Annotated in this window: 49 protein-coding genes and 1 riboswitch (2 of these 50 only partly in view); of the genes, 41 read left to right on the top strand and 8 right to left on the bottom strand. The window is 29.4% G+C overall.

Annotation, left to right across the window (positions count from 1 at the left end):
* Nucleotides 1–335, bottom strand: partial view of an SDR family NAD(P)-dependent oxidoreductase gene (locus tag BV55_RS0114630; protein WP_029453556.1) — the 5' end (the start) only. Its footprint begins 433 nt before the window's first position; 335 of the gene's 768 nt are visible here — the first part of the coding sequence; its start codon is at nucleotides 333–335; the stop codon falls past the left edge of the window.
* A 395-nt stretch (nucleotides 336–730) separates the two neighbouring features.
* Between BV55_RS0114630 and aepX the strand changes: the two genes are divergently transcribed.
* The 4 genes from aepX (at nucleotide 731) to BV55_RS0114610 (ending at nucleotide 5,329) form a co-directional block, all read left to right on the top strand.
* Nucleotides 731–2,029 (top strand): phosphoenolpyruvate mutase, encoded by a 1,299-nt coding sequence (aepX, locus tag BV55_RS0114625; RefSeq protein ID WP_029453555.1) that lies wholly within the window; start codon nucleotides 731–733, stop codon nucleotides 2,027–2,029.
* Between the two features lies 1 nt (nucleotide 2,030).
* Nucleotides 2,031–3,164, top strand: a complete 1,134-nt coding sequence (gene aepY / locus BV55_RS0114620; RefSeq protein WP_029453554.1) for a phosphonopyruvate decarboxylase — start codon at nucleotides 2,031–2,033, stop codon at nucleotides 3,162–3,164.
* Nucleotides 3,165–3,185: 21 nt separating this feature from the next.
* Complete coding sequence (locus tag BV55_RS0114615; RefSeq protein WP_029453553.1) at nucleotides 3,186–4,295, top strand: 2-aminoethylphosphonate aminotransferase; 1,110 nt, start codon at nucleotides 3,186–3,188, stop codon at nucleotides 4,293–4,295.
* A gap of 95 nt (nucleotides 4,296–4,390) precedes the next feature.
* On the top strand, nucleotides 4,391–5,329 hold the full coding sequence (locus BV55_RS0114610) for a DUF2935 domain-containing protein (protein WP_029453552.1): 939 nt from the start codon (nucleotides 4,391–4,393) through the stop codon (nucleotides 5,327–5,329).
* Between the two features lie 152 nt (nucleotides 5,330–5,481).
* Here the strand turns inward: BV55_RS0114610 and BV55_RS0114605 are convergent, their stop codons facing one another.
* The 4 genes from BV55_RS0114605 to BV55_RS0114590 form a co-directional block, all read right to left on the bottom strand.
* Nucleotides 5,482–6,240, bottom strand: coding sequence for an ABC transporter permease (locus BV55_RS0114605; RefSeq protein ID WP_029453551.1), 759 nt, complete (start codon nucleotides 6,238–6,240; stop codon nucleotides 5,482–5,484).
* A gap of 37 nt (nucleotides 6,241–6,277) precedes the next feature.
* Nucleotides 6,278–6,979, bottom strand: coding sequence for an ABC transporter ATP-binding protein (locus BV55_RS0114600; RefSeq protein ID WP_029453550.1), 702 nt, complete (start codon nucleotides 6,977–6,979; stop codon nucleotides 6,278–6,280).
* 1 nt (nucleotide 6,980) lies between these two features.
* The gene (locus BV55_RS0114595; protein ID WP_029453549.1) at nucleotides 6,981–7,352 is read right to left on the bottom strand and encodes a GntR family transcriptional regulator; all 372 of its coding nucleotides are present in this window, start codon (nucleotides 7,350–7,352) and stop codon (nucleotides 6,981–6,983) included.
* A gap of 307 nt (nucleotides 7,353–7,659) precedes the next feature.
* The gene (locus BV55_RS0114590) at nucleotides 7,660–8,277 is read right to left on the bottom strand and encodes a HutD family protein (RefSeq protein ID WP_029453548.1); all 618 of its coding nucleotides are present in this window, start codon (nucleotides 8,275–8,277) and stop codon (nucleotides 7,660–7,662) included.
* Between the two features lie 226 nt (nucleotides 8,278–8,503).
* Here BV55_RS0114590 and BV55_RS0114585 point away from each other — a divergent pair, with 226 nt between their 5' ends.
* The 4 genes from BV55_RS0114585 (at nucleotide 8,504) to BV55_RS0114570 (ending at nucleotide 14,115) form a co-directional block, all read left to right on the top strand.
* Nucleotides 8,504–10,513: a sigma-54 interaction domain-containing protein gene (locus tag BV55_RS0114585; RefSeq protein WP_029453547.1), complete on the top strand. Its 2,010-nt coding sequence runs from the start codon at nucleotides 8,504–8,506 to the stop codon at nucleotides 10,511–10,513.
* A 247-nt stretch (nucleotides 10,514–10,760) separates the two neighbouring features.
* Entirely contained in the window at nucleotides 10,761–11,495 is a 735-nt protein-coding gene (locus BV55_RS0114580; protein WP_029453546.1) for a gamma-glutamyl-gamma-aminobutyrate hydrolase family protein, read from the top strand.
* A gap of 20 nt (nucleotides 11,496–11,515) precedes the next feature.
* Nucleotides 11,516–12,814 carry an APC family permease gene (locus BV55_RS0114575; protein WP_029453545.1) on the top strand — a complete coding sequence of 433 codons (1,299 nt, stop codon included), beginning with the start codon at nucleotides 11,516–11,518 and terminating at the stop codon, nucleotides 12,812–12,814.
* Nucleotides 12,815–12,840: 26 nt separating this feature from the next.
* Complete coding sequence (locus BV55_RS0114570) at nucleotides 12,841–14,115, top strand: L-cysteine desulfidase family protein (protein WP_242850882.1); 1,275 nt, start codon at nucleotides 12,841–12,843, stop codon at nucleotides 14,113–14,115.
* Between the two features lie 115 nt (nucleotides 14,116–14,230).
* Here the strand turns inward: BV55_RS0114570 and BV55_RS0114565 are convergent, their stop codons facing one another.
* The gene (locus BV55_RS0114565; RefSeq protein ID WP_051652519.1) at nucleotides 14,231–14,500 is read right to left on the bottom strand and encodes a hypothetical protein; all 270 of its coding nucleotides are present in this window, start codon (nucleotides 14,498–14,500) and stop codon (nucleotides 14,231–14,233) included.
* 147 nt (nucleotides 14,501–14,647) lie between these two features.
* Between BV55_RS0114565 and BV55_RS15750 the strand changes: the two genes are divergently transcribed.
* The 15 genes from BV55_RS15750 (at nucleotide 14,648) to BV55_RS14975 (ending at nucleotide 29,206) form a co-directional block, all read left to right on the top strand.
* Entirely contained in the window at nucleotides 14,648–14,890 is a 243-nt protein-coding gene (locus tag BV55_RS15750; RefSeq protein ID WP_029453542.1) for a hypothetical protein, read from the top strand.
* A 283-nt stretch (nucleotides 14,891–15,173) separates the two neighbouring features.
* The gene (locus BV55_RS15465) at nucleotides 15,174–15,335 is read left to right on the top strand and encodes a streptolysin S family TOMM toxin (protein ID WP_084170578.1); all 162 of its coding nucleotides are present in this window, start codon (nucleotides 15,174–15,176) and stop codon (nucleotides 15,333–15,335) included.
* 114 nt (nucleotides 15,336–15,449) lie between these two features.
* A complete protein-coding gene (locus BV55_RS0114550; protein ID WP_035794457.1) occupies nucleotides 15,450–16,424 on the top strand; it encodes a SagB/ThcOx family dehydrogenase in 975 nt (324 codons plus the stop codon).
* On the top strand, nucleotides 16,417–17,508 hold the full coding sequence (locus BV55_RS0114545; RefSeq protein WP_029453540.1) for a streptolysin associated protein SagC: 1,092 nt from the start codon (nucleotides 16,417–16,419) through the stop codon (nucleotides 17,506–17,508). Before BV55_RS0114550 ends, BV55_RS0114545 begins: the two co-directional genes overlap by 8 nt.
* A gap of 30 nt (nucleotides 17,509–17,538) precedes the next feature.
* Nucleotides 17,539–18,900, top strand: a complete 1,362-nt coding sequence (locus BV55_RS0114540; RefSeq protein WP_029453539.1) for a YcaO-like family protein — start codon at nucleotides 17,539–17,541, stop codon at nucleotides 18,898–18,900.
* Nucleotides 18,875–19,525: a CPBP family intramembrane glutamic endopeptidase gene (locus BV55_RS0114535; RefSeq protein WP_029453538.1), complete on the top strand. Its 651-nt coding sequence runs from the start codon at nucleotides 18,875–18,877 to the stop codon at nucleotides 19,523–19,525. Before BV55_RS0114540 ends, BV55_RS0114535 begins: the two co-directional genes overlap by 26 nt.
* Before the next feature lie 6 nt (nucleotides 19,526–19,531).
* Entirely contained in the window at nucleotides 19,532–20,263 is a 732-nt protein-coding gene (locus BV55_RS0114530) for a SagF family protein (RefSeq protein ID WP_029453537.1), read from the top strand.
* 35 nt (nucleotides 20,264–20,298) lie between these two features.
* Nucleotides 20,299–21,234, top strand: coding sequence for a daunorubicin resistance protein DrrA family ABC transporter ATP-binding protein (locus tag BV55_RS0114525; protein WP_029453536.1), 936 nt, complete (start codon nucleotides 20,299–20,301; stop codon nucleotides 21,232–21,234).
* A gap of 11 nt (nucleotides 21,235–21,245) precedes the next feature.
* A complete protein-coding gene (locus tag BV55_RS0114520) occupies nucleotides 21,246–22,391 on the top strand; it encodes a SagG family ABC transporter permease subunit (protein ID WP_029453535.1) in 1,146 nt (381 codons plus the stop codon).
* Nucleotides 22,375–23,517, top strand: a complete 1,143-nt coding sequence (locus tag BV55_RS0114515; protein WP_029453534.1) for an ABC transporter permease — start codon at nucleotides 22,375–22,377, stop codon at nucleotides 23,515–23,517. Before BV55_RS0114520 ends, BV55_RS0114515 begins: the two co-directional genes overlap by 17 nt.
* A gap of 241 nt (nucleotides 23,518–23,758) precedes the next feature.
* Nucleotides 23,759–24,943 (top strand): coenzyme F420-0:L-glutamate ligase, encoded by a 1,185-nt coding sequence (locus BV55_RS0114510; protein ID WP_029453533.1) that lies wholly within the window; start codon nucleotides 23,759–23,761, stop codon nucleotides 24,941–24,943.
* Nucleotides 24,944–25,136: 193 nt separating this feature from the next.
* On the top strand, nucleotides 25,137–25,358 hold the full coding sequence (locus BV55_RS0114505) for a YdbC family protein (RefSeq protein ID WP_029453532.1): 222 nt from the start codon (nucleotides 25,137–25,139) through the stop codon (nucleotides 25,356–25,358).
* Between the two features lie 486 nt (nucleotides 25,359–25,844).
* Nucleotides 25,845–26,000 carry a hypothetical protein gene (locus BV55_RS15635; RefSeq protein ID WP_157469676.1) on the top strand — a complete coding sequence of 52 codons (156 nt, stop codon included), beginning with the start codon at nucleotides 25,845–25,847 and terminating at the stop codon, nucleotides 25,998–26,000.
* A gap of 280 nt (nucleotides 26,001–26,280) precedes the next feature.
* Nucleotides 26,281–26,973 (top strand): response regulator transcription factor, encoded by a 693-nt coding sequence (locus BV55_RS0114495; protein WP_029453531.1) that lies wholly within the window; start codon nucleotides 26,281–26,283, stop codon nucleotides 26,971–26,973.
* Nucleotides 26,951–29,206 (top strand): HAMP domain-containing sensor histidine kinase, encoded by a 2,256-nt coding sequence (locus BV55_RS14975; RefSeq protein WP_029453530.1) that lies wholly within the window; start codon nucleotides 26,951–26,953, stop codon nucleotides 29,204–29,206. Before BV55_RS0114495 ends, BV55_RS14975 begins: the two co-directional genes overlap by 23 nt.
* A gap of 177 nt (nucleotides 29,207–29,383) precedes the next feature.
* Here the strand turns inward: BV55_RS14975 and BV55_RS15460 are convergent, their stop codons facing one another.
* Nucleotides 29,384–29,686, bottom strand: a complete 303-nt coding sequence (locus tag BV55_RS15460; RefSeq protein ID WP_084170577.1) for a DUF1294 domain-containing protein — start codon at nucleotides 29,684–29,686, stop codon at nucleotides 29,384–29,386.
* A 198-nt stretch (nucleotides 29,687–29,884) separates the two neighbouring features.
* Nucleotides 29,885–30,062: riboswitch (cobalamin riboswitch) on the top strand.
* Between the two features lie 185 nt (nucleotides 30,063–30,247).
* Between BV55_RS15460 and BV55_RS0114485 the strand changes: the two genes are divergently transcribed.
* The 6 genes from BV55_RS0114485 (at nucleotide 30,248) to BV55_RS0114455 (ending at nucleotide 39,170) form a co-directional block, all read left to right on the top strand.
* A complete protein-coding gene (locus tag BV55_RS0114485; protein WP_029453529.1) occupies nucleotides 30,248–32,557 on the top strand; it encodes an anaerobic ribonucleoside triphosphate reductase in 2,310 nt (769 codons plus the stop codon).
* Nucleotides 32,558–32,592: 35 nt separating this feature from the next.
* Nucleotides 32,593–33,102 carry an anaerobic ribonucleoside-triphosphate reductase activating protein gene (gene nrdG / locus BV55_RS0114480; RefSeq protein ID WP_029453528.1) on the top strand — a complete coding sequence of 170 codons (510 nt, stop codon included), beginning with the start codon at nucleotides 32,593–32,595 and terminating at the stop codon, nucleotides 33,100–33,102.
* A 476-nt stretch (nucleotides 33,103–33,578) separates the two neighbouring features.
* On the top strand, nucleotides 33,579–34,970 hold the full coding sequence (locus BV55_RS0114475; RefSeq protein ID WP_029453527.1) for an MATE family efflux transporter: 1,392 nt from the start codon (nucleotides 33,579–33,581) through the stop codon (nucleotides 34,968–34,970).
* Between the two features lie 246 nt (nucleotides 34,971–35,216).
* Nucleotides 35,217–35,468 (top strand): GlsB/YeaQ/YmgE family stress response membrane protein, encoded by a 252-nt coding sequence (locus BV55_RS0114470; RefSeq protein ID WP_029453526.1) that lies wholly within the window; start codon nucleotides 35,217–35,219, stop codon nucleotides 35,466–35,468.
* A gap of 361 nt (nucleotides 35,469–35,829) precedes the next feature.
* Nucleotides 35,830–37,557: a phosphoenolpyruvate carboxykinase gene (locus BV55_RS0114460; RefSeq protein ID WP_029453525.1), complete on the top strand. Its 1,728-nt coding sequence runs from the start codon at nucleotides 35,830–35,832 to the stop codon at nucleotides 37,555–37,557.
* 251 nt (nucleotides 37,558–37,808) lie between these two features.
* The gene (locus tag BV55_RS0114455) at nucleotides 37,809–39,170 is read left to right on the top strand and encodes an MATE family efflux transporter (RefSeq protein WP_029453524.1); all 1,362 of its coding nucleotides are present in this window, start codon (nucleotides 37,809–37,811) and stop codon (nucleotides 39,168–39,170) included.
* Between the two features lie 115 nt (nucleotides 39,171–39,285).
* Here the strand turns inward: BV55_RS0114455 and BV55_RS0114450 are convergent, their stop codons facing one another.
* On the bottom strand, nucleotides 39,286–41,025 hold the full coding sequence (locus tag BV55_RS0114450; RefSeq protein ID WP_051652518.1) for a MutS-related protein: 1,740 nt from the start codon (nucleotides 41,023–41,025) through the stop codon (nucleotides 39,286–39,288).
* Between the two features lie 214 nt (nucleotides 41,026–41,239).
* On the opposite strand from BV55_RS0114450, the gene BV55_RS0114445 reads away from it, so the two are divergent.
* The 12 genes from BV55_RS0114445 to BV55_RS0114390 all read left to right on the top strand — a co-directional run.
* Nucleotides 41,240–41,503 carry a hypothetical protein gene (locus tag BV55_RS0114445; protein WP_029453522.1) on the top strand — a complete coding sequence of 88 codons (264 nt, stop codon included), beginning with the start codon at nucleotides 41,240–41,242 and terminating at the stop codon, nucleotides 41,501–41,503.
* Between the two features lie 135 nt (nucleotides 41,504–41,638).
* Nucleotides 41,639–42,739: a GerAB/ArcD/ProY family transporter gene (locus tag BV55_RS0114440; protein WP_029453521.1), complete on the top strand. Its 1,101-nt coding sequence runs from the start codon at nucleotides 41,639–41,641 to the stop codon at nucleotides 42,737–42,739.
* On the top strand, nucleotides 42,717–43,859 hold the full coding sequence (locus BV55_RS0114435; RefSeq protein ID WP_029453520.1) for a Ger(x)C family spore germination protein: 1,143 nt from the start codon (nucleotides 42,717–42,719) through the stop codon (nucleotides 43,857–43,859). Before BV55_RS0114440 ends, BV55_RS0114435 begins: the two co-directional genes overlap by 23 nt.
* Before the next feature lie 5 nt (nucleotides 43,860–43,864).
* Nucleotides 43,865–45,289: a spore germination protein gene (locus tag BV55_RS0114430; RefSeq protein ID WP_029453519.1), complete on the top strand. Its 1,425-nt coding sequence runs from the start codon at nucleotides 43,865–43,867 to the stop codon at nucleotides 45,287–45,289.
* Nucleotides 45,290–45,613: 324 nt separating this feature from the next.
* Nucleotides 45,614–46,660, top strand: coding sequence for a tRNA 2-selenouridine(34) synthase MnmH (mnmH, locus tag BV55_RS0114425; protein ID WP_029453518.1), 1,047 nt, complete (start codon nucleotides 45,614–45,616; stop codon nucleotides 46,658–46,660).
* 1 nt (nucleotide 46,661) lies between these two features.
* Nucleotides 46,662–48,617 (top strand): DNA gyrase/topoisomerase IV subunit B, encoded by a 1,956-nt coding sequence (locus BV55_RS0114420; protein ID WP_029453517.1) that lies wholly within the window; start codon nucleotides 46,662–46,664, stop codon nucleotides 48,615–48,617.
* 56 nt (nucleotides 48,618–48,673) lie between these two features.
* The gene (locus BV55_RS0114415; RefSeq protein ID WP_029453516.1) at nucleotides 48,674–51,604 is read left to right on the top strand and encodes a DNA topoisomerase IV subunit A; all 2,931 of its coding nucleotides are present in this window, start codon (nucleotides 48,674–48,676) and stop codon (nucleotides 51,602–51,604) included.
* A 15-nt stretch (nucleotides 51,605–51,619) separates the two neighbouring features.
* Entirely contained in the window at nucleotides 51,620–52,198 is a 579-nt protein-coding gene (locus tag BV55_RS0114410; RefSeq protein WP_029453515.1) for a glycerol-3-phosphate responsive antiterminator, read from the top strand.
* Nucleotides 52,199–52,250: 52 nt separating this feature from the next.
* A complete protein-coding gene (locus BV55_RS0114405) occupies nucleotides 52,251–52,799 on the top strand; it encodes a DJ-1 family glyoxalase III (protein ID WP_029453514.1) in 549 nt (182 codons plus the stop codon).
* 151 nt (nucleotides 52,800–52,950) lie between these two features.
* A complete protein-coding gene (gene recJ, locus BV55_RS0114400) occupies nucleotides 52,951–54,714 on the top strand; it encodes a single-stranded-DNA-specific exonuclease RecJ (protein WP_029453513.1) in 1,764 nt (587 codons plus the stop codon).
* 224 nt (nucleotides 54,715–54,938) lie between these two features.
* Nucleotides 54,939–57,008 (top strand): PAS domain-containing sensor histidine kinase, encoded by a 2,070-nt coding sequence (locus BV55_RS0114395; protein WP_029453512.1) that lies wholly within the window; start codon nucleotides 54,939–54,941, stop codon nucleotides 57,006–57,008.
* Nucleotides 57,009–57,102: 94 nt separating this feature from the next.
* On the top strand, nucleotides 57,103–57,671 hold the 5' portion of the coding sequence (locus BV55_RS0114390; RefSeq protein WP_029453511.1) for an undecaprenyldiphospho-muramoylpentapeptide beta-N-acetylglucosaminyltransferase. 496 nt of this gene lie beyond the right edge of the window; only the first 569 of its 1,065 coding nucleotides appear in the window; the start codon lies at nucleotides 57,103–57,105; its stop codon lies beyond the right edge, outside the window.

Raw genomic sequence — 57,671 nt, 5'->3', positions numbered from 1 at the left:
CTGTCCCATTCAGTTTCTTCTAGTGTGTCTACTGAACCTACTGAGGTGACCCCTGCATTATTCATTAGGATATCAATTTTGCCAAACTTATCTATAATAGATTTTATAGCTAATTTAACATCTTCTTCTTTTGTTACATCACATTTCACAGCTAGGACTTTTCTTCCTATGCTTTCAATTTCTTTACATAATGGTTCAAGCTTATCATATCTTCTTGCAAGTATTGCTATATCAGCGCCTTGCTCAGCTAGGGCTTTTGCAAATTGAACACCAATTCCGCTTGAAGCTCCAGTTATAACGGCAACTTTACCAGTTAAGTCAAATAAGTTAGTCATAATAAACATCTCCCTTTAAATTTAATAAAACTACTCTATACCTTTGCTTTTTAAATACTTAGAGAATATCATAAGCAATTTTTAAAGGTTAGATGTTACTTTCGCATAAACGTTATTAAGAAACATCGTATATTAAGTAGTTGGTGTTTTAATTATAAATCTAACTTAAGAAAATTACAATATAAAGTTTAAATTATCAGTAAAATTAATTATACATAATAAGGAAGCACCTCTGAGGTGCTTCCTTATTATGTATAAAACGTATTTATTAAAAAGATTTTTTAAATATTACTTAAAGTAGTTGATATAAATCGTTCAATAAAGTAGACTTAATTCATAGTTCATAATTTGAACAAATGTAATAAAAACAAATATTAAAAATAAGGGATGGTATTATGAAAAAGGTATATGTAGCAATGAGTGCTGATATAATTCATCATGGACATTTAAATGTAATAGAAGAGGCTAGAAAATTAGGTGAGGTTGTAGTTGGATTACATACAGATGAAGTTATATGTGAGTACTTTAGAAATCCATTTTTAAAGTATGAGGAAAGAAAGAAAGTAGTAGAGAATATTAAAGGTGTATGTAAGGTTATTCCTCAAGATACATTAGATCAAGTTCCAAATTTACTAAGGGAAAAGCCTGACTATGTAGTTCACGGTGATGACTGGAAACAGGGAATACAAAAGCCTTTAAGGGAAAGAGTAATAAATACTCTAAAAGAATGGGGAGGAGAGCTTGTTGAGGTTAAATATACGGAGGGGATTTCTATAACTAAATTAGATGAAACCATAGCCCAGCTTGGTACAACTCCACAGGTAAGAATGAAAAAGCTTAGGAATCTTTTATCTTTTAAGGGACATGTTAGAATCTTAGAGGCTCATAATGGACTAACAGGTCTTATAGCAGAAAAAGCAAAGATAGAGCAAGATAACAAAACAAAAGAGTTCGATGGAATGTGGATAAGCTCTCTTTGTGATTCTACGGCTAAAGGAAAGCCAGATATTGAACTTGTAGATTTTACATCAAGACTTAACACTATAAATGATATATTAGAAGTAACTACAAAACCTATAATATTAGATGGTGATACTGGTGGGAAGATAGAACACTTTATATATACAGTAAAGACTCTAGAGAGGCTAGGTGTATCTGCTATTATAATTGAGGATAAGGTAGGACTTAAGAAAAACTCTCTTTTTGGAACTGATGCTGAGCAAAAGCAAGATACAATTGAAAATTTCTCAAAGAAGATAACAGCGGGGAAAGAAGCAAGAGTTACTAATGACTTTATGATAATAGCTAGAATAGAAAGCTTAATATTAAATGCTGGAATGGACGATGCACTTAACAGAGCTAAAGCTTATATAGAAGCAGGTGCAAATGGAATAATGATTCATAGTAAGCATAAAGATGGTAGTGAAATATTAGAGTTTTGTGCAAAGTATAAAGAGTTTGATAAAAGAGTACCATTAGTGGTTGTACCAACATCTTATGCTCATATAACTGAAAGAGAACTAGAAGATGCTGGGGCTAATATTATAATATATGCAAATCACCTTATAAGAAGTGCATATCCAGCTATGATGAAAACTGCTAAAACTATATTAGAAAATGAAAGAGCCCTAGAAGCTGATGAATATTGTATGCCAATAAAAGAAATTTTAACTTTAATTCCTGGAGGAAAATAAAATGATAAATACTGAAGAATTTTACAAGGATTTAAAAGGTAATAAAATAGATTTTTTTGTAGGAGTTCCAGATTCTTTATTAAAAGATTTCTGTGCATATATTAAAGAAAATGTGGATAGTAAGCATAACATAGTTGCAGCAAATGAAGGTAATGCATTAGCTATAGCCTCAGGATACTACTTAGCTACAGGGAATCCTGCATTAGTTTATATGCAAAATTCAGGACAGGGAAATATAATAAATCCCCTAGCATCTTTAAATGATCCTTTAGTATATAGTATACCTGCTTTACTTGTAATAGGTTGGAGAGGCGAGCCTAACAAAAAGGATGAGCCTCAACATAAAAAGCAAGGTCTTGTAACTTTAAAGCTTTTAGAGGCGCTAGACATTGAGTACAGTATATTAACAGAAAAAGACGATGTGGGCATATGGAAAAAGAAGATATCCGAAGCTGTAGAATATATGAAAAAAGAAAAGAAACCCTATGCACTAGTGGTTACCAAAGGTACATTTTCTACTTACAAGTTAAAAGAGCAATCAAAGGTTAACTTTGAAATGAGCAGGGAAGATGCAATTAAGGAAATAGTTAATGCTTTAGGTGATGAAGATACAATAGTATCCACAACCGGCATGGCATCTAGAGAGTTATTTGAAGAGAGAGAAGCTAGAAATATGGGGCACGAAAAAGATTTTCTAACAGTAGGGTCTATGGGACATGCGTCTCAAATAGCATTAGGAATTGCACTATCAAAGCCTAAGAAAAATGTATATTGTTTAGATGGAGATGGAGCGCTTTTAATGCATTTAGGTGGACTTGCTATTATAGGAACACAAAAGGTAGAAAATTTTAAACATATTGTTATTAATAATGGAGCTCATGATTCGGTTGGAGGGCAATCAACAGTAGGCCTTGATATAGATATACCCTCTATTGCTAAATCCTGCGGATATAAAAAGACCTTTACTGTTTCAACATTTGAAGATTTAAAAGCTTATCTTAAAATCCTAGTTGAGGCTAAAGGCCCAGTATTATTAGAAGTTAAGGTAAGAAAAGGAGCTAGAAAAGATTTAGGAAGACCAACTACGTCTCCTATAGAAAACAAAGATATGTTTATGAAATTTTTAGCGAAATAATTAATAGGAGGCTAATATGTTATGGAAATAAAGAGAAATGTATTGTTAAACCCAGGTCCAGCAACTACCACTGATACTGTAAAGCTTGCCCAAGTAGTTCCTGATATATGCCCAAGAGAAGAAGAATTTGGAGAGGTTATGGAGTTTGTTTCAAAGGAGTTAACTAAATTTGTAGGTAGCCTTGAAGAATATACTACGATTTTATTTGGGGGCTCAGGTACAGCCTCTGTAGAAGCTATGATAAGTTCTGTAGTAGGAGATGGAACTTTAATTATTATAAATAATGGTGCTTACGGAAAGCGTATGTGTGAAATAGCAGAAGCCTATGATATAAGTTTTATAGAATTTAAAAGTTCCAATGTAGAGGCTATTGACATATTAATGCTTGAAAAGGTTATTAAAGAAAAAAAAGGTGAAGTGAGTCACTTAGCTGTAGTTCATCATGAAACTACCACAGGACTACTAAATGATGTTAAAATATTAGGTGCACTTTGCAAAAAATATAATATAGAGATGATGGTAGATGCAATGAGTTCATATGCAGGAATCCCTATGGATATGAAGGATATGAATATAAGCTATATGGCATCTAGCTCAAATAAGTGCATTCAAGGCATGGCTGGAATAAGCTTTGTAATTGCAAATATAAATAGTCTATTACTCACAAAAAATAATAAACCAAGAAATGTATACTTGAATTTATATAAGCAATATGAATATTTTATAAAAAATTATCAAATGAGATTTACTCCACCAGTACAAGTTCTTTATGCCTTAAAACAAGCTATAATAGAGGCAAAAGAAGAAACCATCGAAGTAAGAAATAAAAGATATGTAAAGAGTTGCGATGTTTTATTAGAAGGATTAGATAGGTTAAATCTCACCCATTTGGTAAAGCCACAGGATCATTCAAAACTTATAACCACAATACTAGAACCAACAAATCCTAAATATAAATTTGATGATATGCATAATTTCTTATACGAAAGAGGATTTACTATATATCCAGGAAAGGTATCCGATGCAAATACCTTTAGAATAGCAAATATCGGTGAAATAGATTATAAAGACATGGAAAGGTTCATAATAGAATTAGAAAATTATGTAAGCGCCTCTGAGGTGCACCCATAAAAAGGGGGCACCTCAGAGGTGCTTCCTTTTTATGTAATAAAATGTTTATTTCATTAATATAATAATAGTGAATAATTATATTAATGAGGTTGATTATGTTATCAAATAGTAAATTTATAAGACAATCCTTAGAGCTGCATCTTTTCTTTACACGGATAATGAAGGAGCATTCATTTTTTTTACAAATAGGTTTTGTGCAAAGAGATTCAAATCTTATGGTTAAAGCAGACATGTTTAGAGCAGAATTTGATAGGCTTTTGGCGGATGTAATATCACTTTCTAATGGTGTTGTTAGTGCTAGCGTATTAGAGTCAGGGGAAGTTGTGACACCTTTTACACTAAAAGCAGAAATGGTTTCAGCTTATCTTACAGGGGTAAATATCCCAACTAGTTTAACAAGGGCGGAGCAAGAATTAAGGCCTTGGGATTTAAGTAACGTTATAGAGAATACTATGCTTGAAGAAAGAGTGTGTATGATTAATAATCGTGCTATGGATTTAGTTAAAGCTTTAGTAGAATTTAAGACTATGTTACTATCAAATATCTTAACTTGTAGGTTATTTACAAATAATTATCCTTTACTTATAGAGCATATTTTAAGAGAAGCAAAGTTTTATTATAATCTTATTCAAAAACTTCAAAATCGGGAAGAGGTTATACTAGAAAGAGAAGCTTATGTGGAGGAAGTTTTTTGGAATGAAATTATGGCAGAACACTCAAAGTTTATTCGTGGACTTCTTGATCCTACGGAAAATGATCTTATAAATATAGCAAATGATTTTGGAAACGAGTTTACTGAACTAGAAGCACAGTCAAAAGAAGCCATGGATAAAACAATTCCAATCTCAAAAGTGACAAATGATAGCCTTAAAGCAACTATAGAAATAAGCAAATTTAAGGCTGAGGCTACAAAAGGATTAATAGAGTGTAAAATTAAATCTATTATAATGCCCCTGCTTGGTGATCACACTTTAAGAGAAGCCAATCACTATTTACGTTTATTAAAGATATTTGAAAAAGGTAGTATGTATTAACAAAAGATATCTTGAAGTATCATTTTTAAAAGATATCTAATATAACAATATACAAGCAAAAAAGATTTTCTGCAATCAAGAATACAGAAAATCTTTTTAGTTATATGAAGATTAATAATTACAGTATAAATGTTAAAATACTAATCTTTAAATTATAAGTCTAGCTTTTTATCTATAAGATAAGAATTAAAAGTAAATAACCCCACAATTACCACAAGATAAAAGATTGCAGTAACTATATTTATATATGAATAAAAACCGCCAAGGTTAGTTGAACCATTCATAGAAGATGACACAATACTAACAATTCTTCCACCAGGAAGCTCTATTGACTGTGGAAATAATTTCACCAATTGTAAATTTAAAAATCCTATGGCTGTATTGAGCAATATAAATATTACAAAGCTTATACCGCCAATCCTTTTATTCCTAAAAGCTACCTTGCTTAAAGTTATAGAAATAAATATAGTGAGGATAGTAGTTAAAAGACCTACAACAATATAAAGAAATGGAATAAGTAGTGGTAAGGTTATAGATATTTGCCCAAATGTGGTATTAAGACCTTTGATATATATAATACTTACAAAGGCTATAGAAGCTATACTTGCTACTATTAACCATATAAAGCTTAATAAAAGTTTGCCACATAGTATAGATTTCCCGTTTAATGGCAATGTGAATGTTAAATATCCTCTCTCATCTGAAAAGTCCTGTTTATATAAGTGTATTATATATATAAAAGCTACTAAAAGAGCTGCAAAGCAAGTTAAAAAAGTTAATGTTGAGATAATTTGAATATCCCACTTTCCTATCCTACTATATAAGATAGGACACCATAAAGCCATAATCACAAGTAAACCTACAGGAAGTTTATAGCTTCCTTTTAATTCATATTTCAAATATTTAAACATATTAAAACACCCCAATCAAATTTTATAATATACATTTTTATTGTTCACCAAAAACATCACGATAAAGTTCATCAATAGACCTTCCTTTTTCTTCTCTTAGCTCTTCTGCATTTCCCGAAAGGATTATCTTGCCTTCGGATATGAAAGATACATGGTCAAATATTCTTTCTATATCACGTACTAGATGTGTGGTTATAATCATAGAGCTATCTTTATTATAATTATTAATTATAGCATCCAAAATCTTTTCCCTTGCAACAGGATCAACACCTGCTATAGGTTCATCTAGCACATAAAGCTTTGCTTTTCTTGATAATACAAGGGTAAGATTAAGTTTTTCGCTCATACCCTTTGATAGTGAAGTTACCTTAGAGTTTTTATCAAGTTTCATAAAGCTTAATAGCTCATAAGCCTTAATCTCATCAAAATCACTGTAAAAATCCTTGAAAAAAAGAATTGAATCATTTACAGTCATCCATTTATATAAATAATTTTTGTCGGGAAGATAGGAAACTACAGATTTTGTGTAGGCTCCAGGAATATTACCATCTATTATGATGTCTCCACTAGATTGTGATAAGATTCCTGATAAGATCTTAATAAAAGTTGTTTTACCACTACCATTTGGGCCAAGTAATCCTAATACTTGCCCTTCGGGTATACTTAGATTAAAATCATCCAATGCTTTTTTCTTAAAATATGATTTGCTTAAACTTTTAGCTTCAACTATATTTTTCATATTATTTGTCCCCCTTATTAACTTCTTCTGAAACAACTCGTATAATGTCTTCATTTTCAAAACCAAGATCTTTAATTTCTTGTACAAATTTATCTATAACTTCTTTTGCCATATCCTTTTTAAGCTTAAATATTATATTTTTATCTTCAGTAACAAAGCTACCCATACCTCGTTTAGTATAGGTTAAGTCTTCTCTTTCAAGCTCTTGGTAAGCCCTTTGAACAGTATTTGGATTGATTTTTAATTCTGAGGATAGGTCTCTTATTGATGGCAATTTATCACCTCCACAAATTTGCAATAAAACTATTTTCCTTTTGATATAATTTATAATTTGAATATATATAGGTAGTTTATCATTAAATACAAAATCCAAAATATCACCTTCTTTCTTTGATGTTTAATAAATTATCACCAGGTTTTTATGTGTATAAATCTTAATAAAATTATAAATTATATTTATAATTCAGATTCAATATCAATGAATTAGTGTACTAAGTACATAGTGCACTAGTAACGCGTAAGTGTCAATATAATACTGGAAAATATATATGCAAGAGTGATATTGAAAAAATAAGAGAAATATCATAAAGTTATAACGTACTTTTGGAAAAAGACAATTATAGTAGAGTCTTTAATAAAGAGTCTACTATAATTATTTAATCAAGTATATAATTTGCTACTTAATTATATACTATTTTAACTTTAACTATATGAGCTATATTATCGCTTTCATTAATTAAAGACATAGAACCAAAGCCCTTTTTTAAGTTAATAAGGAAAAAGTCATTTTTATTTAGTGTAAAGGATTTATTGTCTAAGCACACTTTTATATTACCTTCATAACAATAGAATCCATAGGATAAGTTTTTATGATTCCTTTTATTTTTAATGTTTAGTGAGAACTCGCTCATAGTATGTTCATTTAATCTTATATAAGAAATATTTCCGTTTGCTTTTTCTGATACCATTAAGTTGAAATCTGTTACTTTACCATAGCTTCTAGTTTCCCACTGACCACTAAAACTATGCTTTTCAAATTTACCTAAATTTATCGAGGTTTCATCATTATGAATTAATTTTATATTTCCATCTAAAATCATTATTTCTCTCCATATATTTTTTAAATATGTGAAATTAGACTCTTCACTTTCAACGTTTGCAGAGCTTATCCTCCAAATAAAATTTCTATCCTCATAATTAGAGTCTTTCGGGAAAATACAAATTTCAGTTGTAGTCCCACCAGACCACCTTTTAGTAATTTGGTTTTCTTTAGTGATAACATTTATATCATATTTCATAAAAACACTCCTTTTGAAATTATAATTATATAAGAAATTAATGATAAGATTGAGTTGGTAATATATTAAATAAGTTAACGTAATTAATATTTATCTATTATTTTTAATGTGAGTATCCTATAATTTCATTATAACAGTATTTTGAATGATTACTTTTAGTTTTGTATTATTATAAAACAATAATTAGCGCACATCAAAAATTGATATAATTTTGGAGGGAAAAAATATGAAGTCCATAGGTATAATAACTGATAGGGATAGCTACCTTACTAAGTTCTTAGAAAACAATCTAAGGCAAGTGCTAGGGGATAAGATTGTGATTAATAGTTACTTTCTAGATCATCTAGAAGAGAAGGATATTATAGAGGATAAGGTTGTTCTCGTAATGATAAGAGAAAGAGCTTATGAAATAAAAAAATACGTTAGTGCAAAGAGCAAAATAATAGTAGTAAACAGGACATTTAGAGAAGATGAAATATACAAGGTATTTTCCATTCCAGAAGGGACAGAGGTTTTAGTGGTTAATGATAATGATCAAACTACCTACGAAACTGTATCTTTATTTTATGAAGTAGGTGTAACTCATTTAAATCTAATAGCTTACAAAGAAAATGTAGACTATTCTAATGTGAATATAGCTCTTACCCCCGGGGTATCAGAAAGGATACCAAGTCATATAAAAAAGATTATAGACCTTGGAAATAGATACATAGATATATCTACATTTATGCAAGTAATAAGTGCTCTTGAAATAGATACAATAGATATAGGCAAGAAGCTTATTAAATATTCTGAGAAAATTGTAAGTCTTGATGGTGGTATTAGAGACAAATATAAGGAATTATTTTTAAAAATGGATGAGCTTGATACCATAGTAAATATATCTAGGGATGGTGTAATATTTACTAATGAGAAGGGAATAATAAAAGTATTTAATGAAAGCTTTAGAAATATTTTAGATTTAGAAGGCAACATACAAGGAGTGTCGGTAGAAGAAATCTTTAAAAAAGGACTTGAAAGAATTTTAAAAAAAGAAGAAATCTTAGACGAAGTTTTTCAGTTTAAAGATAAATATATAAATGTTAAAAAGACAAGTATATATAATTTAGGAGTTAAAGCAGGTAGTTACTATAATATTCAAGAAATAACTTACATAAAGCAATTAGAACAAAACCTTACAAAACAAATAAAGGCTAGGGGGCAAATTGCAAGATATTATTTTAATAATATAAAAACAAATTCACCGTCTATGATTCAATGTATTAATTTTGCTAAAAAGATATCAAAATCAGATCTTACAGTATTTATTAGAGGTGAAAGTGGAACAGGTAAAGAACTTTTAGCTCAGTCAATACATAATGAATCTGAAAGAAAAAAGCAGGCCTTTGTAGCTGTAAATTGTGCAGCTATGCCAGAAAATTTGCTTGAAAGCGAACTTTTTGGTTACGAAAAGGGCGCATTTACAGGAGCTTTAAAAGAAGGGAAAAAGGGGCTGTTTGAAGCAGCTAATAATGGAACAATATTTTTAGATGAAATAGGAGATATGCCAGTTTTGCTTCAAACAAAGCTATTACGAGTTCTTCAGGAAAGACAGATAATGCCAATAGGATCAGAAAATATTATAAATATAAATGTAAGGATTATTGCAGCTACGAATAAAGATATTCTTAAAATGATTAAAGAAGATAAATTTAGGAAAGATCTTTATTATAGACTTAATGTTCTTCCGATAATGGTACCATCACTTAGAGAGAGGACGGGAGATATAATTGATCTTTTAAATTATTTTATTGGAAGAAAAATATGCATAGAAGATGAGGTAAAAGATATTTTAATTGGTTATGGATGGCCTGGAAATATAAGAGAACTTCAAAATGTTGCCTCTTATATTTCACTCATGTGTGATGATAAGGTAGAAGTAAAGAATTTACCATCAACACTAGATTATAAAGAGAAGAATTGTAATTATGAAAAAGAAATTTTGAAAAGCAGCTGTGATTTTGAAACAGCTATAGAGTTTCTTAATTTAATAAATAGTTTTAATAAATTAGAAAAAAATATTGGAAGAGTAGCTATAATTAATATATTGAAGGAGAGAGGATTAGAAATTTCTGAGGGAGAAGCTAAGAAGATTTTAGAAACATTAAAAGACTTAGAGCTAATAAACTCATATGTAGGGAGGAAGGGAAGTAAAATAACTAAAAAGGGTTATAACTTTTTAATTAAAAACAAGTAAAGATATAAGTGATATATATAATAAACAGGTAGATTAAAAGGAGTATAGTCCTGTTAATCTACCTGTTTATCGTGGATAATGTTAAAAAATTAATAATAAAAAATAAATAAGATATATATAAGAGTTGAAAATGTTTTCAAATGGGCGTGTTAGAAGATTCAACTAAAATAATATAAAGATTTCTAAGTCTTGGCATAGATATTGCTAATTAATATTAATATACATGTAATTATGATAGGAGGTATATATGAAAAGAAAAGCGAGAATAGGAATATCAGGAAGTATTATTGTAGATGAAGGAGGGATGTTTCCAGGATATGAAAGAGCTTATGTAAACGATGATTATATTAAATCTGTTATAAAAGCAGGTGGAATTCCAGTGATTATTCCACTTATAAAAGATGAAAACGATATAAAAGAACAGTTGGAAATGGTAGATGGAATTATAATATCTGGAGGTCATGATGTAAACCCTTTATTATACGGAGAAGAGCCTTCACAAAAGCTTGGTGGAATATTACCAAAGAGGGATGACTTTGATATAAATTTAATAAATTTAGCCATGGAAGCAAAAAAGCCCATACTTGGAATTTGCAGAGGGCATCAATTGCTGAATGTGGTTAATGGAGGAAGTTTATATCAAGATTTATCATTTATAGAAGGTTGTTATATAAAACACAATCAAGCATCACTATCAAATATTCCAACTCATACTATTAAAATAAAAGAAGGAACAAAGTTAAGAGAAATTTTAGAGGAAGAAACAATGTGTAATAGCTTTCATCATTTAGCTATTAAAGAAGTTGCCAAGGGATTTATTGCGTCTGCTATATCAAATGATGGGATTGTAGAGGCTATAGAATATGAAGGTGAAGAATTTGTGATGGGAGTACAGTGGCATCCGGAAATGATGTCTGCAGAAAATAAAAATATGCTTTCTATATTTACAAAACTTGTAGAAGTATGCTTAAATAAAATTTAATTAGATAGGGGAGATTTTTTATGTTGGATAATAAAAAACTAGGGTTTTGGAGCATTGTGCTTTTAGGTATAAATGCAATTATAGGTTCAGGTATATTTTTACTGCCAAATCAAGCTATGCTTTTAATCGGTCCTTTTAGTATGTTTGTAATAGTTTTTGATATGCTGCTTGTTATAAGTATTGCTATGTGCTTTGCCGAGGCAGGTGGTATGTTCAAAGAAAATGGAGGACCTTATATTTATGCAAGGGAGGCCTTTGGAGATTTTGTAGGTTTTGAAGTAGGATTTATGAAATGGGCTATAAGTATTATAGCTTGGGCTACTATGGCTGTAGCTTTTTCAACAGCTTTAGCAAAGGTATGGCCAGCGGCAGCAGATAAAACTGTAAGTAATATAATAGTTGTATGTATATTAGTAGGGCTTGGATTAGTAAATATACTGGGAGTTAATATATCTAAGGCATTAAATAATATAATTACAATTGGTAAATTAGTTCCGCTTGTAATGTTCGTTGCTATAGGAATATTTTATATAAAGGGAAGTAACTTTACTCCTATGTTTCCAAGTGGAACCTATGTTGGAGGATCTTTTGGGGCAGCAGCACTTTTAATATTTTATGCATTTACAGGATTTGAATCCATAGCAGTGGCGGCTGAGGATATGGATAACCCAGAAAAAAATGTACCAAAGGCAATAATAACAGTTATGATAATAGTTTCCATGTTTTATTTATTAATACAAGGAGTTTCTATAGGAATATTGGGTGAAGGACTTGCAACTAGTAAAACACCAGTGGCTGATGCGGCTACTGTATTTCTCGGATCTTTTGGAGGAGCGATAGTAAGTGCAGGTACTCTAATATCTATAGGTGGAATAAATATAGCAGCATCTTTTATAACACCAAGAAGTGGGGTAGCTTTAGCAAAAGATGGATTAATACCAAAGGTTATAGCAAAAAAGGGTACTAGAGGTACACCATATATAGCTATAATTATAACTGTAGCTTTAGCTATACCAATAGCTTTATCAGGAAGCTTTACAAAACTTGCAGCTATAAGTGTTGTATCAAGATTTGCACAGTATGTACCTACATGTTTATCTATAATAGTATTAAGGAAAAAGAGACCAGATCTTAAAAGTTCATTTAGAGTTCCTTTTGGTCCTGTAATACCTATAATAGCAGTAGCTGTAAGCATATGGCTTCTTGCACAATCTTCCCTAGAAAAGATTTTGTGGGGACTTGGCGGACTTATAGTTGGAGTACCAATATACTTTATTATGAAAAGTTATAACAATAAACAAAGTAATACTGTAAATTAAACAAAAGAATTAAAGGGGGGCATAAGGTGGAGAAGGATATGTATATTGAACTTTTAAAAAGAGAAGTTGTACCAGCGCTAGGTTGCACAGAACCTATAGCTATAGCATATGCCACTTCTAAGTGTAAAGAGTTGTTAAAAGATGAAGTAGAAAGTATTAATTTGTTTTTAAGTGCAAATATAATAAAAAACGCCTTAGGGGTTGGAATACCTGGAACGGGCATGATAGGTATAGATATTGCAGCAGCTCTAGGATTTATAGGTGGAGATTCTAAACTAAAACTTCAAGTACTGAGTAATGTTACAAAAGAGCATATAGACAAATCTAAATCAATGGTAAGTCAGGGGAAGGTAAAAATTGAATTAAAGGAAAATTGTGATAAGCTTTATATAGAGACCCATTGTAAAACTAAAGATCATATTGCAAAGGTAATTATAAGTGGAAATCACAATAATATAGTAAGGATAGAGTTAGATGAAAATATAATTTTAGACAATGTTAATAATGAATTTAAAAATGAAGAATGTAATATAGGAAGAAAAATTACTATAGAAAGTATCTACGACTTTGCAACAACTGTAGAGTTTAAGAACATTGAATTTTTATTAGAAGGGGCTAAAATGAATAAGCTTGTTTCTGATGAAGGACTACAGGGTGATTATGGCCTTAATGTAGGGAAAAAGATGTTTAATTCTACTAACATAGTCTTAGGAGGGGATAGTCTTCAAAATAGAATGGTTGCAAGTACGGCAGCTGCATCAGATGCTAGAATGTCAGGATGCACAATGCCTATAATGACTACATCTGGTAGTGGAAATCAAGGAATAACATCTACAATGCCATCGGTTATTTTAAGTGCTGAACTTAGGAAAAGTGATGAAGAGTTAGCCAGGGCACTAGCTATTAGTAATCTTGTAACTATACATGTTAAGTCTTATATAGGAAGATTATCAGCTTTATGTGGAGCAGGTATAGCGGCTTCAATAGGATCTTCAGCTGCTATTACATATCTTCTAGATGGTAAACTAAAAAATATAAATTATGCTATAAAAAACATGATAGGAAACATTTCGGGGATGATTTGCGATGGTGCAAAAACAACTTGTGCTCTGAAAATTGCTACTGGAGTTAATGCAGCAATACAATGTGCAACTCTTGCCTTAAACGATATAGAACCCATGGGAAGTGAAGGTATAGTAGGAATAGATGTAGAAAAGAGTATAGAAAACCTTGGAACACTGGGTGTAAAAGGAATGGAAAATACCGATAAAACAATATTAAATATGATGTTGAACAAATAGGATAAATATAGATAGTAAAAAGATAAAAAAATAGCTATTATACACCTGAGGTATAATAGCTATTTTTCTATTTGTTTCAATGAGCTAATTTCAAATTTAATTTTTTGTTTTATAATTACATCCTAAAAAGAATCCATTCAGAAGTTTTCATATTAACTTTTAAATCACATAATGCTACCTTTTCATCCACTATTATTTCACAAGTAAAGGTATATCCATAAACATTAGGTGCGAGCTTTTCTTTATCTCTTCTTATTATTCTCTTTATATTAAATTCGTTTTCCTTTCCAGCCTCATTAGTAAAAATAAACTTATGTGGATTAATTATTCCAGCATTATCAAATTCATATACAACAGATATAGGTTTATTAATTAATTTCATCATTGTCACGCTCCTTTTAATATGGTTTATCCGATGGCTACCATCCGTAACACCCCTATACTCTTCAAAGATAGTGTTTTTATTGATTTTATAATCATATTTTACCCTCCTTAAAAATAAAAAAGATAAGAACTATAGTTACATAATAGCATGAAACCAAAAGAAATTACAAAATATTATTTAGGTTATGAAATTGCAATTCATAATAATTTTAGAGAGGATAAGGCAAATGAAGATATCATTATATCAAAATGCAGTCATTGTGGTAAGCCATTTGATAGATATATAAACGTGCTAATGATGCTTGTCATGATCAGCATATATGTTGTGAGGAATGTGAAAATACTCATGAGGGGTTTTGTTCTAGTAAATGCACAGAATATGTGGTTTTGAATCCAGATAAAAATAGCCATTTAAGGAAATTAAAAAAGATAAACTTATAATTATATTAAATGGGATGAATTTAAAGTTATCTAATGCTTTAATTAAAAAATAAGACTTTTAATTTACATTATTGAAAGAAATAATCACGAAAAGGATATGTTTAACAAAATATTGACTTTAATTAAACTAATATGGTAAAATATAAGTGTGGACAAGGTATAGATTACAGTCTTTATGACAGATATCATAAATATAAAAATGTACTATATTTAAAAGAGAAGGGGGGATTACTATGTTAAAGATGAATTCACATTTAGCTAATACTTGCAATAATACTGAAAAGGTGACTGTTGCACCAGGAGCATGTTGTACATGTTGTTGTTGTTGTTGTGTAGCAATAAATGCAGCAACAAGTGGAACAGCTACAGGCGGAGCAGCAGGCTTTAAACCATAAGAAATTATATGGCTCTAAGATAGATATAAATTCAAACTAAATACAACAAAAGATAAAGGATCCATAATTTAAATTTTAGGTTATGGATCTTTTTTTAAAAAAGGAGTGATTTACATGAAGAGTAGGAGCAAAGAAAAGCACCTAGATAAAGAAGTGAATCCATATGAGAATGAGTACCCATATGAAAGTGACTTATTATCATTTAATACTCAATATTGTGCTATAACACCTTATGCTGATTCCACAGTGCTAAGAACACCTGATATGGTTATGAAAGGCACATTATTTTCTAAAAGTAATAGATTCACAAGTGAAGAGTATCTACTCAATTTTAGGACAAACAATAATTACATAGGATTTAGAGCAGGCTTATCTACCTTTTTCCAAGCGCCAGCTGCTATAACTGGTGCTAATAAGGCAAAAGGTGAATCACTTTATAATGTTATATTCTTATCCAAGCCTAAAAATGTAAAGGCTCCCATAGGTATGACAATTAAACAAAGAAGAAGTATTAGAAACTACTCAAAAAACATTATGTCAGAAGTAGAATTATCTTCAGTTCTATATTATGCACAAGGTGTTTCGGGAGAAGAACACATAACAGGAATACCTGCTGGACCTGATAGTATAAAATTAAAAAATGTTCCTTCAGGTGGGGGATTATATCCAATTGAATTATATGTTTTAATTAATAAGGTGAAGGGACTTGAGGATGGCATTTATTTATATTATCCTTATTCACATTCACTTAAGCCAATAAAGATAGGAATTGAAAATAATGAGGCATATAACTATGCTGAGTTTGGTGCCATTAAGGCAGATGACGTGAATTTAATTTTCTTTTATGTTTACAATATTTATATTAATACAAGAAAGTATGGAGATGCTGGTATGGCCTATGCTTTTATTGAGGCAGGTGAAACGGCTCAAAATATACAATTGATTTCTACAGCATTAGGATATGGAGCCTGTGATATAGGTGGCTTTGAAAAGCAACATATAGAAAAGGTTTTAAAAATAGATGGAGTAACTAAGCATGTTATACATACAACAGTTATAGGAAAAGAGGCTGATTTAAAAGATGAATAATATATTTACTATAAACGAAAATTTGAGGATATTTGATAACGGTTCTGATGAAATAAGATTAAGAATAGGCATATGGAATTATAATGAAGCAGTTTTAGATTTAAATGGTCAAACTGATGGATTTAAATCTTCTATAAGGGATCTTTTTGTTAAAATGCAATCAGGTAAAGGTATTGATCAGAATGATATAGAGGGGTATAGCATTTCAAGGGATGATAAAAATAGCGTAATGGGACTTTTAGAGGGATTAACTTCAGCTGGAATGGTTTGTAAGGAAGAGGACAGAAAAGTATCTAATCAAATTGTTCAATCATTATTAGGAGACTATAAGTATTATGTTAGACCTGACAATAACAAAGCATTTACTGAACCAGATAGAAAAGTGATTTTTATATCTGATAGTGACTACTGTAAGAAAACGGCAGTACATTTAAGTGGGAGTATGGAACTAAAATTAGATCTTATTTCTGATGAGTTATATAAGGATATATCAGTAGTAGATTTAACCACAAGAGTTGATGCTTTTAATACTATTTCAAATATAGAAAAGTTAAAAAAAGATTTCGAAGGATATTCTACTATATTAGTGTGTATGCATCGTGTAAAAATATCTTTATTACGAAATATTAATAGAATTGCTTTAGCATTAGAAAAAAATGTGGTGGTTTCTTTTATAGATGGCCCATTTATAACGGCTTTCTCAATTAATCCATCCAAGACAGGATGCATAGAATGCTTTGAACAAAGAGCTTTGTCAAGAATGGAAGATCACGTATCTTATCATAATTTCATAAATACAAAAATTAATGAAAGTAAAGAAGAAAACAAAGGAGTTATCCCTATTTTAAATATGTTAGCGAATATAGTTATATCTGAAGGCTACCTTATAAATAACTTAGGTGCTTCAAAGTTTGAAGGAAGAATATTAAGCATATATGTACCAAGCTTGGAAATTCAGGTAGATGATATTTTAAGGGTACCATTTTGCCCAGCTTGTGGGACGGTAGCTAAAGCTGATTTTGCAGAAATGAATATATCATCAAGAAGACTTGTTGATGATATAGTAAGTAAAATTATGAGATAAGAGGTTGTGAGATAGATGGAAGGAAAAGATATGATTAAATTTTATCCTAGTTTTAATAATATATTAAAAAATTTTCATGACTTATCTGGCAATCAAACAGGAATCATGAAATCTACAGTAATGCCTTTAGTTAACTTTAATGATGGGTTGTGCTTAAAGAGTATTACAGGGAGTATGCCAAATTACCATAAACAACTTATTGATAACCCTAATATGGATGTTCAGTATCATATTATTGGTTATGGTACATATTATGAAGAATCATTAATTAAATATACTGGTGAGAGTATAGAAAGATATTCAACTATGGTAGCGCCAAGATTAGTAGAAGAAGATATATTTTATGCAAGCTACAAGGAAGTAAGCAAACTTGGAAAAACCATGCCACTTAAATATATGGATGTATTTACAGAAGATCAAATAAAACAGTCATCTGAGTATGGTATGGATATACATTCAAAAAGAATTACAGAGGAAGATGTAATAGGATGGATAAAGTGTGCATCACTTTTCAATCCAAATGAAGATATATGGGTTCCAGCTAAAATGATGTTTGTAGGATACCAAAGTAATACAAAAAAAGGAGAAAAATCATTTATACCATCCTTTAGTACAGGAACAGCAGCACATAAGTCATTAAATAAGTCCTTGATTAATGCTTTAATAGAGTATGTTCAAATAGACGCATTTATTATTAATTGGTATACAAAACGTAAATGTCCTTTAGTAAAAATAGATGATGAGAATGTTAAAAGGGTTCTAGAAAGTGTAGCACTTGATGAAAACTCTCCTTATGAAATAATTCCAATGTATAACACATTACCAGAGTTGCCATTACCTATATTTGGAGTGTTTTTAAGGCGTAAGGATAAGAAGATGCCATACTTAGTTTATGGGGTACAGGGTGATTTTGATACTAAAAATGGTATGGTAAGAGCAATAATGGAAGCAGCAGCAATATCCTATAGTGGATATTACACTACTATTCATAGTAAAGAAAAACTTGAGTATGCATTAGGAGATAATCCTAAATTTTTAGATTTAGATATGAATGTTTTATATTATAGTACTAGTGATAAAACAGAAGAAAAAGATGAACTTATAGACAGTTTAATAGAAGGAGAAGTATTGCTTTCAGAAATAAAAACCATAGAGGATTTAAGTGAAGAAAGTCAGCTGCATCATTTGATAAAGTATTTATCGAAAGTAAGCGAATATGCTGTTTATATGGATGTAACGCCACCAGAAGCTAGAGAAAAAGGGTGGTATGTATCAAGAGTTTTAATTCCTGAAATACTTGAGATGTGTATACCAGAGTTTCCTTTTACAAATCATCCTAGGATATTAGAATACGGGGGAGTAAAAAATGAGTACCCACATCCTATGCCTTAATATTCTTATATTACTTGTAACTCTAAGTCCCGTAATGTGTGCACAAACTATTATGTACATAATCAATAATGGTGTTATAGATTATAGTATGGATAAGTTTTTAAAAATATTAGCGGCAGTATTGATTATAGTAATACTTTTATCAGCAGTATTGAAGATGAATGTTTTTATAGTTAATTTACCTAAACAAAACTATTGGTATTTAGTGGGAATGGTTTCAGTAGTAGTTATATTATGTATAGAAGTATTAATATCTTATATAACAATATGCTTAAGGGGAAAGTACGTAAGTGGTATAAGTCTTATAACAACGTGGAAAAAGGCGAGTATTAAAGTAATTGGACTTAGTGTAATTGTTGCACTTTTGGAAGAAGTGATTTTTAGGCAAATATGGTTTAGTATATTGATGAAGGAATTTAAAATGAATATAATACTAGTCATTATAATTTCGGGGGCTACATATGCTATGAATCATGTTTTTTTAGGAAAAAAAGTATTAATGCAAAAGTTTGTTACTGGCATTATATATGGATGCTTATTTTATTTTAGTGGGAATTGTGTAATAATACCTATGATTGCGCACTGTGTGCAAAATAGTGTGATACTTATGAAAGATAGAGGATAAAGTAAAATGCAATATTATGGATCGTACACATTAATAATAATATTATCACTTATACTTACTCTTTTGTGGGCAATAATTTACAAAATACCTCTTGGTAAAATTAAATTATTAAAAAAAAGTGCAATTTATGTTTGCGGATGGTTTAATATAGAAAAAGGTACATACTTAGAAGCTATAAAGGCAACATATTTTGTGGTATTTGGAATAATTGCTATTAAATTATTTGCAAAGTATTTTGCAGTTCATATATACAGTCTATTTTCCTTAAATAAAATATGGTATGGAATATTTCTGATGTTAATGGTATTTATTGTTTTAATTGAAATTACTATGTTAATAGGAATTTGGATTATAGAGATATTGTTTAAAAGTAATATTAGAGAAACTATAAGTAATATACATTGGATATCTTTTGATGAGAAATATCCAATGTATACAGCTATAATAAGACCTTTTTATATTGTGATGTTAGAAAGCATATTTTTCTATGGAATACTGATGAATATTTTAACCATAAAGCTTTATATGCCATTTATAATTGCATTAATAATTGTAACTATATTATTTACTTTTGGTAAATTATTAATAGTAAAAACTAAAGAACAGGCAGTGATTTTTGGAATCTGGAACTTTGTATTGTTTTTCACTAATGGATTAGTTCTAGGTTACACTGGAAGCCTTGTTATACCTATTATTATCTATTTTTTAAGCACTAGTTTTTGGGTATTCAAACATTAGAGATGTTTTTTATTTATATGAAAGGGGACTTAGGTGTGAACATATTAGAAATTAAGAACCTGGTTAGAAAGTTTGATAATGTAATTGCTGTTGACAATATAAGTTTTAATATAAAAGAAGGTGAAATTTATGGACTCCTTGGCCCCAATGGTGCTGGTAAAAGTACTACAATAAATATGCTATGTGGGCTTTTGACTCCAAACTCTGGAACTATAACTATTTTAGGTGAAGATATAAATAAAAACTCAAAAAACATAAGATACAATATAGGGGTAGTTCCACAGGATATAGCAATATACGATGATTTAACAGCATACGAAAATGTAGCCTTTTTTGGCAGTCTTTATAAGATTAGCGGAAAAGAGCTAAAAGAAAGATCAAAAGAAGCATTAGAATTTGTAGGTTTGAAAGATAGAGCTAAAGAATTACCTTCCAAATTTTCTGGCGGAATGAAAAGAAGGCTTAATATAGCTTGTGCTTTAGTTCATAGGCCTAAACTAATGATAATGGACGAGCCTACTGTGGGAATAGACCCTCAGTCAAGAAATCATATATTAGACTCTATTAAGAAATTAAACCAAATGGGCTGCACTATCATTTATACAAGCCACTACATGGAAGAAGTTGAATCTATTTGCACAAGAATAGGAATCATTGACCATGGGAAATTAATTATTGAGGGTACTAAAGAAGAATTAAAACAAAGTAGCTTAGAGACAAGTTCTGTTTTAATTACAGTAAACTCAGTAAGTGAAGTTAATGTGGATGAAATAGAAAAGATAGATGGGGTTTTGAAGGCTTCAATAGATAAGAATACTATAATTATTAATACTAACGCAAAGATAAATAATTTAGATCAAATAATTATTTATTTTAGTGAAAAAAATATACACATAAATAATTTGGAGAATAAAGGGATGGATTTAGAAACTGTATTCCTTAATCTTACTGGGAGAAATTTAAGGGATTAGAGGTGTAAATTATGATACTCTTAAATATAATAATTAAAGAAATAAAGCATATAATAAGAGACAAAAAAAGCATGTTTATGATGACTATATTTCCTATCATTATGATATTAATACTTGGTAGTGCTTTCTCACAAAGTTTTTCTTCTTCTAATTCAATATCTAAAGTGAAGGTGTTATATCTAATAAAAGATGAATTAAAAGTAGGAGAAGAATTTGAGAAGTTTAGTAAGGAAATAGAAAAAAATATGGACGTGAGCTTTACTAAAATAGATAATGAGGATGAAGCGAAAGAGTCTATTAAAAATGGTAAGGTTGATTGTTACATAAAAATAGATAATGAAGATACAATAGAACTTAATAGCAATAATATAAGAGATTTTAATGCTACTTTAGTAGAAACCTTGGTTAATACTTTTGTTGAAAAATATAATTTACTAGAAGAAGTTTATATGGATAATCCTTTAGCTGTAGAAAAGATAACAGAAGGTAATGGGGAGTTGAACTTTGCAAAAGTTCAGTCTGTTGCAAATAATAAAACGCCTAGATCCATAGATTACTATGCCATATCTATGTTTACCATGACCATTTTATATGGCTGTTCAACTGGTATCATGTCAATGCTTAGAGAAAATAGTACTAAAACTAAAAATAGAATTTATGTAAGCTCAGCAAGTAAACTACAATTAATGTTAGGTAAGATTGTGGGGGGGGCTATAGCTACATCTTTTCAGGTTATTATGGTGTTTTTATGCAGTAAGTATATTATAGGAAGTAATTGGGGCAATAATGTTTGGGTGGTTTTATTAGTCTCATTTACAATGATAATTATGTCTGTTTGCATTGGGGTAGGCTCCTCATATATATTTACAAATCCAAGTACTGCAAGTATAATTACTAATATTTTAATACCTCTTATGGTGTTTTTGGGTGGAGGGTATATTCCACTTAATGTATTTAATAATGGAGTTTTAAATTCTTTATCTAAAATATCACCAATAAGGTGGACAAATAAATCAATATTTCAGATTATATATGAAAATAACTTTAGTACAGTGGGAAGGGCTATATCAATCAATTTGATTACAGCATTAGTATTTATTGTTATTCCTATAGTTTTGAGTAAAAGAGGAGGAAAGATAAGTGGGGAATATATTTAAGATTTCAAAAAGAATATTGAAACAATCCTTTAGGAAAAAATCTAATATAATAACCTTTTTATTACTTCCTATAATAGGGGTTTTTGTTGCCTTAGTTTTTAATACTACAAAAGGTACAACAATTAAAGTTGGTATATGTAATTTAGATAGTAGCTATATTTCAAAAGACATGATAAGTACTATAAGTACAAATAAAAAGTTTGAAATAATTGAACTAAAAGAAGAGGATATAAACAATTTGGTTTCGAATAATATAGTAGATTGCGCTTTAGTAATACCAGGGGACTTTAGTGAGAAAATTTATAACAATAACTTTGAAAGTATAAAAATAGTTGCCATGCAAGGAAAAGAAATAACGGCATGGATTGAAAATGATCTTAATTATTATATATCAAATATAACGGATATAGCTAAAGTATCTGAAGGTGATAAAGAAATGTTTGATAAAATATATAAAGGATATAAAGATCAAAAACTAAAACTAAATAGTATAAAATTAAATGATGAAAGTACAAATAAAGGAGTAACCAAGAATAGTATAGGGTATCTAATGCTATTTATGATGCTAGGCTCAAGTGTAACTGCTAACTGCATTATAAAAGATAAAGAGAATAGAACGTACTTTAGAATCTTTTGCTCACCTATAAGTAAGGTAGAATATGTGGCTAGTAATGTATTAGCTAGCTTGGTGATAATTTTAATGCAAATAGCTGTAATATTAATTATTTCAATAGGAATTTTCAAGTTAAACTTTTACATTAATATTGGAACATTAATTATAATCCTAGTTAGTTTTGGTTTAGTTTCAATAGGTTTTGGGATAATAATGGCAGCATTTTCGGAAAGTACAGCCCAATCGTCACAAATTTCTAATATTTTTATACTGCCAACATGTATGCTTTCAGGTTGTTTATGGCCTATTGAATTTATGCCTAAGTTTCTACAAAGCTTTGCAAATATATTTCCACAAACTTGGGTTTTGAAATCAGTAGAAGATCTTCAGCATGGGATGACATTGTGGCAAGTTCAATCCTACATATGGGTAGTTATAGCTTTTGCATTTGTGTTTTTCCTAATTGGAATACTAAAATTTAAAACAGACGAGAATTTAAAAAGATTTGTGTAACGTTTATTAAATAAAAAATTCTTATGTTTAAAAGAAATAAATAGAAAAATACTTGTTATTAGGTGAAGCTTAAGACCTCATCTAATAATATTTTAATTACAAAAAAACACAGAATATACAAAGTTTTAATTGTATTATAGATACAGTAAACCTTGTTTTTTAAATAAAAGATAGATTCATTAAGCTATATATTGTATACTTATATAGGTTTTAAAATATATATTAAAGGAGATAAAAAGTAATGATGAGAACTTTAGGTACCACAGCAAGAGGGATTAGGACTCCTATTGTAAAAGAAGGAGACGATCTTCCACAAATAGTTGTTGAATCTCTTTTAAAGGCAGTAGAAAGTGAAGGATTTGCACTTCATGATAATGATGTTATTGGAATAACAGAGTCATTAGTAGCAAGAGCACAAGGAAATTATGTAACTCTTGAAGATATTGCAAAGGATGTTAATGAAAAATTTGAAGGGGACATAGCACTTATGTTTCCAATATTAAGTAGAAATAGATTTTCAGTGATATTAAAAGCATTAGCATTAACAGGAAAGAAAATTCATTTATTTTTAAATTATCCATCCGATGAGGTTGGTAATTCTTTAATGGATGTAGATAAGATGGATGAACTTAACATTAACCCATATATAGATCTATTAACAGAAAAGGATTATAGAAAACTCTTTGGAGAAAGGGTAGAACATAAATTTACAGGGATTGATTACATCAGTATGTACAAAGAAATATCAGGTAATATAATTATATACCTTGCAAATGACCCAAGAGAAGCATTAAAGTATAGCAAAGAAATTTTAGTTGCTAACATACATGAAAGAGAAAGAACTAAAAGGATACTTAAAAAGGCAGGAGCTAAAACTGTCTATGGACTTGACGATATTTTAACAGAATCTATAGATGGCAGTGGATATAATGCTGATTATGGTCTTCTTGGTTCAAATAAAGCAACTGAGAATAAAGTAAAGTTGTTTCCAAGAGACTGTAAAGAATTTGTTACTAAGGTACAAAAGATTATAAAAGAAAGTACCGGTAAAAATATTGAGGTTATGGTATACGGAGATGGTGCATTTAAAGATCCTGTAGGTAAAATATGGGAACTTGCAGATCCTGTAGTATCACCAGGTTTTACAGATGGTCTTTTAGGAACACCAAATGAAATAAAGATAAAATACATAGCGGATAATGATTTTAAAGGTATGAGTTCTGCTGAAATGACAGATGAAATGAAGAAAAAGATAAAGGCAAAAGAAGGCAAAAAGGTAGAAGGAAATGAAACTCTTGGAACTACACCAAGACAAATTACAGATCTTTTAGGTAGCTTATGTGATTTAATAAGTGGTAGTGGAGATAAGGGGACGCCAGTGGTTTTAGTTCAAGGCTATTTCGATAATTACGCTACAGAATATTAAAACATTGTAAATTACCTTTAAAGATTCAATTATTATAAAGATAGTTTAGGAGTAAAATCAAGTGAGTCTTAGAAGAACTTATCCAGGGGCGTAGCAGCCGTCATCCCCACCTTGAAGAGGATAGGGGTGTTACGGATGGTAGCCATCGGATAAAAGATATATTAACTCTATAAACTATAAAGGGGGTAATCTTATGGCAGATATAAAATATGAAATAAAAGAAAATGTAGGAACTATTTCTGAATCATCAAAAGGTTGGAAAAAAGAATTAAATCTAATAAGCTGGAATGGAAATGCAGATAAATATGATATAAGAGAATGGGATCCTGATCATAAAAAGATGGGTAAAGGAATAACCCTTAGTAAAGAAGAGTTAAAATCAATTAAAGATATGTTAAACAATATGGAATTGTAAAACTTTTTAAAGTTATTATTGTTATAAGCAATTATTTATAACAATAATAACTTATTTGCATACATGGGTAAATCTTCTTATTTAGAGAGCATATCATGATTAATAAGCAATAAGCAATAACCAATAAAACAAATAAAACATCCTCAGTGTAAAGTTTATAAACTAATACTGAGGATGTTTTATTTTACATTTAATAAGGGGGTTATAAAGTAATTTATTATTTTAATATAGATACTAGAGAGGGGGACTGACTAGTATCTATATATTAAAGGGGTTTTATTAATTACTATAATATTATTATAATAGTATTTTGTTACAATTCTATGTCATCAATAAATATTATTTGTTAACAATAAATTTAAGATTGGATAACTCTTTAGAGTAATTTTTAATTTTATATTTAGGAGTATTTATAAGCCTAATTATACATACTAGTATTGAAGAAAGTAAAGTTGAAGAAAGTAAATTTGATTAGAGGTGAAAGATATGAAGAAAAAAGATAAAAAAGAATGGAGTAAAGAAAATTATTTAGCAAATGGTCATAAGACTCAAAATCAATGGGCTAAAAATAAGCTTGTAACTACAGTAGAGGAGCCAGGAATTAATGAGAGTGGGCTAGAAGCTAAGAGAAAAGGATATTAGTATATACAAAAAAATTTTAAAAAATATCTAAAATTAAAATTATCTGAAAGATTTATTAGATAAGATAGAAGTTAAAGAAGTACTAGGTAAAAAATGCCTAGTACTTTTTTATTGTAAGAAAGTCTTAATGATTACAAACAGGTACCTGTAAGATTTTAGCTATATAATTAAACTAGAGCAGAAATAAAGGGAGATGGTATAATATTTTATAAGGTGTTTTAAAAGAACATTAGACAAAAGGGTAAAATAAAATGCCTAAGTATCAAGAGGGGGCAATTGAATGGAACAATATAATATATTAGTGGTAGATGATGAGAAAGAAATAGTTGATGCTATAGATATATATCTTACTCATGAAGGGTTTAAAGTTTTTAAAGCTTATGATGGATTAGAGGCACTGGAAATCTTAAGTGAACAGGAGATACATTTAATAATAATGGATATAATGATGCCTAAAATGGATGGTATGAGAGCTACAATGAAGATAAGAGAGAAAAAGAGTATCCCTATAATAATGCTTTCTGCAAAGTCGGAAGACACAGATAAAATTCTTGGGCTTAATATGGGAGCGGATGACTATATAACAAAACCTTTTAATCCATTAGAACTTATAGCAAGGGTGAAGTCACAACTTAGAAGATATGTGAATCTTGGAAACTATAAAGGTACTACTGATGAAATAATAACAGCAGGTGCTTTATCTTTAAATGATCTTACTAAAGAATTAACTGTTGATGGTGAGTTAGTTAAGATAACACCTTTAGAATATAAGATATTAAAATTACTTATGACGTACAAAGGTAGGGTATTTTCTATTGATGAAATATACGAAAAGGTGTGGAATGAACCATCATATAACACAGATACGGTAACAGTCCATATAAGAAGGATACGAGAAAAGATAGAAATAAATCCAAGTGATCCAAGATATTTAAAGGTGGTGTGGGGTATTGGCTACAAAATTGAAAAGTAGTAAGATATTAAGATTTATATCAGTTGTAATTTTAACAGTTAGCCTAATTTTATTAGCTTTCATGGGTATATATATATTAAAAAATTATGACAGTGTAAAAAGTCAAAATTTTTATGAAACAAATAAATTCAAAAATCCATTTAATGATTTAAATTATGCAGTTGTAGATAGCTTTGAAGTATACAAGAGTGAGGAAGAAGTAAGAAATCCTATAAATTTACAAGAAAAATATGTGGATATAAATCTTAAAAAGAATTTACAAGAGTATGAAAATGCTATTGAAAGGATAGAGAGTTCATATGAATATAAGATAAATAGTGCAAAGGTCCATGAAAGTAAAGATGAATTACAATTTATCTTAAGTAATAAAGAAAAAGATATAGAAAAGGCTAAAAAGGATATTTTAAAAACAGAAGAAGAAATAAGAAAAGATATGTTAGATGTAAGGATAGAGGAATATAATAATAAATTAAATATTATTAATAGATTTCCAAATATAAAATATATTATAGAAGATAATAGTGGAGATAGACTTAACACTAATATAGAAGATGATTTAAATGAGGAAACTATTAGTAATTTAAAAAATGATAGTGATTTTTATTTAATTTTAAATATAGAAAACAAGAAAAATGTACTTGAAAGTGCAGATTCCAATTTTACTAAAGAACAACTAAAAAATATTATTAACAATGATAGTTTCAATTATAGAAATACAGAAAATAAAAATTTGAAAATATCTTATTTTGTACCAAAAAGTTTTATTTATGAAGATGAAATAAGTTTAGGAAAAGAAAATTATAATAAGTTAAAATCCAAAGCATTGGTGGAAAAAGCGATTCTTTTATCAGCAGTTCTTGTTACCTTATCAATCTTAGCTTTAATATATCTAAATATTCAAAGAAAAGATAAAAACAAAGATAAAAGTATTCTTGAGAGAATATATAGTAGAATATACATTGAATTTCAACTTGTAATATTGTGTATAGGATTAGTTTCAATTATTATTACCGCTTATGAGTCTTTAAAAGAGCCAGTGTATACAATACTTTTAGGAATAGCTATGATAGGTACCTATTATTTAATGGCATTTACTTATGGAAGCATAATTGAAGTAAAAGAATTAGGGATTAAAGAGCTTCTTCGAAGGAAAAGTTTAATATATAAGATGATAAACGGATTAAATAAAATAGTAAAGAGTGCAGTAGAAGAGGTATTTCTTATAAAATCTACAGGAATTAAGATAGCAATATTTTTAATCTTAACATTTATATTTATGGTATCAATGTTATCTTTACGTGGATCTAGACGTGGATCTAGTGATTTTATAACATTAATTTTAGTCATATATATACTGACCTATATAATTTCAGTTATATTATATGTAGTAAAATCTGCAAATTATCTAAATAAGATAGTAGTTGGTAGTTTTAAAATCGCTAATGGAGATTTAAATTATGTTATTGATGAAGGTGGCAAGGGAATTTTAAAAGACCTTTCTCATAATATAAACAATATGAAGAGTGGACTTAAAGAGTCTATTGATAGTGAGGTAAAAAGTGAAAGGATGAAGACAGAACTTATAACTAATGTGTCTCACGATTTAAAGACTCCTCTAACTTCTATAATAACCTATGTAGATTTAATTAAAAATGAGGATTTGACTAAAGAGGAAAGAATGGATTATATAAAGGTTTTAGAAAGAAAGTCTGAAAGGCTGAAAATTCTTATAGAAGATCTTTTTGAAGCATCAAAAGCTGCTAGCGGAGAGGTGGAGCTTAATATAGAAAAGGTAGATATAACATCACTTTTAAAACAAGCTTTAGCAGAATTTGAGGAAAAAATCAAGGAAAGCTCTTTAGATTTTAAGATTAATCTTCCTAAAGAGAAATTATATATAATGGTAGATGGTAAAAAGACCTGGAGGATATTAGAAAATCAAATTAGTAATGCTTTAAAATATTCATTAGAAAATACAAGAGTTTATATTAATATAGAAGATATAGATAATAAAGTAGTTATAACTATAAAAAATATATCAGCTTTTGAAATAGATTTTAATGAAGATGAGATACTAGAAAGATTTAAAAGAGGAGATCAATCTAGAAATACTGAAGGATCTGGACTAGGCCTTGCTATTTCAAATAATTTAACAAAGCTTCAAGGGGGAGATTTTAGAGTTAGCGTAGATGGAGACTTATTTAAAGTGATTATAGAATTTCCCAAGATTTAATATAGTTAAGCTAATCATTATAGAGAGTTATCATTATTAACACTTCCAGATAAATGAACTTAATCTAAAGATAATAATTCACTAGTACTTAAGTATGATTATATTACTAAAAAGAGGAGATAGTTCTCCTCTTTTTGCATTACTTATTTTTACAAATAAGTAATTTTATTAGAACTATTATTTTAGTAGTGACAAAAGATCTTTATTGAAAATTAAAAATATAATTATTATTTGAATAAAGATAATAAAAGGTATGCCATATTTAAACTTAGAGTGTTTGGTTTTGTGTCTAAACTTTTTCATGCCTAAATAAGAACCAATACTGCCTCCCAAAACAGCTATAATAATTAAGGTGCTTTCGCTTATTCGCCACTGAGATTTTTTGGATCTTGATTTATCTATGTACATAGATAAAAATCCTAAGATATTTAAAAGTATAAAGTAAAACAAAATAAGTTTGTAAATAATAATCAGCCCCATATCATAAATTTTTAGTATATCTAATTAATTATATCATTAGTTGAAAGAATATAAAAAGTAAAGTGGAAACCTTTATAATGGCCTGTAGAACCTTAATTTAAATGTTAAAAATACTGTGATAAAGCTAATTTAATAATTAAATCAATAAAAAATATCTTCATTGACACAATATATAGTGTGTGATAAGATTTTATTAACTAGATATTGAATTATATAGGTGGCTACAAACATTGTAGCTTAAAAGGGAATTAGGTTAAAATCCTAAACGGTCTCGCCGCTGTACTGGAGAGAGGTTTGCCATTACCACTGATTTATCGGGAAGGGGCAGATGTTGATGAGCCAAAGTCAGAAGACCTGCCTATATTGTAATCACTGTTTACTCTACGAAGTATAGAGGGGTGAGGTAGTTAAAATCTAAATTTTAGCTATTATCCTTCTGCCTACATTTGCAGAAGGATTTTTTAATTTAATTCTATTGATTTAAACTAGAAAATGTTTTATGATGGAAAAGTTATTGTTTAAAAAAGAAAGCAAAGCTTTTTATGGAAGGAAGTAATGTTTATGATTACAAAGATTAAAAAAAGAGATGGTAGAGAAGTAGCTTTTAATATGGAGAAGATTACGAATGCCATGATTAAGGCCACTAAATCTATAAATGAATATGATTATGATATAGCGTTTGATTTAGCTAAAAAAGTAGCGAATTTACTAGAAGAAGACGAAATAAATATTCCAACTGTTGAGGAGATACAAGATATAGTTGAAAAAGTTCTTATAGAAAATGAATATGCAAAAACTGCCAAAGCTTATATATTGTACAGAGCTGAAAGAACAAGGGTTAGAGAAATGAATACAAGGCTTATGAAGGTATATGAGGATTTAACATTTAAACAAGCAGAAGACAATGACATAAAACGTGAAAATGCTAACATAGATGGAAATACTGCCATGGGGACTATGCTTAAATATGGTTCAGAAGGTGCTAAGGAATTTAATGAGATGTTTGTTTTAAATCCTAAGCATTCAAGAGCTCATAAGGATGGAGATATTCACATACATGACTTAGATTTTTTAACACTTACTACTACTTGTTGTCAGATAGATATTATTAAGTTATTTAAAGATGGATTTAGCACAGGACATGGATACTTAAGAGAACCTAAGGATATTCAAAGTTATTCTGCTTTAGCCTGTATTGCTATTCAATCTAATCAAAATGACCAGCATGGAGGCCAAAGTATTCCAAATTTTGATTATGGGTTAGCTATTGGTGTAAGGAAGACCTATGTGAAATTATATAGAAAAAATATTGTAAATGCTTTAGAACTATTAACAGAAAAAGAAGATATATTAGATTTTACTGAGAATATATTCCAAGAGATTAAAGAAGATTATGATCTTATGCCTTCTCTAGAAAATGATGAAAAATATATAAAAATTGAAAAAGAATATTTATGTAAATATATAGATGATAATAGTATAGTAGAAAAGGTTCAAGAATTTGCTAAAAGAAAGGCAAATAGTGAAACAGATAGATGCACATATCAAGCAATGGAGGCTTTTATACATAATTTAAATACCATGCATAGCCGTGCAGGGGCCCAGGTTCCATTCAGTTCTGTAAACTATGGAACTGATACTTCGGCGGAAGGAAGAATGGTAGTTAAAAATCTTCTTTTAGCTACTGAAAGAGGACTTGGAAATGGTGAGACGCCAATATTCCCTATTCAAATATTTAAAGTTAAGGAAGGGGTAAATTATAATGAAGGTGATCCTAATTATGATTTATTTAAACTTTCTTTTAGAGTTAGTGCAAAAAGGCTATTTCCCAATTATTCATTTATAGATGCTCCTTTTAATCTTAAATATTACAAAGAAGGAAATCCTAATACAGAAATAGCATATATGGGATGTAGAACAAGAGTTATGAGTAATATTAATGATAAGTCAAAAGAAGTAGTTTATGGAAGGGGCAATCTTAGCTTTACAACCATAAATCTTCCAAGAATAGCTTTGAAAAGCAATAAAAATATAGAAAAGTTTTTTGAAGAGCTTGATAAAGAAATGGATATTGTTATAGATCAATTAAAAGAAAGATTTGAGATTCAATCAAAGAAAAAGGTTAAGAATTTTCCTTTTCTTATGGGACAGGGAGTCTGGATAGATTCAGATAAGTTATCCTGGGAAGATGAAGTAGGAGAAGTACTTAAGCATGGAACTTTATCTGCAGGATTTATAGGACTTGGTGAATGCCTTAAAGCATTAACAGGAAGTCATCACGGAGAGTCAAAGGATGCCCAAAAGTTAGGACTTGAAATTATTTCATACATGAGAAATGCTATGGACCTTGCAACAGAAAAATATAAGCTTAATTTTTCTATTATAGGAACTCCTGCTGAAGGTACTGCTGGCCGTTTTGTAAAACTTGATAGAGAAATATATGGATCAATTGAAGGAGTTACGGATAGGGAGTACTATACTAATAGTTTTCATGTTCCAGTTTATTATGAAATAGGAGCATTTAATAAGATAAAAATAGAAGCACCTTATCATGAACTTACAAATGGAGGACATATAACTTATGTAGAGTTAGATGGTGATCCAAGTCAGAATCTTCAAGCCTTTGAAAAGGTAATTAGAACTATGAAAGAGTGTGGTGTAGGATATGGTTCTATAAATCACCCTTTAGATAGAGATCCAGTCTGCGGATATTCAGGTATAATAGGGGAACAGTGCCCGGGATGTGGTAGAAAAGAAGAAGATGTAAAATTCCAACGTATTCGTAGAATAACAGGATATCTTGTAGGTACTTTAGATAGATTTAATGATGCAAAAAAAGCAGAAGAAAGAGATAGAGTTAAGCATTTATAAAGAAATTAACAACTTATTTTATAGGGGGATTCTATATGGATACTAAATTAAGGGTTGCAGGCATAATAAAAGAATCTATTGTAGATGGACCAGGAATAAGACTTGTAGTGTTTGCTCAAGGTTGCCCACATAATTGTGAGGGCTGTCACAATCCACATACTCATTCATTTAATGGAGGAAGTTTTATAGATATAGAAGAAATATTAAATGAAATGAGAAACAATCCGCTTTTAGATGGAGTAACATTAAGCGGAGGAGAGCCTTTTGAACAGGCAAATGCTTTCACTGAACTTTCAAAAAGGGCTAAAAAAGAAGGCTATAATATAATTTCATATACAGGATATACTTATGAATATATAGTAAGTTATAGTGATGAAAAAAATAAGTGGTTAGAGTTTCTAGAGAAAATAGATATACTTATAGATGGAAGATTTGAATTATCTAAAAAGAATATGCTATTAAAATATAGGGGATCGGAAAATCAGCGTATAATAGATGTTAAAAAAACTTTTCAAAAAGATATTATACAAATAGCAGATATTTAACTAAAATTATCAAGTGATTCTTAGACTCACGTGGAGTTTGCTTGTAAGGAATACATCTCTCCATCTGAGTCTTAGAAGAACTTATCCAGGGGCGTAGCAGCCGTCATCCTCCACCTTGAAGAGGATAGGGGTGTTACGGATGGTAGCCATCAGATAAATCTTTTATTAAAAAATATAATATTATGTATTTTAGATTGTCTACATATAATTTATTTTAATGAAATATATGTAGACAATTTATATTATTATTGATATAATACTTTACGGAATATCTTAAAGGTATTTTTGATATAACATAATATATCAAAGGCTAGATTATACTTAACATTTTTAGATACATAGAATATAATATTTAAAGTTGTTTGATGAAGTCTATAGTAATAGAGTTCTTAAATGCAGGTGTTGAAATCCACTTTGAAAAAACTCAAAGGGGTTTTTATTTTTTTGTTTAAATTTACATTATAAGGAGAGTTTTAATGAATAATAAAAGATTTAAAGAATTATTTTCTGACAGGAGGTTTTATAAGAGTACTTTTATATTAGCAATGCCTATAGTACTTCAGTATCTTATTGCATCATCTATAAATATGCTAGATACAGTGATGATTGGTAAAGTTGGCGAAATTGAGCTAGCGTCAGTAGGTATAGCAAATCAATATTACTTTTTGTTTAGTTTAATTGCTATGGGTATAAGTTCTGGGTGTTCAGTATTTATAGCTCAATTATGGGGTAAAAAAGATAAAGAGAATATAAGAAAAGTTTTAGGTATAGGATTATTTAGTGGAATTATAGTAACTTTTATATTTACGATAATAGCTTTAATATGGCCACAGGGTATAATATCTATATTTAATAAAGATAAAGATGTTATAGCACTTGGAAGTCAGTATCTTAGAATAGTTAGTATAAGTTACATATTTACAACAATTACATTTAACTTTGCAACAGCTTCTAGGAGTATAGAAAAAACAGTGGTTCCAATGCTAGCTAGTCTTGTAGGACTGATAGTAAATGGATTTTTAAATTACGTATTTATATTTGGAAAGTTTGGATTCCCGGTTATGGGTGTTAAGGGTGCGGCGTTAGCAACAGTAATAGCAAGGATAATGGAATGTTTAGTTCTTTTAATACATATTTATGTATCAAAAAGTATACTTTCAGGAAGATTAAGGGACTTTAGAGGTGCTTCTAAAAAGTTAACTTTAAATGTATATAATATTATAATCCCAGTAGTATTAAATGAAGCTTGCTGGGGACTTGGAAATGTAAGTTATGCAATTATATATGGAAGAATAGGAACTCAGGCTATAGCAGCTATACAAATATGTACTACGGTTCTTAATTTATTTATGATTGTAACCTTTGGACTTGCTAATGCTTCGGTTGTGGTTGTTGGTAAGGAAATTGGAGCCGGGAATGAAGAGACAGGAAAACTTTATGCTAGAAGACTTTGTGCAATTTCAATAGGCATAGGGATGATACTTTCGGTTGTATTATTGTTATCTACATCCTCTATACTTTCTATATTTAATGTATCAGATGTAGTAATTAGAGATGCTAAGTATATATTATATATTTACGCGTTATTTATGCCAGTTAAAGTGTATAATGCATTAGTTATAGTTGGCATATTAAGGGCTGGTGGAGATGCTAAATATGGGGTTATAGTTCAATCAATAACCTTATGGCTTATAGGAGTTCCTTTTGCATTTTTAGCTGCATTTATATTTAAATTACCTGTATATATGGTAGTTTTAGTTGCTTGCAGTGAAGAAATAGTGAAGGTAATTATACTTATAAAAAGATTTATATCTTATAAGTGGATAAATAACATGGTGGAAGAATTAGAGGTAGAAAATAGCATATAAGATAATGATGTACCTAGATAGATATTAAAACACGTTATAACCCATAGTAAACAAGTAATTAAAATAAAAAATATACTTGTTAATAAAAAATAATTCATGTATAAATTTCAAAACTAAACAAATAATAAACATACAATTAAGATAGAGATGGTAATCCATTTAGATTTAAAACTCTTTTATATTAAAAGATAAGTAATTATTAAAAACTATCTTAGTTAGATAGTCTATTATAAGGAGGAAAATACTATGGGAATTTTAGCATGGATAATACTAGGAGCCCTTTCTGGCTGGATTGCAAGTATGATTACTGGCAAAGACTCTGAAATGGGAGCTATGGCAAATATAATTGTAGGAATTATAGGTGCCTTTTTAGGAGGCTTTCTATTTGGACTCATAGGCGGGAAAGGAATCACAGGATTTAATATTTGGAGTCTACTTGTGTCCGTTATAGGAGCAGTTATTTTATTAGCCATAATTAATGCAATAAAAAAGAAATAGTGAGTGTACAAAAAAACCTCTGATTATAAATCAGAGTTTTTTTTGCTTTTTAAAATTAAGTATCAAGTGATTCTTAGAAGAACTTATCCAGGGGCGTAGCAGCCGTCATCCCCCACCTTGAAGAGGATAGGGGTGTTACGGATGGTAGCCATCGGATAAAAGTATAAGGGAGACTACAAAATATTATTTTTTTAAAGGATGTAAATCTTTACATGTTTAAAAATGAAAGAAGGGGAAGAAGAAGCTTTCATAAAGATGTGATATCATTAAAAAAAGCAAATAAAACTGACGCATTAATGAAACTATAATTCATAATACTAAATTTTATAATTATCAGAAAAAATAAGATAGAGGTGCTTACATGAAAAAAGAATTTTCGCTTAGTAATGGGAAGGCAATGATTAATTTCACAGCAAAATACTGTAATACGGAGGAGTGTTTATTAGATAGTAAAGGATTTGAAATTATTCTTTCTGAGTATTTAGATGATAGAAAGGGAAATAAAAGTAATATATATAAGTACATAAACAAATGTTTAAATCAGGATGAAATATGTTTAGAATTAATAAAGATATTTAAATTTTTAATAGTTTTAAAAGCAGACGAAATAATAAAAATCGATTTAAGGTATAAAAAGCTATTGGAGGATAAAAATAAATTTATAGGTTTTGTAGAGGATCTATATAATTTTTGGAGAAAGCTAGAAAGATATACTATTGTTGAAAACAACAAGATTGGTGAAGGACTTCAAAATGTTAATTTTATAGATGCTAATAACGAATTTTCAAAACTTATCTTAGATGTATATAGAAAAGTAGAAGAAAACGTACTAGGTGTAAAGCCAAGCATATATAGACAATTACCAGCAGGTGGAAATGCAGGACTTATATTAAATCAGACTAACTTTATATATGGTAAAGGTTACGAGTGTTTGGCTAAGATACCATTTATACAGTCTATAGTTTTAGATACTCCATTTATAACTTATCCTAAAAAGAATACTAGAGATGGTATATTTAAAGAAATTTATGAAAATCCACTTAAAGACTGCTCTATAAATGCTGAGCATTGGTTTTGTTATCCTACGAAAGTAGGAAGTTTGCTTGCGTACATTTATTTCCATAGGGATTTTATGGCTCATGGGGTTACTTTATGTAACCTATTTGAAATGGCAAAAGAAGAAGAATATAAAGATGAAAAGCCAGATATAATTTATGTTTTTGGAGCTAAAGATGAAGAAAAGCAGATGAAAACAGTATTTTATGATGATGTGGAAAATGACATAATGACAGGATATATAAACTATCACCATGATATGGATTACTTTGGATACATGAAAAAGATGACTTTAACATTACACAATTTAATAATGATAAAAAGAGGTAATTTACCTGTTCATGGAGCTATGGTTAATATAATTACAAAAGACGATAAAACCTTTAATATAGTTATTATGGGTGATAGTGGAGCTGGAAAATCGGAAAGCATTGAAGCTTTAAGAAGTCTTGGATCAGAATATATAAGTGATATGACTATAATTTTTGATGATATGGGTGTAGTAAAGTTAAATGGTGAAGGAAAGCCTTTAGGCTATGGCACAGAAATAGGCGCCTTTGTAAGGCTGGATGATTTAGACACGGGTTATGCATTTAAGCAACTAGATAGAAGTATATTTATGAATCCTGATAAAATAAATGCAAGATTAGTTATGCCAGTAGCTAGTTATAATGAAATCATAAAAGGAGAAGCTATAGATTTATTTCTTTATGCTAATAATTATGAAGAGGGAGAAGCCTTGGAACTTTTCAATAGTGAAGAGGAGGCTATTAGGGTATTTAAAGAAGGAACTAGAATGGCAAAGGGGACTACTACAGAAAAGGGACTTGTAACATCTTATTTTTCTAATCCTTTTGGACCAGTTCAAAAACAACAGGAGATGGATGAACTTATTCCAATATTCTTTAAAGAGTTTTTTAAGAAAGGGATAAGAGTGGGTCAATTAAGAACAAAACTTGGTATGGCTGGTAATGAAAAGAAGGGGCCAAGAGAGGCATCTTTAAAATTATTGCAGGAGATTAAAAAGTTATAAAAAGTTATAAAAAGTATTCAAAATACCCACATATACTTGTGGTACAAGTATATGTGGGTATTTTTATTAAGTTAGTGTGTAACTGTATGGTATCAGATTATGATAAATCAAGGCTTTAAATCTATGTTTTAAAGACAATGTATACTTATTTAATGGTATAATTTATTTGTTCGCCATAAGATTGAAACTTTTAAAGGGTAAAGTCTTAGGTGGTTATTATATGTTAAAAGGTATATGATGGGGGGAATTTCATGGACTCTTCGGAGAAAAGAGATCTGATACTTAATGGTAGTTTGTACAAAGTAATAATAACATTAGCTTTGCCTATTATGGTAAATAATCTTATTCAAACTCTTTATAACTTAGCAGATGGAGTTTGGGTAAGTAAGATAGGTTCAGTTGAATTTGCTGCTACAGCTTTTGTATGGCCAATAAACTTTTTATTTATATCACTTGGTATAGGTCTTTCAATTGCAGGTACATCTATAATATCTCAATTAGTAGGAGCTTCTAAATATAAAGAAGCAAATATTTATGCTACACAACTTATTGTGATATCTTTTATATCATCAGTTGTTTTTGCCATACTTGGATATTTAATAAGCCCTGGTGTTATTAGGCTTATGGGAGGATCAGGGGATCTTGGAATGTATAGCAACATATATCTAAAGATAACATTCTTAGATATGCCATTCATGTTCTTATTTTTTAGCTTTAACTCTATTATGAATGCACAGGGAAATACAGTTTTACCAACTGTGCTAAGTGGTATTAGTGCTATAATAAATATAGTTTTAGATCCTATATTCATATTCACACTTGGTATGGGGGTAGCAGGAGCTGCTATAGCCACATTAATAGCCAAGGCGTTACTCGCTTTTGCAGGAATCTTTATTCTAATGCGCTCCTCAAAGATGCTAGTAAGGCCAAGTTTTAAAAACTTTAAATTTGATAAAAAGATATTAAAAAGAATTGTAAATGTGGCATTGCCATCTTCAGTTGGACAATCTGGATCAGCATTAGGTTTTATTGTGTTAAATGGCTTTATTGCTTCCTATGGAACATCAACCTTAGGTGCTTTTGCTATGGTTAATAGGATAACATCATTAATAATGCAACCAGCTATGGGGGTTGGCGCAGCTTTGACGTCTATTGTTGGGCAAAATTTAGGATCAAATCAAATAAATAGAATAAAAGAGGCCTTCACAAAGTCTTTAAAACTTACAATCTCATTTTCTGTGGTTGGATGTAGCTTACTTCTTTTCTTTAATAGCCCTATAATAAACTTTTTTATGCAGTCAAAAGATGATTTAGATGTTATATCTCAGGGTATAACTTATCTTAAGTTTACATCTGTATCTATGCCTCTTATGGGCATATTTAGTGTGCTTCAAGGTGTTTTCCAAGGCACAGGACATACTAAGTACTCCATGGCTATGGAAATTGGTCGATTATGGTTTGTAAGACTTCCTATGATTTTGTTATTCAAATATTTTACAAGTGTAGGTCCTTCAGGAATTTGGTTTTCTATGGGCTTTAGCAATTTGATTGTCTGTCTATATGGATTTTATGTGTATAGAAAAAATAATTGGCAAACACAGGTTATAAGGTAGCTCATTTAAAGGACAAGTAAATTATAGTAATCTTCTATTAAAATCAAAATTGTAGATACAAAATAAAAATATTTAAGGTATACTGAAAATAAATCAGTATACCTTTTTAGCTAAATCAAGATTCTAATAAATGTCTTATTCGCTCATCAGCATTTTCAGTTATTATACTAGGGTACTTTAAATATTTTAATAATTTAATTGCATTTCTTGTAGGTGAAATGCCTTTTTTCATTTTGTAATCAAATTTAAGGCCATTTTCTTCATCTACATCTTCAGAAAAATAGTAGCACTGATATTGATCACCTACGAGTTCAGCAATTTCTAAGTCGTGGGTAGCAACTACCGGTATTGCATTCTTATTTATTATGTATCTAAGTATTTCTAAAGAAGCACTTGTTCTTTCTAAAGGATTGGTACCTCTAAATATTTCATCTATTATGCAAAGCGTAGATACTTTATCATTTAAGGAATTGATTATTCTAAGTACAGCCTCTGCTTCAGCAAGGTAATAACTTTTACCCTTTGTTATATCATCTGAAGGGCTTATAGAACTTATAATATTAAAATAAGAAGTCTTGTAATCTTTAGCAAGGCAAGTACATATAGTATGTGCGAGTACACTATTTATTCCTAAAGTTTTTAGAAAAGTTGATTTACCTGCCATATTTGAGCCAGTAATAACAATACCATTATTATTAACTATAAAGTCATTAGGAATAGCATTTTCAATTAAAGGATTTCTAAGGTCTGTAGCCTCTAAAAAACAAGGTTTATCTATAAATTCAGGCTCTACATAGTCTTTTATTAAATTTCTATAAATTGAGATAGATATTATAGAATCTATCTCTCCTATAATAGAATATATTTCTTTTAGATACTCCCTTTGATCTTCAATATCGTCAATTATATTATAATAGCTTCTAACTTGAGATAAAAAGAACACATTGAAATAATCTCCTAAAATATCAATACCTTCTGCTTTGCTAATATTTCTTGAGTTTTTAAGTATCACATGACATTTTTCTATATCAGTATTAATAATATCATTATAATAGGTTAAATTTTCATTTTTTAGATTACTTATGTTTTTAGCACAGGATAATACCTTAGAAAGATAGGTAATGGATATAACCTGGCTAAGTATATTTTTATTAGCTTTATAGTGTATAGACATATTTATAGAGTAGACAATCATTATAAAAATCACAGAATATTGTTTAAGAAACCCAATAGATATTAATGATAAGCAAGATAATACAAACATAAAGTTATATAAGAACTTTTTGTGCTTGCTTACATCTGAAGCAGTATAAATAAGTTCTAATATATCTCCTCTATATTGTTTCCCAAGTTCATATAAAAAAGATTGAAGCTTGTTTCTAGTAGTGGTATCCTTTTGAAAAAGGTTTATTAAGGTTTTTCTCTGTTCATATTCAAAGCTATCATATAGAGGATTTCTTAAAAGGTTGTATAATGACTGTTCGCCAGGAGTACTTAAGGTATAATCAAGCTTTGAAAAAACCTTTTGCATATCTAAATCATTAAAGGTTTGGTCATCTATAATATTATTTTTCTCATGTTTTGAGTTTAATAGATTGAATAACTTGTTTATAGTATTAAAGTCTCTTTTCTTTTTGTTTATAGATTCTAGGTTATTATTTATATAATCTGAAGATTTATTTCTCTTTCTTTTTATAAAATTATTATAAATAAAGACTAAAACTATTATTAAAAATAAGGCCCCACCAAAATACCACCCCTCTATTTTATCTTTAAAAAGTAATAAGATAGAAAATATGGTTAGAGATAAAAGTGTAAGGGTGAATACTTCCGATAGATTAATTTTATTTTTCAATTTAGCACCAACTTTCCTTATAGTTTAAACGTGAAATATAACAAGATGTTAGTCCTTACCAATTATAGCATTTAGTTTGAATAGTTTAAATATATTATATTTAAATTATCATAATATGAATAAAAAAGTAGTGTGTATTAAATGATTTAAATGGAGAAAATATGATTATGTGGTATAATTCTAGTATGATTCATGTTTGAAAGGAGATATAAGTATGGAAAAATTTGAATTTTATGATAGGTTTAAAGAACTACAGGATATGAAAAATGTGGTAGCGGGAGAAAAGAGAATTGAAGATATGATTGAAAGCAAGGAAAGTTGCCTCGGACACCGCAAGGTAGGGGATAGAAATTATCATATATTTTACCTTAGCCCTTCTGAATTTGCTGTATATTATCATGGTGGTGGAACCGATGCCATGTATACTTCTGAAAGTTTAGGAGATGTATTAAATTACACAAATACTCTTGAAGAGTAGTGTAAAGAATAAAAAATGAACTGTGCAGGGATAGAAAAACTTGCATGGTTCTTTTTTTATTTAAAAAAAGGAATAATTTAATAGGTTTTTACAAATAATCTATTAAACAGTTAATTATTTCTTAGGAGGGGTTATATGGAAAAGTCACTTACGAATAGGCAGATAGCACTTATTCTTTACACCACTATAGTAGGTTATAGTATAAGTGATTTTCCAAAGATAGCTTCAAAGGCTGCTGGCACAGGAGCATGGGTTTCTATAATTATAATTACTATATTTGCTATATTACTAACTTATATTATAACCAAGATTCAACTAATAAATAGAGAAAAGAACTTTTATGAGTTTAATAATGTTTTATTTGGAAGGATACCATCATTAATAATAATTTTAGTATTCATAGTATATTTTTTAGTTTCAGGCTCTCTAATAGTTAGGTCTTATTCCGAAATCATAAAAACAACCATTCTTCGTGAAACACCTATACTTGCTATTAGCACAGTTTTCTTTATGGTAATATACTATGCTGTATTTAAAAAGATTCGAGTAATAGGCAGTTTATGTGAAATTTATGGGATGTTAAGTATACTAGGGTTTTTATTTATAAATTTTCTTATATTAATAAAAGGTAAGGTTATAAATATAAAACCTATTTTTGATATAAGCCAGGTTTCAACGTATATAAAAGGATCTAAGGACTTAATATATCCATTTTTAGGTATGGAAGTATTATTTTTTATAAATCTAAAAGGAAAGGAAAGCAAAAGTTTATTTAGACATATTTTAGGTATGATTGTGATTATAGGATGTATGTATATTTATGTAGTGGAGTCTGCCATTGCATTAGTAGGAGTAGAGGATTTAGTTAAGTATAATTCTACTACATTAAACATTATACTTGGTATAGATTTAGAAAGTTTAGAGCTTTTCAGAAGACTAGATGGATTATATATAATGGTTTGGACTCTTAATATTGTATGTGCCTGTTGTATTTGGACTTATGGAACTATAAGTTTTATTAGTGATATATGTAAAGATAAAAAGAAATATAATTTAATTTGTGTAATTGTTATAATAGTATCTTTTTTAATTTCACAATATCCAAGGAATATAGAAGAAGCTAAAGCTATTATGAAAATCAATAATTATATTGGACTAATTCTAGTAACAATATTCCCCATGATATTATTAATAACATTGAAGGTGAAAAAGTATGAGAATAAAAAGAAAAAATAGATTATTTGTAGCGCTTCTTATAAGTTCATCATTAGTGCTTACTGGGTGCTGGGATAGTTTAGATATAAATAATAAAAGTATAATTTTAGGTGTAGGCATAGACCAGGTAAATGAAAAAATCAACTTTACTGGTGAAGTGGCAAAGCTCATGGCTGGGCAAAAGGTAGGTGGAGTTTCATCGACTTTTTCTAGTGTATATAATTTTTATTCAGATGGTGAATCTTTTGAAGAAGCCAGGAATGAATATGACAGATTAACACCATTAGGAGATTTCACGGGGGCTATTAGGGTTATAGTATTTAGTAAAGCATTTGCAGAAAAAGATATAGAACCTTATATAAATAGAATTACTAATCTATCAAGCTTTAGAAAGTCCATGATGGTTGTTGTAAGTGATACATCAGCTAGAGAACTATTTAAAAAAAAGATAGAAACTGATATATCGATAAGTTATGGCATAGAGGATTTAATTTCATATCTAAGTAAGGAGGGTAAAGCTCTTCATAAAACAGTTCAAGAAATTAGATCAGATATATCATTTAAAACCATAGGTTATGTAGTTCCCTACATAGGATATGAAAATCCATCTGTAAAACTTTTGGGATACTCTATAATAAAGGGTTCAAAAAGTATAGGAACAGTTGATTATAATGATAGTAATGGACTATTATATCTATTATCAGAAAAGGCATCACTAGATTATACTATTGAAAGTCCAAAGGACAATGAAAATACAATATCTATAAATACCAGATTAAATGAAAGAAAAATACACACAAAATATGTAGATGGTAAAATTAATATTAATGTAGATTTAGATATAAGTTCAAAAATGTTATATGAGTATAATATAGAATTATTAGACAAAGAGGATATTAAAAAGATTGAGGATACTATGACAAAAAATATAAAGGATGACATAAATATCATTATAAAGTTATCGCAGGAAGATTATAGCACAGACTTTTTAGGCTTTGGGAGATATTTTAAAGGTCAGAATCCAAGGGAATACAAAAATATGTCATGGGAAGCTGAATATCCTAATGCTAAGATTAACGTAAATATAAAAAATTCTGTTACAATTGCAAGCTTTCTAGACCCTATGGAAGAGGAGAAGTAAATAAAATGAAAAGTAAGATATTTCTAGATAAGATTGAAGAAGACCTAAATGTTGGGTATGGCCTTTATGTAAGAAAGTTAGTAGTTAAAGATTATATTATACATGTGGCGTTTATATCTCAAATAACAGATAAAAATGATATTTCAGGTAAAATAATAAGTCCATTATTACAATATGATAAAGATGATATTACAATTGAGATTATAGCTCATTCAATTATTTATACCGATAATATTTTAATAGATGAAGATGAAAATAAAATATTAAGTTACATTTATGAAGGAAATTCCATAATTATTGTAGAAGGTGAAAATAGTTATATAGCAACTAATGTAATTAAAAAAGAAAAGAGGAATATAGAAACACCTCAATTTGAAAATTCCATAAGGGCTCCACTAGATGCTTTTAATGAAGATTTAAATACTAATTTAAATTTATTAAGAAGTAGAATGAAGGATACAAATTTTAAGGCAGAAAAGTTTATTGTAGGGACTAGAACAAAGACCAATATAGCACTGGCTTATATTATAGACATAGCTAATGATAACTATGTTAATGAAATTCGCAATAGAATAGAGGGGATTTCTATAGATGGAATATTTGAATCAGGATATATAGAAAAGATAATTTCAAATAAAAAAAATACTTTATTTCCTGAAATGGGTATAACAGAAAAGGCAGACACTGTAGGTGCAAATTTGCTAGAAGGAAAGGTGTGTATATTAATTGATGGATCTAATTTGGCACTTTTAGCACCAAAAACCTTTATAGAATTTTTTGATTCAGGGGAAGATCATTACTCTAATACGTATTTTTCAACCTTTGTTTATATAACGAGGCTATTATCCTTTATAATAACCTTAACCTTATCACCTATGTATGTGTCTATTGTATCTTTTCATCCAGATGTACTTCCATCTCAGTATATATTGGCTTTAGCATCTACTAGAGTGGGAGTTCCTGTAAATGCAATAACGGAAGCTTTTATAATGGAAATAGTAGTAGAAATATTAAGAGAAGCTAGTATAAGGTTACCTAAAAAAATAGGCCCAGCCATAGGAATAGTGGGAACTATTGTTATAGGTCAAGCAGCCGTAATAGCAGGTCTTGTTAGCCCTCTTATGGTTATAATAGTATCATTAGGATCAATAACTTCATTTGTAGCACCAGATTATACAGTGATTAATCCCGTAAGAATATTAAAATTTTTTATGATTATTATCACAGGTATGTTCGGGCTTTATGGAGTGGCAATGGGACTTACTATAATTTTAATAAATTTGATATCTACATATAGTATAACAGTTCCATATATGGCACCAGTGTCACCAAGTAACTTTAAAGAAATTTTAACTTCCATATATACATCTTTATCTGACAAAGGCACTCGTCCAAAATTTATCAAAACTAAAGACAAAAAGCGAAGGTAATTAGTATAAATAATAAGAACTTATATGTTAAAGATTAAGTAAAAAAATAAAAACAGAATTAAAATACAACTTAGAATAATATGATTTTAAAAAGGTTAGAGAAGATAAATAAAAATATGATATAATAAAAACTGCTATTTCCTTTAAGTACTGGGCTTAGACACATAAGAACGTAGGTTTGACATGATTTAAGTTAGGGTTTATACTGTAAACAGTATTCTGGCCTTTGTGGCCCTGATTAGCCTAACCTTAATCTTAAAAGCTATATTAGGTTAGGGAGGTAATTAGTATGGGAAAAATAGACTTACAATTAATGGAGGTAAAATGGTTAAGCTTGTTGAATATAGTGAAGTATTAGAAAAAATAGAAGAATATATAATAATTGACGTAAGATCACCTAAAGAGTTTAGTGAAGCTACTATACCAGGTGCTGTAAATATACCTTTATTTGATGATAAAGAAAGAGAACAAATTGGATATATATATGTAAATGAAAGTGTAGAAAAAGCAAAACGTATTGGAATAGAAGCTGTTTCAAAAAAACTTCCATACATATATGATGAGATTTTATTACTTCATAAACCCCATAAAAAACTTGTGTTTTTTTGTGCTAAAGGTGGAATGAGAAGTGGAAGCATAAGTTCTTTGATAAGCTCTCTTGGGGTTACTACATGCAAGCTTAAAGGTGGATATAAGGGTTACAGAGAATTTATAAATCGTAAGTTACCATCAGTTAATGAAGATATTAAATACATAGTAATACATGGTAAGACAGGTACCGGAAAAACTAAAATATTAGAAAAACTAAGAAATATAGGATTTAATGTGCTAGACTTAGAGTGTGCTGCCAATCATAGAGGATCACTTTTAGGAAGCGTAGGACTTGGAGCACCAAGTAGCCAAAAAATGTTTGAAACTTTAATTTACGAGCAGTTAAAGGATAAAAAGGGAAGCTACGTATTTGTTGAAGGTGAAAGCAAAAGAATAGGAAAAACCATAATACCTGATTATATATTTAGTGCCATGAGAGATGGTTATCATATATATATTGATGGAAGTATCAGCTTTAGGTCAGAAAACTTAATAAATGATTATACAATGGCACCTAATGCTAATATAGAAATAATTGAGGCATTAGAAAATATGAAGAAATATATAAATGAAAAAAACATAGATAAATATAAAGATATGATAAACAATAAAGAGTATGAAAAAGTATCAGAAGAGCTTATGCTTAAATATTACGATCCTATGTACAAAAATTCTTCTAAGAGTCACAACTTTGAAGCATTTATAGACATAAAGAGTATAGATGATGGAGTAAACAAACTTAAAAATTGGTTTGAAGATAATTTAGCCCTGGAGGTATAGTATGGATATAGAAAAACAAAAGACAGAAGTATACGATGTATCTGATTTAACATCTCTTGAAAAGCTTGAACCTGTAAGAGTAAGGCCAGGAATGTATATTGGGTCTACAGGCTCTAAGGGATTGCATCATTGTATTTGGGAGATACTAGATAATGCTATAGACGAGATTACTAACGGATATGGTAGCTTAGCTACTATTATTTTAAATAAGGATAAAAGCGTTAGTGTAATTGATGATGGAAGAGGTATACCTACAGGAATGCATCCTTTAAAGAAAAAATCTGGAGTGGAGATGGTATTTACTGAACTTCATACAGGAGGAAAATTTGATAATAAGAATTATAAAACTTCAGGTGGACTGCATGGGGTTGGTGCATCCGTAGTTAATGCACTATCAGAATGGATGGAAGTTGAAGTGTACCAAAACTCTAAAATTTACAGGCAAAAATTTGCTTATGCTATGGATAAAAAGTTAAAGAAAAAGATGCCTGGGACTACAGTATCAGATTTAGAGGTTGTTGGAAGTTGCAAAAAGACAGGAACTAAAGTTACATTTTTATTAGATAAAGAGGTCTTTAGTAATATAGATTTTAACTTTGACATAATAGATGAAAGACTTAGAGAACTTGCATTTCAAAACAAAGGAATAAGATTAAAACTTATAGATAATAGGCAAGAAGAGTCTATAGAAAAAGATTACTTTTCTGAAAATGGATTATTAGATTTTATAAAGTATTTAAATGAAAGCAAAACGCCAATTCATAACACCCCTATTCTTTTTCAAGGAGAAAAAAGTGTGGAAAAAATAAATATGTATGCAGAAGTTTGTATACAGTTCACAGATTCTACCACAGATCATATAGCAAGTTATGTAAATAATATACCAACTACGGAAGCTGGAACCCATGAGACTGGATTTAAAACAGGAATGACCAGGGTTTTTAAAGAATGGGCAAAAAAGTTAAATCTTATAAAAGATAAGGACAAAGAATTTGAGGGCGATGATCTTAGAGAAGGTATGACCGCCATAATAAGAATAAAAATAAACAATCCTATGTTTGAAGGACAAACTAAGACAAAGCTTGGAAATGCTGAAGCTTATACAATGATGAATGAGCTTACATATATAAAGCTTAAGGAATGGATAGAGGATAATAAGGAACTTGCACAAAATATAATGGGGAATGCTTTAGATGCAGCACAAAGAAGAGAAAAAATAAGAAAGATAAATGATGCAGAAAAGAAAAAAATAGGTAAAGGAACAGCGCCTCTAGCAGGTAAAATAGCTGTATGTACACTGAAGGATAAGACAGTTAGTGAATTTATTGTAGTAGAAGGAGATTCCGCAGGAGGAAGTGCAAAGCAAGCTAGAGACAGAAGGTTTCAAACTATAATGCCATCTAAGGGTAAAATAATGAACACTGAAAAGCAAAAGCTTGAAAATGTTATAGCAAGTGAAGAACTTAAGATATTTAATACAGCTGTGGGAGTAGGTACTTTAGATAATTACAAAGAAAAGGATTTAAAATACGATAAAATAATTATATTAAGTGATGCTGATGTAGATGGTTATCATATAAGAACACTTTGGATGACTTATATATATAGATATATGAGACCACTTATAACTAATGGACATTTATATTTGGCTCAGCCACCATTGTACAAGGTATATAGGATGGCAAAAGGCGGCGAGGTTCATAAATATGCTTATAGTGATGAACAATTAGAAGCAGTTAAAAAACAAATAGGCAAAGGCTCTCTAATTCAAAGATATAAAGGTCTTGGAGAAATGAATCCAGACCAACTATGGGAAACTACATTAAATCCTGAGACAAGGACCCTCCACAGGGTTACTATAGATGATGCTGCTAAGGCAGAAAAGATGGTATCTCTTCTTATGGGAGATATAGTTGAACCACGGAAAAATTATATGTACAAATATGCAGAGTTTTAATAAAATGATATATTAGTATTTAAAACTAGTAATTGAAGTTAGTGAGGTTGAGATTTATGGCAAAAAAATTTGTTGTTCCAAAAGATAATAATATAATAGAGGTTCCATTAGAGGAAGCTATGCCTGAAAACTATCTACCTTATGCAGTAGAAGTTGCAAAAGATAGGGCACTACCAGATGTAAGAGATGGCCTTAAGCCTGTTCATAGGAGAATACTTTATGGAGCTTATCTTTTAAAGGCTTTTCCAGATAAGGCTTACTTTAAATCAGCAAGAATAGTAGGGGATATTTTAGGAAAATTTCATCCTCACGGAGATACTTCAGTATACGATGCTATGACCATACTAGCTCAGGATTTCAGTACTAGGTATAAACTAATAGATGGTCATGGAAACTGGGGAAGTATGGATGGTGATGGAGCAGCGGCTATGCGTTACACAGAAGCAAGGCTCACTCCACTTGCACTTCAAATGATTAGAGATATAGATAAAGACGTAGTAGATATGGCATTAAACTATTCAGATACAGAGTTTGAACCTACTGTTTTACCTTCTAGGTACCCAAATCTTTTAGTAAACGGGGCCTTTGGAATAGCAGTTGGCTTAGCTACTAATATACCACCTCATAATTTAAAAGAGGTTATAGATGCAAGCATAAAACTTATGGAAGATGAAAATATTACAACAAAAGAACTTATGGAATATATAAAGGGACCAGATCTTCCAACAGGAGGAATAATCCTAGGTAAAGAGTCTCTTTTGGCAGCTTATGAAACTGGTGAGGGAAAGGTAACGTCAAGGGCTAAAACATCCATTGAAACTTTAGAAAATGGAAGACTTGGTATAATTATAACAGAGTTTCCGTATAGAAAAAACAAATCAAAGATACTTCAAGCTATTTCAGATATGACTGGAGATAAAAAGCATGCGAAATATTTAGAATCCATAGTAGATATAAGGGATGAGTCAGACAGAACAGGGGTAAGATCAGTAGTCGAACTTAAAAAGACTGTGGAATATGAAGATGCAGAAAAGGTATTAAAGTATTTATTTAAAAAGACAGATCTACAATGCAATATTAATTTTAATATGGTAGCTCTAGCTAACGGTAAACCAGAGACCCTTGGACTAAAATCTATATTAAAGCACTATGTAAATCATCAAAAAGAAGTTGTTATAAGAAGGACTAAAAGAGAACTTAATATAGCCGAAAAAAGATTTCATATAGTTGAGGGCTTTATTAAGGCTGTTGGCGCTATGGACGAGATTATATCTATTATAAGAGCCTCTAAATCAAAGAAAGATGCTTCAAACAACTTAATAGAAAGATTCGAATTTTCTAAGGAACAAACAGAGGCTATACTAGAACTGATGCTTTATAGACTTACAGGGCTTGAAATAAAAGTCTTTGAAAAAGAATATAAAGAGCTTTCAAAGGTTATAAAATCATTAAAAAATATATTAGAAAATGAGAAGGAACTATTAAAAGTTATAAAAAGCGAGCTTTTGGAAATTAGAAATACCTATGGTGATGAAAGAAGAACAAAAATAGTAGAAGATGATAGTGAAGGGAAGATCGATTTAGAAGAATTATTAGTTGTAGAAGATATTATGGTAACTCTTTCTAAGGATGGATTTATAAAAAGGGTTCCTATGAAATCTTATAATAGAATAAATAGTGATATTAGTGATATAGAATATAGAGAAGGCGATGCTGGGAGATTCTTATTTCAATCTAATACTAAAGATACAATATTAGTTTTTACAAATAAGGGTCAAATGTACCAAATAAGAGGCAATGATTTACCAGAACGTAAATGGAAAGATAATGGAGTAAGACTTGATTCTCTTATAAGATCATTTAATCTAGATGAAGAAACTATAATAGATGTTTATTCTATTGAAAACTTTTCATCAAGTTTAGACTTTATGTTTTTAACAAGCAAAGGAAACATTAAGAAGACCTCATTAGATAAATTTCAAACAAATTATTCTAGGTATTCTGCATTAAAACTAAAAAAAGAAGATTATTTAATAGATGTTAAGCTTGTAAAAAAAGATAGGGAAGAAGGCTTTATTAATATAATTACTAAAAAAGGCCTTAATTTTGACTTAGAAGAACCAAAGCTTGAGGAATCAGATAGAAATGTTTTGGGACAACAATTATTTTTATTATGCAAAGAAGATGAAATAATTAAGGCTGAATACTGTAAAGAAATGAAGTATTCAGAAATGATAATTGGAGTAAATCCACAGGGAAATTTAAAATCCTTCAAAAAAAATAGTGCTTCAACATATAAAAAGGTATTAACCAATAGTAAGGAATTTATAATTATATTTACAGATAGAGGATTTGCATATAAGATCCCAGGATTTATGATTGGAAATATAGAAGATTCTACTATAAATATAGAAGATTTAGTAGACACATTTTTAAAGGGTAAAGAAAAAGTGCTTAATATCTTATCTTCAAAGGATTTTAATGAAGAGATATGGATGTATTTCTTTACTAAAAGAGGAATGATTAAAAAGACTAATATAAAAGAATTAAAGGGCGAGTATATAGAAACCCAAGTTTATAAATACAAATATGAAGATGATACCCTTGTTACTGTAGAGTTTGGTAAGGATCAAAATCAAGAAATATTATTAGTAACTGAGAAGGCTATGGGAATTAAGTTTACTTCAAACAGTATAAAAGAAATGGGTAAGGTTGCATCTGGGGTAACAGGAATAAGTCTAAAAGAAGAAGACAAGGTTGTTTTTGGAACCTTGACAGAAAATTCTGATGATTCAAATAGTAAATTATGCTATAATAAAGAAATAGCTTTTACAACTAACATAAAAAGTATAAATTTATTATCCTCAAGTGGGAGAAAAGAAGGTGTGAAATTAGAAAATATAAAACTTCAAAACAGGGCTGGAAGAGGAAATAATATAATGGCTATCAGTACCGGCGAGTATATAAAAGATATAAAATTAAAATGATGTTAGGAGAATGGTATGAAAAAGGTATCTTTTAATGAAATAGAAGAGTTACTTATAGAAAACCCAGTAATAGCAGCTATAAGAAATGAACAAGATTTAGAAAATGTGCTTAAAAGCAATGTTTTAATAGTGTTTGTCTTGTATGGAAATATAATGAACATAAGTGATATATGTAAAATTTTAAAGGATAAAGGTAAGATTGTGTTTATACATATTGATCTTATTGAAGGACTTAAAGGAGACCATATAGGCGTAGAGTTTATTAAAAAATATGTAGAGCCTATGGGTATATTAACTACTAAACCTTCTAATATAAAGCATGCTAAGGCTATAGGCTTATATGCTGTTCAAAGAGTGTTTTTAGTAGACTCTTTATCCCTAGCTACAGGGATAAAAAATATTAATGATGTTAAACCCAATGCTGTGGAGGTTATGCCAGGAATAGTAGGAGATATCATTACTGGTATGGTAGATAGATTAAAGGTTCCAATTATAGCAGGTGGACTTGTTAGTAGCAAAAAAGATGTTATGGGAGCACTAAAGTCGGGGGCTTTAGCAATTTCAACCACCTGTGAAGAATTATGGAACATTTAATTTTAAATAAAAATAAGTGAGGTGAAATTTCCTGCAATATCAGGAAAGGTTTATGAAAAAGGTTTTGTTGTTTTTAGCTGAGGGCTTCGAAGAAATTGAAGCATTGACAGTGGTAGATGTACTAAGAAGAGCAGAGATTATTTGTGATACTTGCTCAATTAAAGATGAGTATGTAAAAGGTTGTCATGGCATTGTGGTTAAGGCAGATAAAAATATAATGGATGATGATTTAAAAACATATGATGCAGTAGTGCTTCCGGGGGGGATGCCAGGTGCAGAAAATTTAAGGTACAGTACAAGAGTAATAGAAACAGTAAAGGAATTTTATGCTAATGGAAAGCTTGTGGCAGCAATATGTGCAGCGCCTATCATTTTAGAAGAGGCGGGTATATTAAAAGGCGTTAAAGTTACGTCTTATCCAGGATTTAGAGATAAGCTTGGAAACTCAATATACAAGGAAGAGTCAGTAGTTGAAGATTTGAATATACTCACAAGTAGGGGACCTGCAACAGCTTTAGAGTTCTCATTTTCTATACTAAGTAGACTTTGCGAGGAAGAAAAAGTAGAACAATTAAAAGAGGAAATGTTATATAATATTTAATGATTTATTTAAATAAGCACTTAATTATAGATAAGTGCTTATTTTTTGCGTTATTTTTATAAAAATATAAAAAGCCTCAGGAGTAAAGTATAAAAATAAGGTATAATTCTATTAGGATATATAAAAATCTAATTTGGTAGGTGAAATAAGCTTGGAAAAATGGTTTATAAAAAATAAAAAAGTAAATTATAAAGACTTAGCTTCAAAGTATGGAGTAAGTGAATTTATAATGAAGCTTATTATAAATAGAGATATTATAGAGGATAAATTAATAAAATCTTTCATAAAACCTGATTTGAAAAATTTTCATAATGCAGAGGGTATGAAGGATATAAAAAGAGCTATAGATATATTAAAAGAGAAGATAAAAGAAAACAAGAAGATAAGAATTATCGGGGATTATGATGTAGATGGAGTTATAAGCGTTTATATTTTATATAGAGCTCTTAAAAAGTGTAATGCTAATGTAGATTATGACATACCAGACAGGATAAAAGATGGGTATGGTATAAATATTAACATAATGAAGAAGGCAAAGGAAGATGGTATAGATACAATTATAACTTGTGACAATGGTATAGCGGCTATTGATACTATTGAATATGGTAAAAAGCTTGGTTTAACAATAATAGTAACAGATCACCATGACATACCATTTTTAGAAAAGGAGGATGGTGAGATAGAATATATATCTTCAGTAGCAGATGCTATAATAAATCCAAAACAAAAGGATTGTAACTATGAGTTTAAAAAGCTATGTGGTGCAGGAGTTGCATTTAAACTTATAGAGTCACTTTTCAATGAAATGAAGATTGAAAAGATAGAGGCCTATAAGCTTATAGAATTTGTAGCTATAGCAACAGTATGTGACGTGGTAGATTTAATAGGGGAAAACAGGATATTTGTTAAAAATGGATTAGATATGATTAATAAAACCTCTAATATAGGATTAAAAGCGTTGATAAAAGAAACTGGAATAGAAGGAAAGAAGATTTCAACTTATCACTTAGGCTTTGTAATAGGGCCCTCTATAAATGCATCAGGAAGGCTAGATAATGCAAAAAGAGGTGTAAGACTTCTTTTATCAAATACGGAAGAAGAGGCTTCGATACTAGCTAAAGAATTATTTTTACTTAATGAAGAAAGAAAAGATATGACAAAGATGGGTGTAGAAAGAGCTATAGAGATAGTTGAAACCACAGAAATAAAAAATCAAAAAGTATTTGTTATATATATAGAAGACGTACATGAAAGCTTAGCAGGTATAATAGCTGGACGAATAAGAGAAAAATACAATGTGCCTACTATAATTATTACAAAGTCTTATGAAGGTGCAAAGGGATCTGGAAGATCTATAGAAGGATATGATATGTTTTTAGAACTATTAAAGTGTAAAAGTTTATTTTATAAATTTGGAGGACATCCTATGGCTGCAGGTTTGTCTCTAAACATAAACAATATAGAAAAACTAAGGGAAGAGTTAAATAAAAATACGAATCTAAAAGATGAGGATCTAATACCAAAGGTTACAGTTGATATGCTACTTCCTTTAGATTATATTAATCATGAACTTATTTATGAAATAGAGAGTTTAGAGCCTTTTGGTAAAGGAAATACTAAGCCACTTTTTGCAAATAAAAACTTAAAGCTTATTAAAGGTGACATTTTAGGGAAGAAACAAAATGTATTAAGATTAAGCATTAAATCAGAAAATGGAAAAGCTTTTAATGGAATATACTTTGGAGATATAGAAAAGTTTGAGGCCACAATAATATCTAAGTATAAAAAAACAGAATTAGAAAATCTGTATAAGGGGGCTCCAAACAATATTTATTTAGATCTTATTTTTTACCCAAGTATAAATGAGTATAATGGGTACTCCAATATTCAAATAGTAATTGAGTCTTTTAGATAAGATATACGAAGATAAAGCTTTTAATATATATGAAGGAAAGTTTATGTTGGTTTTTATAAAATAAACGTGAAAATTGTTGTTAACTAAATATATTTGTTTTTATTTGGCTTTTTATAGAGAAACTTAGGTATCAAATATGGTTATTTTTAGAAGGAAAAAGATATCTTTTAAAGAACTATATTTATAAAGATAAGTAGAAATAAATATAAAAAGGGGCAATAATTATGGATATATATAATGATAATATAGTGCAATCAATAATAGAAGCTTTGCCTTATTATGTACTTATAGTAGATAGAGAAGGTAATATAACTAATTATAATAAACTAGCTAAAGGTTTATATTTAAGTTATTCTAATGAAGGTAAAAATAATAATGTTTTCGATATATTTAATCATCCAAGTATAACTATTATAACTGATCATAATGATTTTCAGGAAAAGAACATTTCAAAACGAAACATATTAGAAGATGTTGATTTTAAAAAGCTAATTATAAGACAGGAATATAAGGGAAAGGTAAGTATATTTTCTATTAATAGTATGCCTTTAATGAATGGGGATGTAATAAAAGGGTCACTTATTTCTTTTTCTAATATAACTAATGAATATATAGAAAACCGAAGAATTGTAAAAGAAAGAGAAAATTTTATAGGTTTGTCTACGGAACTTAAGGCTAAATGTAACATAATAGAAATATTAAGAGGAAGAGAAAAGAAGCATCTTATATATTTAAAAGATGTAATAAGCAATATATCAGAAGGTCTTATGGTTTTAGATAAAAATAATAAGTTTGACTTTTGTAATAAAGCTATCTACAACATATTTGATATAAATGATGAAAAAGAGTTTGTTTTTAAAGAAATAGTGAAAAGATTTGTATTTGAACATTTAATTGTAAATGACTTCCAATTTGAAAATTATATTAAAAATGCTTTGGAAAATGCAAGAAATATTAAGAATTTAGTTATGAAAATTACAGACAAAGAAAGTAACACTGTAAAGTATATAGACTTTAGTAGTGAAGCTGTAACAGATGAGAATAAAGTGGTGTTATACACTATAATTACAGTAAAGGATATTACAGAAATAAAAAAGCATGAAATGTTTATAGAAGATCAGACTAACTTTATAAAAGATTTGGTTGATAATGTAGATATTCCAATGGCTGTTTTAAACTATCCATCTTTAAAAATTAGAGTTGCAAATAAAAACTTTGAAGACTTCATAAAATATGTTCTTAATGATAAAAAAGAGGTGACTATATTAAATAGTTATTGGAATGATATCTTTCAGAATGTCGAAGATGATAGTATAGAGAAGGCCTTAGAGTTTTGTGGAAAAATAGGAAAAGAATATACTTGTTCTCCTTATTGCATAAAGGACTGTTATGATAAAGATAGGTTTTATAAAATAAAATTCTTACCTTATAAATTTGCAGATGGAGATATAAAAGGTATATGTATTTATGCCTCTGATATTACAGAAGAAATAAACCATAGTATGGAGCTTGAAAATGTAACTAAGTTAAAAGATGAATTTTTTACTGTGATATCCCATGAACTTAGAACGCCACTTAGTATAATCTATTCATCACTTCAATTAGCCTATAACATTTACCCTAAAGAAATTGGCCCTAATATTGATAAAACATTATCTAGAATAGAACAAAACTGTGCAAGGCTTTTAAAACTTGTAAATAATATACTTGATATATCTAAAGCAGAGGCAGGATTCATAGTTTTGGATGAATTAAATTTTGATATAGTGGCACTTACAGAATATATAGTAACCTCTATAAATCATTATGCAAAATCTAAAAATATAGACCTTATATTTGATACTTCAAAGGAAGAACAAATGGTCACCATGGATAAAGAAAAATACGAAAAAATATTATTAAACCTGTTGTCTAATGCTATAAAGTTTACCCCAGAAGGGAATAAGATAATAGTAGAATTAAGCTTTGTGAATGGAAATGTATACCTTAAAGTAAGAGATACAGGAATAGGCATACCAGAAGATAAAATTAACTTTATATTTGATAGATTTTCACAGGTAAATAGTTCTTTATCAAGAAGGGCTGAAGGTACAGGTATTGGATTATCTTTAGTTAAAAAGTTAGTGGAAATTATGGGGGGAACCATTAAAGTGAAAAGCAAGGTTGATAAAGGAAGTGAATTCACTATAATGTTTCCGAAGAATATAATAGAAATTAAAGAAGAAAAAAGGTATACTATAATAGGTGAAAACATAGAGGATAAAATAAGTACAGAGTTTTCTGACATCGTATAAAAATTATTAATAGATATAGCTTAAAAAGGCTAAATCTTAATTATAATTAGCATTATATTAAGGAGATGATTCTTTGCCCCATTATAAAATAATTATGACTGGTGGTGGCTCTGCTGGACATGTTACCCCGAATCTTGCATTAGTGCCAAAATTAAAGGCTTTAGGTTATGAAATTAAATATATCGGAAGTAAGGAAGGAATAGAAAAACAAATAATAAAAGATAGTGGCATTACTTATTATTCAATATCTAGTGGAAAGCTTAGACGATATTTTGATATAAAGAATTTTACAGATCCTTTTAAGGTTATAAAAGGAGTCATGGAGGCCTTTAGAATAATAAAAAATGAAAAGCCGGATATAGTATTTTCAAAAGGTGGATTTGTATCTGTGCCTGTGGTTATAGGTGCTTATCTTAATAAAATCCCTGTAATTGCTCATGAATCGGATATGACACCAGGACTTGCAAATAAGATATCTGCGTCCTACTGTACTAAACTTTGTCTTACATTTCCAGAGTCATTAGAATATGTAAAAAAAGACAAGGCTGTACTTACCGGAACACCTATAAGAGAAGAACTTTTCAGAGGTAGTTCTAAAAAAGGATTAGAATTTGTGGGACTTAATGGTGACAAACCCATAGTTTTATTTATAGGTGGTAGCCT

The organism is Clostridium algidicarnis (assembly GCF_000703125.1).
Classification (GTDB): Bacteria; Bacillota; Clostridia; order Clostridiales; family Clostridiaceae; genus Clostridium_L; species Clostridium_L algidicarnis.
Note: the sequence above shows the minus strand (reverse complement) of the source record. Positions and strands in the feature narration are given on the sequence as shown.

Coding starts and splice junctions, on each gene's coding strand:
- aepX (WP_029453555.1), top strand. CDS start 731: ATGAAAAAGGTATATGTAGCAATGAGTGCTGATATAATTCATCATGGA.
- aepY (WP_029453554.1), top strand. CDS start 2,031: ATGATAAATACTGAAGAATTTTACAAGGATTTAAAAGGTAATAAAATA.
- BV55_RS0114615 (WP_029453553.1), top strand. CDS start 3,186: ATGGAAATAAAGAGAAATGTATTGTTAAACCCAGGTCCAGCAACTACC.
- BV55_RS0114610 (WP_029453552.1), top strand. CDS start 4,391: ATGTTATCAAATAGTAAATTTATAAGACAATCCTTAGAGCTGCATCTT.
- BV55_RS0114605 (WP_029453551.1), bottom strand. CDS start 6,240: ATGTTTAAATATTTGAAATATGAATTAAAAGGAAGCTATAAACTTCCT.
- BV55_RS0114600 (WP_029453550.1), bottom strand. CDS start 6,979: ATGAAAAATATAGTTGAAGCTAAAAGTTTAAGCAAATCATATTTTAAG.
- BV55_RS0114590 (WP_029453548.1), bottom strand. CDS start 8,277: ATGAAATATGATATAAATGTTATCACTAAAGAAAACCAAATTACTAAA.
- BV55_RS0114585 (WP_029453547.1), top strand. CDS start 8,504: ATGAAGTCCATAGGTATAATAACTGATAGGGATAGCTACCTTACTAAG.
- BV55_RS0114580 (WP_029453546.1), top strand. CDS start 10,761: ATGAAAAGAAAAGCGAGAATAGGAATATCAGGAAGTATTATTGTAGAT.
- BV55_RS0114575 (WP_029453545.1), top strand. CDS start 11,516: ATGTTGGATAATAAAAAACTAGGGTTTTGGAGCATTGTGCTTTTAGGT.
- BV55_RS0114565 (WP_051652519.1), bottom strand. CDS start 14,500: ATGATGAAATTAATTAATAAACCTATATCTGTTGTATATGAATTTGAT.
- BV55_RS15750 (WP_029453542.1), top strand. CDS start 14,648: ATGAAACCAAAAGAAATTACAAAATATTATTTAGGTTATGAAATTGCA.
- BV55_RS15465 (WP_084170578.1), top strand. CDS start 15,174: ATGTTAAAGATGAATTCACATTTAGCTAATACTTGCAATAATACTGAA.
- BV55_RS0114550 (WP_035794457.1), top strand. CDS start 15,450: ATGAAGAGTAGGAGCAAAGAAAAGCACCTAGATAAAGAAGTGAATCCA.
- BV55_RS0114545 (WP_029453540.1), top strand. CDS start 16,417: ATGAATAATATATTTACTATAAACGAAAATTTGAGGATATTTGATAAC.
- BV55_RS0114540 (WP_029453539.1), top strand. CDS start 17,539: ATGATTAAATTTTATCCTAGTTTTAATAATATATTAAAAAATTTTCAT.
- BV55_RS0114535 (WP_029453538.1), top strand. CDS start 18,875: ATGAGTACCCACATCCTATGCCTTAATATTCTTATATTACTTGTAACT.
- BV55_RS0114530 (WP_029453537.1), top strand. CDS start 19,532: ATGCAATATTATGGATCGTACACATTAATAATAATATTATCACTTATA.
- BV55_RS0114520 (WP_029453535.1), top strand. CDS start 21,246: ATGATACTCTTAAATATAATAATTAAAGAAATAAAGCATATAATAAGA.
- BV55_RS0114510 (WP_029453533.1), top strand. CDS start 23,759: ATGATGAGAACTTTAGGTACCACAGCAAGAGGGATTAGGACTCCTATT.
- BV55_RS0114505 (WP_029453532.1), top strand. CDS start 25,137: ATGGCAGATATAAAATATGAAATAAAAGAAAATGTAGGAACTATTTCT.
- BV55_RS15635 (WP_157469676.1), top strand. CDS start 25,845: ATGAAGAAAAAAGATAAAAAAGAATGGAGTAAAGAAAATTATTTAGCA.
- BV55_RS0114495 (WP_029453531.1), top strand. CDS start 26,281: ATGGAACAATATAATATATTAGTGGTAGATGATGAGAAAGAAATAGTT.
- BV55_RS15460 (WP_084170577.1), bottom strand. CDS start 29,686: ATGGGGCTGATTATTATTTACAAACTTATTTTGTTTTACTTTATACTT.
- BV55_RS0114485 (WP_029453529.1), top strand. CDS start 30,248: ATGATTACAAAGATTAAAAAAAGAGATGGTAGAGAAGTAGCTTTTAAT.
- nrdG (WP_029453528.1), top strand. CDS start 32,593: ATGGATACTAAATTAAGGGTTGCAGGCATAATAAAAGAATCTATTGTA.
- BV55_RS0114475 (WP_029453527.1), top strand. CDS start 33,579: ATGAATAATAAAAGATTTAAAGAATTATTTTCTGACAGGAGGTTTTAT.
- BV55_RS0114470 (WP_029453526.1), top strand. CDS start 35,217: ATGGGAATTTTAGCATGGATAATACTAGGAGCCCTTTCTGGCTGGATT.
- BV55_RS0114460 (WP_029453525.1), top strand. CDS start 35,830: ATGAAAAAAGAATTTTCGCTTAGTAATGGGAAGGCAATGATTAATTTC.
- BV55_RS0114455 (WP_029453524.1), top strand. CDS start 37,809: ATGGACTCTTCGGAGAAAAGAGATCTGATACTTAATGGTAGTTTGTAC.
- BV55_RS0114445 (WP_029453522.1), top strand. CDS start 41,240: ATGGAAAAATTTGAATTTTATGATAGGTTTAAAGAACTACAGGATATG.
- BV55_RS0114440 (WP_029453521.1), top strand. CDS start 41,639: ATGGAAAAGTCACTTACGAATAGGCAGATAGCACTTATTCTTTACACC.
- BV55_RS0114435 (WP_029453520.1), top strand. CDS start 42,717: ATGAGAATAAAAAGAAAAAATAGATTATTTGTAGCGCTTCTTATAAGT.
- BV55_RS0114430 (WP_029453519.1), top strand. CDS start 43,865: ATGAAAAGTAAGATATTTCTAGATAAGATTGAAGAAGACCTAAATGTT.
- mnmH (WP_029453518.1), top strand. CDS start 45,614: ATGGTTAAGCTTGTTGAATATAGTGAAGTATTAGAAAAAATAGAAGAA.
- BV55_RS0114420 (WP_029453517.1), top strand. CDS start 46,662: ATGGATATAGAAAAACAAAAGACAGAAGTATACGATGTATCTGATTTA.
- BV55_RS0114415 (WP_029453516.1), top strand. CDS start 48,674: ATGGCAAAAAAATTTGTTGTTCCAAAAGATAATAATATAATAGAGGTT.
- BV55_RS0114410 (WP_029453515.1), top strand. CDS start 51,620: ATGAAAAAGGTATCTTTTAATGAAATAGAAGAGTTACTTATAGAAAAC.
- BV55_RS0114405 (WP_029453514.1), top strand. CDS start 52,251: ATGAAAAAGGTTTTGTTGTTTTTAGCTGAGGGCTTCGAAGAAATTGAA.
- BV55_RS0114395 (WP_029453512.1), top strand. CDS start 54,939: ATGGATATATATAATGATAATATAGTGCAATCAATAATAGAAGCTTTG.